Here is a 56,029-nt window from a genome sequence, read left to right as displayed (position 1 = left end):
AGGCTTTCGATCTGAACGACCGCGTGCTCGACGCTGATGCGGTGGGCGCGGTGCGCAGCCTGGAGCGTCTGCGCGAAGAAGGATTCGCGCCGCTGGAAGTGCTCAGCGCGCTGCTGTGGATGCTGCGCCAGCTGATCAAGGCGTCGCTGGTCTATTCGCGCACCCGCGACGCCTCTTCCGCCTGCGACGCGGCCGGCATCCGCCGCTTTCAGCAGGCTCGCTATATCAAGGCCTTGCCGCGCATCCGGCCGGGCGAGGCGATGGGCTGGCTGCGCCAGGCGGCGCGCATCGACCGCATGGTCAAGACCGGCCAGGAGTCTGCGGCCTGGGAAGAATTGCTAACATTGTCGCTCGCCGCCAGTGGCGCGGCCCAGCGCAAGATCCGATGAGCCCCGCACCGTCCGCCAAGTCACCCAAAGCCAAGACCGACAGTATCGCCGCCTACATGCGCGAACGCGGCGAGAAGGCGCGCGCCGCTGCGCGCGCCATCGCGCGGGCCGACACCGGCATCAAGAATGCGTGCCTGTTCTCGCTGGCGCAGATCCTGCGTGACGAGGCGGCGGCGATCCAGGCGGCCAATGCCGCGGATCTGCGCGATGGGCGCGGCGCCAAGCTCGACGAGGCGATGCTCGATCGTCTGGAGCTCAATCCTGCGCGCATCGCCGCGATGGCCGACGGCGTGCAGCAGATCGCCAGTCTGCCCGACCCGGTCGGCGAGCTGCACGAACTCAAGCTGCGTCCGTCCGGTATCCAGGTCGGCCGCATGCGCGTGCCGCTGGGCGTGGTTGGCATCATCTACGAATCCAGGCCCAACGTGACCGCGGACGCTGCGGCCCTGTGCCTGAAGTCGGGCAACGCGGCGATCCTGCGCGGCGGCTCCGAGGCGCTGCGCTCGAATCTGGCGATCGCGCGCTGCATCGAACGCGCGCTGACCGACGCCGGCCTGCCGCGCGAGACCGTGCAGGTGCTCGACATCACCGATCGCCGCACGGTCACCGAGATGGTCGCGATGCCCGAGTACGTCGATGTGGTCATTCCGCGCGGCGGCAAGGGCCTGGTCGCGGCGGTTGCGGAGGCGGCCAAGGTGCCGGTGATCAAGCACCTCGACGGCATCTGCCACGTGTACATCGATGGCGCGGCGGATCCCGAGAAGGCGATTGCCATCGCGGTCAACGCCAAGACGCAGCGCTACGGCACCTGTAACACGATGGAGACGCTGCTGGTTGACAAGGCGATTGCAGAACGCGTGTTGCCGGAACTGGGCCGGATCTACCTGGAGGCCGGCGTCGAGCTGCGCGGCTGCCCGGCGACCTGCAAGCTGATCGGCGAAGCCCGGCCGGCGACGGAGGAAGACTGGCGCACCGAGTATCTCGCGCCGATCCTGTCGATCCGCATCGTCGATGGCCTGGAAGCCGCGATCGAACACATCGAGACCTACGGCTCGCATCACACCGACGCGATCGTGTCCGAGAACTACAGCCGCATCCGCCGTTTCGTCCGCGAAGTCGATTCCAGCTCGGTGATGGTCAATGCCTCGACGCGCTTCGCCGACGGCTACGAGTACGGTCTGGGGGCGGAGATCGGCATCAGCACCGACAAGTTCCACGCCCGCGGTCCGGTCGGCCTCGAGGGCCTGACCACGCTCAAGTGGGTCGTGCTTGGCGACGGTTCGGTGCGGTGACGCGAACGTGAGGCGTCAGGCGTGAGGCGTGAGGCGCGGGAAGCATACTGCTTGATCGCAGCGTGGCCTGACATCTCGCCGCACACGTCACACGCATGAAGGCGATCGGCATCTTCGGCGGTGCGTTTGCGCCCTTCCACAACGGCCATCTGCGTCTGGCGATCGAGGCACGCGAGCGTCTGGGCTTGCAGCAGGTACGCCTGATTCCCACTGCGCACCCGCCGCACCGGCCCGACTCGAAGGTCCCGCCGCAGCGGCGGCTGGAGTGGGTGCGCCTGGCGGTGCGCCGCGAGCGCGGGCTGGTAGCCGACGACCGCGAGATCCTGCGTGATGGACCTTCGTTCACAGTGGACACGCTGACCGATCTGCGGGAGGCGTTTCCGCGCGCCTCGCTGGTGCTGCTGATGGGTGCGGATGCGTTCCAGCATCTGCACACCTGGCATCGCTGGCCGGAACTGCTCGCACTGGCGCATCTGGCGGTCGTGTCGCGCCCCGGCTCCTTGCTCGATCCGTCGGTGGAAACGCGCGAGATGCTGGCGCCGCGCCGCGCCTACGACGCCACCGAGTTGCGCGCCGCGCCCGCCGGCCGCTGGTTCCAGTTCGAACTGCCGATGCTGGACATCTCCTCGACGCGGATCCGCCGCCTGCTGCGTCAGGGCCATTCGGTGCGCGGGCTGGTCCCCGATGCCATACTCAATGCCATGACGGCCGCGGATCGCGCGGCCCTGATCCAGGACGACGATGCGACCACACACTAAGCACCCGAAGCTGTCCAGGCTCGCCAAGATCGCGGTCGATGCCCTCGAAGACCTCAAGGGGCAGGACATCCGGGTGCTCGATGTCCAGAAGCTGACCACGGTCACCGACACGATGATCATCTGCACGGGCACGTCGAACCGCCACGTCAAGTCGCTGGCACAGAACGTCTGGCAGGAAGCCAAGCAGGCCGGTTACGCGCCGATGGGTATCGAGGGCGAGGAGGCCGGCGAGTGGGTGCTGGTCGATCTGGGCGGGGTCGTCGTGCACGTGATGCAGGCGCAGGCGCGCGCGCACTATCAGCTGGAAAAGCTGTGGACGGTGGACGAGGCGCTGCCGGTCGTCGAGTCCAAGCCGCGCAAGACGGCGGCAAAGAAGGCCGCCAAGAAGGCCGACAAGAAGGCGGCCCAGAAGACGGCCAAGCCTGCCGGCAAGAAGTCCGCGGCGAAGAAATCTGCCGTCGCCAAGGCGCCGCGCAAGACGGCCGCCCGATCCAGGACCCAAGCCAAGCGCTGATCCGGCGCTGCGTCCGTGCGCATCCACCTGATCGCGGTCGGGACGCGCATGCCCGGATGGGTGGAGACGGCTTACGCGGACTATGCCGCGCGCCTGCCGCACGAATGCCGTCTGGAGCTGATCGAGATCGCGCCGGCGCAGCGCGGCAAGAACGGCGACATCGCCCGCGCCAGGCAGCAGGAAGGCGCGAAGATACTCAAGGCGATTCCGCGTGACAGCCTGATCGTCGCGCTCGACGAGCATGGACGTCAGCTGAGCAGCGTGGACTGGTCCGGCGAACTCAAGGCGTGGATGCAGTCCGGGCGCGACACCTGTCTGCTGGTCGGCGGACCGGACGGCCATGCACCCGAGGTGCTGTCACGCGCGCACCAGAAGTGGAGCCTGTCGCGCCTGACGCTGCCGCACGCGCTGGTGCGCGTGCTCGTCGCCGAACAGCTGTTCCGTGCGTGGAGCCTGCTGGCGAATCACCCCTACCACCGCGCCTGAGGTCCGGCGCCTCAGGCCAGCTCGCCGCGCAACTCACGCACGCGCTGTTCCAGCGCCGCGGCGCTCGCCTGTGCCGCCGGCACCGGTGCGCCGGCGACCATCTCGATCTTCGACCAGAAACGCCGCGGCAGGCGCGCGCGCTTGAGCGCATTGTCGCGGCGCGAGAAGAAACTGCCCCAGAGCCCGCGCAGCGCCATCGGCACGACCGGCACCGGCGTGGCCCGGAGGATGCGCTCGATGCCGGGGCGGAAGGTCTTGATCTCGCCGTCGGGCGTGAGCGCGCCTTCGGGGAAGATGCCGACCACGTCGCCGTTCTTCAGCGCCGCCTCGACCTCGGCAAAGGCCTTTTCCATGAGTGCCGGGTCTTCCTTGCTGCCGGCGATCGGAATCGCCCGCGCGGTGCGGAAAATGAATTTCAGCAGCGGGATGCGGAAGATCTTGTAGTACATGACGAAACGCACCGGGCGGCGGATGTTGCCGCCGAGGATCAGCGCATCGACGAAGCTGACGTGGTTGCACACGATCACCGCCGGGCCTTCGTCGGGGATGTGTTCGAGGCCGGTCTTCCTGATGCGGTAGAGCGTGTTGATCAGCATCCACACCAGGAAGCGCATCAGGAACTCGGGCACCAGCGAGTAGATGAACACCGCGACGGCGGCGTTCATCAGCGCGACGGTGAGCAGCAACTGCGGGATGCTCAGGCCGGCATTGAGAAAGACCACCGCGACAATCGCGGCGACGACCATGAACAGGGCGTTGAGGATGTTGTTGCCGGCGATGATGCGCGAGCGGTGGCTGGGCTCAGAGCGCGTCTGGATCAGCGCGTACAGCGGCACGATGTAGAAGCCGCCGAAGATGCCGGTCAGCAGCAGATCCCACAGCACGCGGTGATTGTTGGCGATCTCCAGGAACGCGCTGGCCGAGAGTCCAGCGGTGACGGCGGCATCCGGCTGCGCGAGGTACAGGTCGATGCCGAACAGCGTCAGGCCGATCGAGCCCAGCGGCACCAGGCCGATCTCGACCTTGTGCCCGGACAGGCGCTCGCACAACAGCGAGCCGATGCCGATGCCCAGCGAGAACACCGTCAACAGCAGCGTGACGACACTTTCGTCACCGCCGAGGATCGTCTTGGTGTAGTTCGGCAGCTGCGACAGGAACACCGCGCCGTAGAACCAGAACCAGGAGATACCGAGTACCGACAGCAGCACCGTGCGGTTGGTCTGCATGAAGCGGAAGTTGCGCCAGGTCTCGGTCAGCGGGTTCCAGTTGATCCGCAGGTCCGGCGCTGTCGCCGCCGCAGGCGGAATGCCGCGAGACGCCAGGTAGCCGAGGATCGCGACGACGACGACGGCCGCCGACACCCACTGCGCGCCGCCGTGCTGCGCGATCAGCCAGCCGCCGAACATCGTGCCGAGCAGGATTGCCAGGAACGTGGCCGCTTCGACCAGCGCGTTGCCGCCGACCAGTTCCTCCTCGCGCAGATGCTGCGGCAGGATCGAGTATTTCACCGGGCCGAACAGCGCCGACTGCGTGCCCATCAGGAACAGCACAGCGAGCAAAAAAGCCACGCTCTCCGTCATCAGGCCGACCGTTGCCAGGCCCATGATCACGATTTCGAGGAGTTTGATGACGCGGATCAGCGCGGCCTTCTCGTACTTCTCGGCGATCTGCCCGGCCGTCGCCGAGAACAGGAAGAACGGCAGGATGAACAGCCCGCCGGCGAGATTGACGTAGAAATTCACGTCGTCCGGCGACAACCCGGCGATACCGAAGGTGACCAGGATGACCAGCGCGTTCTTGAAGACGTTGTCATTGAGCGCGCCCAGCGTCTGCGTGACGAAGAACGGTCCGAAACGCCGCGCGCGCAGCAGGCCGAACTGGCCGTGGCCCCCATCGTTCACGCGCGCGCTCCCCGAACCATCCCCAAGACGAAGTTGAAGCATAGCGAGTTCGCGCTCTGCTAGGCTGAAACGATGGGCCGAGTCGTCCAACCATGAAACCACCGGTGCGCTGGCTGCTGGACGAACTGCCGCGCCTCATCGAGGCCGGCGTGCTCGATGCCGCCGCCGCCGGGCGCCTGCGCCAGCATTACGCAGCTGCCGCGTCCGCGCGCGGTGTCTGGGCGCGCGTGCTGTTTCCGCTGCTCGGCATCGTGCTGATCGGGCTCGGCCTGATCCTGCTGATCGCGCACAACTGGGATCATTGGTCGAAGGCGGTGCGCCTGACGGTCGCATTCGTTCCGCTGCTGCTCGGACAGTTGGCCTGCGGCTGGACCTTGCTCAGGGCGGCGGACTCGCGCGCCTGGCGCGAGTCCAGTGCGGCCTTCACCGCGCTGGCGTTTGCCGCGGCGCTGGCGCTGGTCGGACAGATCTATCATTTTCCCGGTGACCTCGATCGTTTCCTGTTGACCTGCGCGCTCGTCGGTGTGCCGCTGGTCTATCTGCTCGACGCGAGCCTGCTGGCCGTGCTGTGCGCAGCCGGCTTCGCCGGCTGGGCGGCAGCCGTCCCGGACCGCGAGGAATCGGTCTGGTCGGTCGTCGTACTGTTCGCCCTGCTGGTGCCGCACGTCCTGCGCCTCCAGCGCGCGCCTGTCGACACCCTGCGCCTGAACCTGCTGCTCGCCGGGCTGGCACCGGCGTTCTTCGCCGCCAGCCTCGTCAGCCTGCCGGGTCTGCCGCGCCTGGGTCTGTGGTGGCTCGCGCAGTTCGGTGCCGTGCTGGTGATGTTCGAGTCGGCGCGCGGTCCTGCGGCAGTCTCGCAGCTGTGGCAACGGCCGCTGGCACTGTACGGCGGCGCGGCGACCACGCTGGCCGCGTTGATCGGCAGCTTTCCCGATGTCTGGCGCGGGGGGTCGTGGCTGCGCTGGTCGGCGCAGCTACCCGGTACCTGGCTGTTCCTGCTCGCGGGACTGGGGCTGCTGGTCGTGTTGGCCTGGCGCGCGTGGCTGCGCGGTGACCGTGCGTCCGCACTGCAGGTGTTTCCGGCCGTGCTGATGGCGGTCCTGGCGGGTGTGGACAGCCGTGCGCTGGCGGCGCTGCCCGCCCTGCTGCTGAGTGCCTATGTGCTGGTGCAGGGTCTGCTGCTGATCCGCGACGGCCTGACCCGGCAGGATTCGGCGCGCAGCACGCGGGGCCTCGGTCTGATCGCGCTGCTGGTGGTGATGCGCTTCGTCGATGCCGAGTGGTCGTTCACCGCGCGCGGCATCGCATTCCTGCTCGCTGGTGCCGCGTTCATGGCCGCGCATGTCTGGCTGCGCCGCCGGGTGCGCGCATGAAAACCCGCACTCTCGTACTCGGCCTGGTGCTGGTCAGTGTGGCGCAGTGGGCGGTCCCGGCCTTCCTGATCCACCGCGGCCAGACGACGCTGCGCGAGGGCGCGCAATACCGCTTCCGCACCGCGCCGGTCGATCCGGCGGATCCGTTCCGCGGCCGCTACGTCAGGCTCGACTTCGAGGCCGCGCGCATCGTGGCGCAGGGCGCGGCCTCCGCATTCGAACCCGGTCAGCGCGTCTATGCGTCGCTCGGTCGTGATGCGCAGGGCGACGCGGTCATCGCCGGAATCAGCGCCACGCCGCCGAGCTCGGGCGATTATCTGCAGGCCGAGGTGCAGTGGAACAACCGGGACGAACTGCGCCTGCGGTTGCCGTTCGACCGCTACTACCTCGACGAGCGGCTCGCTCCGGAGGCGGAGCGCCGCTACTGGGCAAGCCGGCCGCGGCGCGGCGCGGAGGAGGAGGATGCTCGCCGTCCGGCCTACGTCACAGTGCGCGTGCGCAAGGGCTATGCCGTGCTGGAAGAGCTGTACCTCGATGGGCAGCCGGTCCATGAACGCCTGGGCCGGTTCCGCTAGCCCGAGGCTCGTTCGGCGATCCACGCATCGACGTGTCGTTCGAGCAGGTCGAGCGGAATCGCGCCGCTGCCGAGCACGGTGTCGTGGAACTCGCGCACGTCGAACTTCTCGCCCAGCGCCTGTTCCGCGCGCGTGCGCAGCTCGCGGATCTTCAGCTGCCCGATCTTGTAGGCCAGCGCCTGGCCGGGCCAGGCGATGTAACGGTCGATCTCGTTGACGATGTCGAGTTCGGACTTGGCGGCGTTGGCCTTGAAGTAGTCGATGGCCTGCTGGCGTGTCCAGCGCTTGTGGTGCATGCCGGTGTCGACGACCAGGCGCACCGCGCGCCACATCTCGTAGGTCAGCGCGCCGAACTTCGCATACGGATCGCGGTACAGGCCCAGCTCCGTGCCCAGCGATTCGGCGTACAGGCCCCAGCCCTCGACGAAGGCGGTGAAGCCGGGGCCGTTCCTGCGGAACTCGGGCAGCTCGCCCAGTTCCTGCGCGCGCGCGATCTGCAGGTGATGGCCCGGCACCGACTCGTGCAGGGTCAGTGCCTCCATCTCATACCTGGGCCGCGTCTCCGGCTTGTACAGGTTCACGTAGTACCAGCCGGCGCGCGAGCCGTCGGCGGCACCGGGCAGGTAGTAGGCGGTGGTCGTGTCCGGCGCGATGTTGTCCGGGATCGGGCGCACGCCGTAGGGCAGGCGCGGCAGGGTCTTGAACAGGCGCGCCAGTTCCGGATCGACGCGCTTGGCCAGCGCCTGGTAGGCGAGCAGCAGCTCGTCGCCGTTGCGGTAATAGAACTGCGGATCGCTGCGCAGATGCGCGATGAACGCGCTCTGGTCGCCATCGAAGCCGACGTCGTGCTTGATCTGTTCCATCTCGCCACGGATGCGGCGCACCTCGGCGAGGCCGATCTCGTGGATGCGGTCGGGTGACAGCTCGGTGGTCGTGTGGTGGCGCGCCAGCCATGCGTACAGCCGTTCGCCGTCCGGCTGTGCCCAGACGCCCGCATCCTTGCGGCAGGCCGGCAGGTAGTCCTCGACGAAGAAGCGCCGGAAGCGGCGATACGCCGGGACGACGCCCTCGGCGATCAGTTGCCGTGCGCGCTCGGCATAGGCAGCGCGCCGGTCGGCGGGAATCCCCGCATCGAACGACAGGAAGGGTTTGTAGAACGGGCTTCGGCGCGGGTCATCGACGATCTGCTGGTCCAGCTGCGCCGGCACGCGCTCCATGACGACGCGCGCGTGCACGCGCTTCTCGCGGATGCCGGTGCGCATCAGGGCCTCGGTCTGCGCGATCAGCACCGGCAGCGCCTGCAGGCGCGAAAGCCAGTTCTCGTAGGCCCGGGTCGAGTCGAAGCGCAGGACTTCGAGAATCTCGTCCTGCGTCTGGATGCCGCCGCGCTGGTTCAGCGGCAGCAGGAACGGGCGGAACGCGTGTGCCTCGACGGCTTCGCGCGTCTGGCGCTCGAACAGGTCGTAGTTGAGCTGCTCGGCTGGCGGCAGCGCCTCGCGGTCGATCAGCGCGAGCCGGTCGAGCGCCGCACGATCGGCGGCATGGCGCCGTTCGATCGCGGCGGCTGACCAGTCGGTCCAGCGATCGTCGTAGCGCGCATCGCCGAGATAGGTCGCGGTCTCCGGGCTGTCGCGCAGCGTGCGCTGCCACTCGGCGTCGAACAGCGCGTGCAGGTCGGCGACCGCATCGGCCTGCGCCGCGAAAGGCAGCAGACCGGCGAACGAGACCGCAAGGGCACAGAAGGTGTTACGCATCGGGGTCTCCCTGGCTCAACTGCAGCGCGCGTTCGTACAGTTCCTTCTTGCGCAGCCCGGTGATCTCGGCGGCGATGCGCGCCGCGGCGGACACGGGCAATTCCCGCAGCAGCAGCCGCAGCAGTTGCACGGTGTCGAGGCCGGCGGCCGGCTCCTCGACCGCTGCGCCGGCGATCAGCAGCACGAACTCGCCGCGCTCGCGGTTGGCGTCCTCACGCAGCCAGCCCGGCAGATCGCAGGCGGGCAGGACGACGCTCTGCTCGTGCAGCTTGGTCAGCTCGCGGGCGAGGCAGACCTCGCGCGGGCCGAGCAGGTCGGCGAGATCCTGCGCGGTGTCGGCGATGCGGTGGCTGGACTCGTAGAGGATCAGCGTGCGGGTTTCGTGCGCGAGCGCCCGCAGGCGGCTGCGCCGCGCTGCGGACTTCGCCGGCAGGAAGCCTTCGAACACGAAGCGGTCACTGGGCAGGCCCGAGATCGACAGCGCAGCGATCGCGGCGCAGGGACCGGGCACCGCCACCACCGGCAGGCCCGCCGCACGCGCCGCGCGCACCAGCACGAAGCCGGGATCGGAGACCAGCGGCGTGCCCGCGTCCGACACCAGCGCCAGCGCGGCGCCGTCCTGCAGTTCCCGGACCAGCCGTTCGCACACGGCGGATTCGTTGTGTTCGTGCAGGGCGACCAGCGGCCTGCGGATGCCGAAGTGCGCGAGCAGCGCGCCGCTGGTGCGCGTGTCCTCCGCGCAGATGCGATCGACGCCGGCGAGTACCGCCTGCGCGCGCGGCGACAGGTCGCCGAGGTTGCCGATCGGGGTGGCGACGACATACAGCGTGTGCGGTTCGAGCCGCGCGGATTCGGCAGTCACGGCCGCGCCGGTGTCGGAGGTCTGCGTGTCATACTGCATTATCCTTCCATTGACCCTGCGGCCCAAGACTTGCCGATATCGCGCATGCCCAAGTTCCTCGGTTTTCTGATCGCGGCGACCCTGGCCAGCTGCGCGTCGCGCGCGCCGGTGGCGCCGCCGGCACGAACGGTGCAGTCCCAGTCCGAGACGCACGTCGCCGTGCAGGGGCACCCGGAGCCGATGCCGGCGTATGTCGAGCAATGGCTCAACCAGCCGACACCGGGAACCGGCATCGCACTGCTGCTGCCCTTGAGCGGACCGTTCGCGGCGACCGCGGAAGCGGTCCGCGACGGCTTTCTCGCGCGCCATTTCGCGGCCGGCGGGCAGGGATCCGTGCGGGTGTACGACGTCGGCGACGGCCCGGAGCGGCTCGCCGCAGCGTACCGGCTTGCGCTCGACGAGGGCGCCGGCTTCATCGTCGGCCCGCTGACCAAGGAGGGTGTCGCGCAACTCGCGGCGATGCAGCCGCCGGTCCCGGTGCTTGGCCTGAACTACCTCGATGCGGGGACGCCGTCGCCGTCCGGTTTCTATCAGTTCGGACTGGCGCCCGAAGACGAGGCGCGCGCGGCCGCCGACGACGCCGTGGCGCGATCGCTGCGTCGTGCGGTCGCACTGGTGCCGGAGGGTGACTGGGGGGCGCGTGTGCTCGCCGCGTTCGAGGATCGTCTCAATCAGGCCGGCGGGCGCGTGGTTGCCGCCGGCCGTTACCGTCAGGGTGTCAGCGACCAGAAGGACATCATCTCTCAGCTGATGGGCGTGGCGGCCAGTGAGGAACGACATCGCGCCCTCAACGCCGCGCTCGGGGTCAAGACCGAGTTCGACGCGCGGCGCCGCGCCGACATCGATCTGGTCTTCCTTGCCGCACGCGCGAGCGACGCGCGCGTGTTGTTGCCGCAGTTCCGTTTCTACCGCGCCAGCGGTTTGCCGCTGTACGCGACCTCGCTGATCTACGACGGGCGGGCCGACGCGGACCTCTCCGGGCTGCGCTTCTGCGACATGCCGTTCATGCTCGATGCCGAGGGCGACTGGAGCCGCGAGCGCGCGGAAGCGGCCGGCCTGGCGTCGGCCGCGGCCTATCCACGCCTGTACGCGCTGGGCCGCGATGCCTACCAAATCGCCCGCGCGCTGCAGCGTGGCGAGCTGCGTGTCGGCGACGGCTATCGCGGTGCCAGCGGGCAGATGGAATGGGCCGGCAGCAGTGCGCTGGTGCGTCGTCTGGATTGCGTGGACCTGCGCGCCGATGGTGTGGTGGCGGCGAGCCGGCCCTGAGGCGTCGGCGCGCGGCGCGCACGCCGAGGATGCGGCGCTGCGCCTGCTCGCCGGCGCGGGCTTGCAGTTGGTCGCGCGCAACTTCCGCTGCCGCGGCGGCGAGCTGGACCTGGTGATGCTCGATGGCCGGACCCTGGTGGTGGTCGAGGTGCGGGCGCGCGGCAGCGCGGGTTTCGCCAGCGCGGCGGAGTCGGTGGATGCCCGCAAGCAGGCGCGCATCGTGCGGGCGACGCAGCTGTTCGTCGCGGCGCAGCCGGAGCACGCGCAGCGTGCGATCCGCTTCGACGTCGTCGCCTTCGACGGCGCCGGCCATCCAGACTGGATCCGTGCCGCGTTCGATGCCGGTTGACCCGCATTGGCGGCCGGACACGCCCGGTTCACAATGAACCGTCTTCCGTATCCGGTTTCCCGCCCCTCTCAATGAAACTCGAATCCCGCCTGCGTTCGCATTTCGAAGCCAGCATCGCCGCGAAACAGGCGACGCTGGCCCAGGCGCTGCCGGCGCTGGTCCGTGCCGCCGCGCTGCTCGCCGAGCGCCTGCGCGCCGGTGGCAAGGTGCTGGCCTGCGGCAACGGCGGCTCGGCCGGCGACGCGCAGCATTTCGCCGCGGAGCTCACCGGGCGTTTCGAGCGCGAGCGGCCGGGACTGCCCGGCATCGCGCTGACCGTCGATTCCTCTGCGCTCACCGCGATCGCCAACGACTACAGCTTCGAGCGCGTGTTCTCCAAGCAGGTCGAGGCGCTCGGCCGCACCGGCGACGTGCTGCTGGCGATCTCGACCTCGGGCAACTCGCCGAACGTGGTCAGGGCGATCGAGGCCGCGCACGCGCAGCAGATGCACGTGATCGCGCTGACCGGTCGCGACGGCGGGCGCATGGCGGCGCTGCTGCGTGAGTCCGACATCGAGCTGCGCGCGGCCTCGTCGGTGACGGCGCGCGTGCAGGAGGTGCACATCCTGTTCCTGCACTGCCTGTGCGACGCCATCGACGAGCAGCTGTTCCCGAAGTGATGAGCACCCCGCAGATCCAGTCCGCACCGCCGCTGCCGGAAGCTGCGCTGCGCCGGCTGCGCGCGGCGTTTCCGCCGGAGCGCCTCTACACCGATCCGGCCGACTGCCTGGCCTACGGCTATGACAACTCCAAGCGCATGGCGATGCCGCAGGCCGTCGTGCTCGCGGACTCGCACGACGAGGTCGCGGCGCTGGTGACCCTGTGCAACGAGCTGGGGCTGCCGCTGGTCGCGCGCGGGCGCGGCACCAACACCACCGGCGCGACGGTGCCGATCCACGGCGGCGTCGTGCTGTCGCTGGAGCGCATGAACCGCATCCTGCGCGTCTCGCCGGGAGATCGGCTGCTCGAATGCGAGGCCGGCGTGCTCAACGGTGACGTGCAGGCCGAGGCCGGCAAGCACGGCCTGTTCTGGGCGCCGGACCCGACCAGCCTCGCGTACTCGACAGTCGGCGGCAATCTGGGCTGCTGCGCCGGCGGACCGCGCGCGGTCAAGTACGGCACCGCGCGCGACAACGTGCTGGGCCTGCGCGCCGTGACCGGCGCCGGCACGACGATCAGGACCGGCTGCACGACGACCAAGGGTGTCGTCGGCTATGACCTGACACGCCTGCTGGTCGGCAGCGAGGGCACGCTGGCGGTGATCACCGAGGCGACGCTCAAGCTGCTGCCCCGGCCGCAGTGCGTGAAGACCGTGCGCGCCTGCTATGCCGACGTGAAGAGCGCGGCCGAGGCGGTCGCGCGCGTGATGGGCCAGCCGGAAACGCCCAGCGCACTCGAATTCATGGACGGCGACGCCGTGCAGCTGGCCGAGGCCTACCAGCCCACCGGCATCCCCGCCGGCACCGGCGCGTTGCTGCTGATGGAGGTCGATGGCAGCACCGACGCCATCGACGCGGCGCTGCGCGCGGTGTCGGCGGCGGCCGCGGGACCGGGGCTGATCGAACTGCGCACGGCCGCGACGACTGCCGAGACCGAGGCCCTGTGGGCATGCCGCAAGGCGTTGTCGCCGTCGCTGCGCAAGATCGCACCCAAGAAGGTCAACGAGGATGTCTGCGTGCCGGTGACGCGCATCCCGGAACTGGTCGCCGGGCTCGCCGAACTGTCGCGCCGGCATGGCATCCGCATCGTCAACTTCGGCCATGCCGGCAACGGCAACATGCACACCAACCTGCTCGCCGATCCCGAGGATCCGGCGCAGATGCAGGCGGTGCACGCCTGCCTGGGCGAGGTGTTCCGTCTGGTCCTGGATCTCGAAGGCACGCTGTCCGGCGAGCATGGCGTCGGCATCGAGAAGCGCGACTACGTCGGCTGGGAGATCGCCGCCGACACGCTGGGCGTGATGCGTGCGCTCAAGCGCACGCTCGATCCCAACGGCATCCTCAACCCGGGCAAGGCGCTGCCGGGGATCTGAAAGTGCATAGACAGCGACTATTGCCGGGATAGCCATTCCTGTCTTTTGCTTGCAGGAAAACCGGCGTACTCTGCGGCTGCGGTGCAAACCAGAGGAGATCCACATGGCTACGCTCAAGGGCAGCAAGACCGAAGCGAACCTCAAGGCGGCGTTTGCGGGTGAGTCCCAGGCCAACCGCCGCTACCTGTACTTCGCACAGAAGGCGGACGTCGAGGGCTACAACGACGTCGCTGCGGTGTTCCGCTCGACGGCGGAGGGCGAGACCGGCCACGCGCACGGTCACCTCGAATATCTCGAAACCTGCGGCGACCCGGCGACCGGCTTGCCGTTCGGCGAGACCAAGGCGAACCTGAAAACCGCGATTGCCGGCGAAACGCACGAGTACACCGACATGTACCCGGGCATGGCCAAGACCGCGCGCGACGAGGGCTTCGACGAGGTCGCCGACTGGTTCGAGACCCTGGCCAAGGCCGAACGCTCGCACGCCAACCGTTTCAGCAAGGCGCTGCAGGATATCGGCTGAGTCCGGCCGGACACCGGCAACGGCGTCCAGCATCGACATGGCAGAAGCTCCATCCAATCAGCCTCGGGCTGAGGGCGGTCTGCAGGCGCCGACGCGCCACGCGATCGCGTGGCGCGACCCGGCGTTCTGGGACCGCGACGCCCTCGATGCCGAACTGCACCGTGTGTACGACATCTGCCACGGCTGCCGGCGCTGCGTCAGCCTGTGCCATGCCTTCCCGACGCTGTTCGACCTGGTCGATGCGTCGCCGACGATGGAAGTCGATGGCGTCGCCAAGTCTGATTACGGCAAGGTCGTCGAGCAGTGCTACCTGTGCGACCTGTGCTACCAGACCAAGTGTCCCTACGTGCCGCCGCACGAGTGGGCGATCGATTTTCCGCATTTGATGCTGCGCGCCAAGGCGCAGGCATTCCGGCGTGGCGAGGTGCCCGCGCAGCACGAGCGCCTGACCAACACGACGGGCATCGGCCGCCTGGCGTCGATTCCGGTGGTCGCCGAAACGGTCAACGCGATCAACCGCAGCCCGACGATGCGCAAGGTGGTGCGCGCGGTGATGGGCGTGCATCCCGATGCGCGGCTGCCGGAGTACCACCATCCGACCGCGCGCGCGCGTCTCAAGAAGGCCGCGGCGGCGCATGCGCCGCAGCCCGCGGCGGTGCAGGCCGCGGGGCCGACACGCGGTCGCGTCGCCGTCTTCGTCACCTGCTACGGCAACTACAACATGCCGCAGGCGGTCGAGGATCTGGTCGCGGTGTTGCGCCACAACGGTATCGAAACCAGGTTGATCGAGCGGGAGCAGTGCTGCGGCATGCCCAAGCTGGAGCTGGGCGATCTCGACAGCATCGAGCGCTACAAGAAGGCGAACCTGCCGCTGCTGGCGCAGGCGGTGCGCGACGGTTGGGACATCACCGCGCCGATCCCGTCCTGCGTGCTGATGTTCCGCCAGGAGATTCCGCTGCTGTTCCCCGAGGACGGTGACGTGCAGGCGCTGCGCGGCGCGATCTTCGACCCGTTTGAATACCTGATGCACCGGCACAGGGCCGGCCTGCTGAACACTGCGTTCACGCAGCCGCTCGGCAAGGTCGCCTACCACGCGCCCTGCCACCAGCGCGTGCAGAACATCGGCCCGAAGACGCGCGAACTGCTGGCGCTGATCCCGGGCACGACGCTGGAGGCTGTCGAACGCTGTTCCGGGCACGACGGTACCTACGGCGTGCGCGAGGCCACCTACGAACGCTCGATGAAGATCGCACGGCCCGTGGTGTCGAAATTCAAGCAGGCCGAGCCGGACCATGTCAGCAGCGACTGCCCGATGGCCGGTGAGCACCTGGCGCACGGCATGGATCCGGGCCGGCATTCCGTGCACCCGATTTCGCTGCTGCGGCGTGCCTACGGGATCTAGACGCTTCCGTCATGCGACCACTGGTACCCGACGACCTGCTGTCTCTGGAAGCCTACGCGCGGTCGCGCGCCGAGTTCAGGCAGCGCGCGATCGCGCACAAGCGCAACCGCACCGTGCATGTCGGCCCGCATCTGACTCTGCTGTTCGAGGACCGTCTGACCGTGCAGTACCAGGTGCAGGAGATGCTGCGCATCGAGCGTATCTTCGAGCCGCAGGGGATCGCCGAGGAACTGGCGGCCTACAATCCATTGATCCCGGACGGCCACAACTGGAAGGCGACGCTGCTGATCGAATTTCCCGACGAGGCCGAGCGGCGGCGGCGCCTGATCGAGTGGCGTGGCATCGAGCATCACTTCCGTCTGCTGGTGGATGCCCTGCCGCCGGTCACGGCCATCGCCGACGAAGACCTCGAGCGCAGCAACGAGGCCAAGACCGCGGCGGTGCACTTCCTGCGCTTCGAACTGGATGCGCCGATGCGCGCTGCGCTGCGTGCCGGCGCGCCGGTGGCATTCTCCGTCGAACACGCGGACTGTCGTGAGCGCGTGCTGTTGACGCCCGAGCAGCGCACGGCGCTGCTCGCCGATCTGGCGGACTGAAGGCCGTCAACTCCGCAGCACGCCGACTTCGAGTTCGGCGAACCAGTTGATGAAGCGCTGCACGTCGGCGCCGCGGTAGATCGCGCCGTGCTGCGGGCACATCAGCTCAATCTTCAGCTTGGAAACGCGCTCGCACCAGTCGAGCTTGGCCTTGTCCGAGCCCATCCAGCGGCGATGAAAGCCTTCCGCGTGGCGAATGTGGCGGTCGAAATCCTCGACGTACAAGCCGGCTTCGTCGGGCGGCAGCAGTGCCGCCCCGATATCGCCGGAGAACAGCAATTCGGCCTTCGGATCGTAGAGATGGAAGTTGCCGGAGGAGTGCAGGTAGTGCGCCGGAATCGCCTCGAGCGTCAGCCGGCCATGGATGATGTCGAGGCCGTCGTCCGGTATCGATACGAAGGTTTCAGGCCCGCCGCCGAAGTGCGGGATGAAGCTGGACCACAGCCAGCTGCAATAGCACTTCAGCGCCGGGTTGAACTCCAGCCACAGGCTCAGCGACGAGATGATGTCCGGGTCCTGGTGTGACGCGAAGATGGCGTCGATGTTCGCCGGATCGTATTCGGCGCTGAGCGCCGAGAACACCGCGGGGAAGATCTCCATGCCGCCCGGGTCGCAGAGCAGGCCGCGACCATCGCTGATCACCAGGTACTCGTTGGTGTCGATCACGTAGCCCGGCTTGTCCGGGTCACGCGCGATGGCGAGCCAGCGATGGCCACCGTCGTCGAAGATGATCTGGGCGCGTTTCATCGGTGTTCGTCTCCGGTCGCCTTGTGCAGTGCCGTCAGCGCAGTCTCGATCTCGTCGATCGTCCGGCTGAACTCGGCCGACACCTGTCCCAGCTCGGCCGCGAAGCGCCCGCCGTAGGCGGCCTCGATGTGCGCCGATCGCGCCAGCACCGTGCCGAGCTGCATCAGCGGCAGGATCTCGTCCGTCAGCAGGCGTCGCACGCTGGCCTGCGTCTGCCTCAACGTGAGGATGCGCTGGTGCACGGCCACACGTTGCCGGGTGCGCACCTCGTCGAGCTTTTCCTGGACGGCGGGCGGGACGACGGTGATGCGTTCGGAGATCGCGAGATAGCGGGCTTCCTTGACCAGAGCGGTGACCGTGGCCACCGAGCTGGCGGTGAGTCCGCGCAGTCCGTTCATCTGCTGCGACAGTTCGCCGGCAAAGCGGCGCAGTTCGTCGGACAGCACGCCGAAGCCGCGTGCGGCATCGCCCGCGCGCCGCGCCAGCATGATGGCGTTGAGCGCCATCACGCTGATGCGGAATGCCGGTCGCACGACACTCTTGATCTGTTCGTTGATGCGAACGATACGATGCAGTTCCTGCGAGCTGGACGTCATCGCGAGGCCGGCGGTCGGACGGGGCTCCATTCTCGGTCCGGTCATCGCCGCAAGGACGGTGTCACGAGCTGAATGGAGGCGGGAGGCGGTCTGAGCGGTCGCTACTTGACGACCCGCAGGGTCGGCCGGCCCGGCCTGGTGGGCTTGGGCGGTTCGGGTGGCGGCGGCTTGTCGGCTGCGGCTGACGCGGACTCGGCTGCCTCGACTTCGCCGAACATCACCCCTTCGCCGTTCTCGCGAGCGAAGATCGCCAGCACCGCGCCCGGTGGAAACTGGACATCGAAAGGGCGGCCGCCGAACCGCGCCGAGAACCAGATCGGATCACAGTGCAGGTCGAGGTTCTGTACCGCCACCGGGCTGATGTTGAGCGTGATGCGTCCGTCCTTGACGTACTCGCGTGGCACGGAGACGCCCGGATGATCGGCGGCGACCAGGACATGCGGCGTGTAGCCGTTGTCGCAGCACCAGTCGAAGATGGCGCGGATCAGGTACGGACGGCGGGATTTCGGCATGGTGGCGATGGATCTCGATGAGGTCCCGGCGGGTCCGCGCGCGCAGCCGCGGATCAGCGGAGGCTCGATTGTACGCTCGGGCGGGCGAGCACCCGCTGCGCGTAGCGCAGCAGCGCGGGATCCTCCGGCGGCTTGAGCTGCAGCGCCGGCAGCGCCGACAGCAGCGCGGCCCATGCGCAGTCGGCGAGGCTGAAATCGGTCAGCCCGAGGCACCAGCCGCGCTGCGGGAAGAAGCGCCCGCTGGCGGCGAGGTTCTCACCCAGTTGCTTGCGCGCGGCCTTGACGTCCGGGGACTTGGGTGCAGCCAGGATCGACTGCGCCAGCGGCAGCAGCTCGCGTTCCAGTCGGGCCAGCATCATTCGGATCAGCGCGCGCGTGGCCGGGTCGGGCGGGAGCAGGCGCGGGTGCGGGTAGCGCTCGTCAAGGTACTCGACGATGATGCCGGCCGGGTACATCACGGCATCGCGGTCGGCCAGCGTCGGCAAGCTCAGCGAAGGATTGAGCACGATCAGGTCGGGATGCGGCCGACCGCCCGGGCGGACCCATTCGATGCGCGCGTGGTCGATGTCCTTCTCAGCGAGCACGATGCGTGCCCAGCGGCCGCTGAGGTCGTCCGGCGCGCAGTACAGCGTCAGCCCGGCGCGCGCGCCCGGGCGGCTGTCCATCACGTACTTGCTCTTCGCCGGGATCGCCATCGTGCGCGCCTCAAAAACAAACGGCGCCGTTCATCGCCGGAGGTCTCGGCATGAACGGCGCCGTGCGCATCGCCATCGCCGGCTAGTGGACGTCTTTCCAGTACTCGCGCTTGAGCATGTAGGCGAGCACCGTGAACAGCACCAGGAACAGCATGACCTTGATGCCGGTCGAGACCCGGTCCGCACGTCCGGGTTCGGCCGCATACACCATGAAGTTCACCGTGTCGGCGACGAACTTCTGGTACTCCTTCGCGTCGAGCTTGCCGGGAACGGCGATCTTGAAGCTGGGGGCGGCGTGTGCGCCGCCGTGGCCGCCTTCACCCGCCGGGGCTTCCTCGTGCCTGACCTGCCAGCCCTGCAGTTCGCCGAGCACGTGCGGCATCGACGCCCCCGGCAGCACCAGGTTGTTGGTGCCCAGCGGACGGCCCGCATCGAGGTAGAAGGTCATCAGGTAGTTGTAAACCCAGTCGGCACCGCGCATGCGCGTTTCGAGCGTGAGATCCGGTGGACGCGCGCCGAACCAGCCGGCCGATTCGGCCGGCATCGACGAAACGATGTGATCACCCGGCTTCTCGGTCGTGAACATCAGATTCTTCTTGAGCAGCTCCTCGGGGATGTCCAGGTCCGCGGCCATGCGACCGTAGCGGAGGTGGGCCATCGAGTGGCAGCCCGAGCAGTAGTTCATGAAGTTGCGTGCGCCACGCTGCGCAGAGGCCAGGTTGCCCGTGTCCGGCTTGAAGCTGTAGGGCAGCACGGCACCACCCGCGGCCTGTGCCGCGGACGCACACAGGGCCGCGCCGGCCAGCAGCAGCGAACGCGCGGCCGTCATGAGGTTGGCGTTAATGCGCTTCATAAGTCACGCGCTCCGGTTCCTGCTTGGTCTTGTCGAGCTTGGAGTAGAACGGCATCAGGATGAAGAAGCCGAAGTAGATCGCAGTGCCGATGCGCGAGATCAGCGTGCCGATTTCGGTCGGCGGCTGCATGCCGAAGTAGCACAGTGCGACGAACGCGATCGTGAACAGCGCCACCGCGGCCTTGAAGATCGGGCCCTTGTAGCGGATCGACTTGACCGGGGACCGGTCGAGCCAGGGCAGCGCGAACAGGATCAGCACCGCGCCGAACATGCCGACGACGCCGAGCAGCTTGTTGGGGATCGCGCGCAGAATTGCGTAGAACGCACCGAAATACCACGCCGGCGTGATGTGATCCGGTGTGACCAGCGGGTTGGCTTCCTGGAAGTTGGGCTTTTCGAGGAAGTAGCCGCCGCCGTCCGGCGCGAAGAACACGATGCCGAGGAAGACGATCAGGAACACGCCGACACCGACCAGATCCTTGACGGTGTAATACGGGTGGAACGGGATGCCGTCGAGCGGGATGCCGGTCGTCGGATCCTTCTTCTTCTTGATCTCGACGCCGTCGGGGTTGTTCGAGCCCACTTCGTGCAGTGCGATCAGGTGCGCGACGACCAGGCCGACGAGCACCAGCGGAATCGCGATGACGTGCAGCGAGAACAGGCGGTTGAGCGTCGCGTCCGACGGGATGTAGTCGCCCTGGATCCAGATCACCAGATCGGGGCCGACCACCGGAATCGCGCCGAACAGCGAGATGATCACCTGCGCGCCCCAGTAGGACATCTGTCCCCACGGCAGCACGTAGCCGCAGAAGGCTTCCGCCATCAGGCACAGGAAGATCAGGCAGCCGAAGATCCAGATCAGCTCACGCGGCTTGCGGTGCGAGCCATACAGCAGGCCGCGGTACATGTGCAGATAGACGACGACGAAGAATGCCGATGCGCCGGTCGAATGCAGGTAGCGGATGACGTTGCCCCAGGGCACGTCGCGCATGATGTACTCGACGCTGTGCCAGGCCTGCGCGGCATCCGTCTTGTAGTGCATCGTCAGGAAGATGCCGGTCAGCAGCTGGTTGACCAGCACGAGCAGGGCCAGCGAACCGAAGTAGTACCAGAAGTTGAAGTTCTTCGGTGCGTAGTATTCGGCGAGGTGGTCCTTCCACAGCTTGGTCAGCGGGAAGCGGTCGTCGATCCAGCCGAGGAAGCCGGTGGTCTTGTAGGGATTGGGAACGATGGCCATCACGCAGCTCCCACGGTGTCTTCACCGACCACGATCGTGTGGTCGCCCGCGTAGCGATGCGGCGGCACGACCAGGTTCAGCGGCGCCGGCACGCCCTTGTACACGCGGCCGGACAGGTCGAACTTCGAGCCGTGGCAGGGGCAGTAGAAGCCGCCCTGCCAGTTCGGGTCGATTTCTGGCGCCGGGTGATCCGGGCGGAAGGTCGGCGAGCAGCCCAGGTGCGTGCACGAGCCGACCATCACCAGCACCTCGGGCTTGATCGCACGCGCCTCGTTCTGCGCATAGGCCGGCTGCTGCGGCTCCTTCGACGCGGGGTCGCGCAGATCGGCGCTGACCTTGGGCAGGGACTGCAGCATGTCCGGGGTGCGCCGCACGATCCACACCGGCTTGCCGCGCCAGGCGACGATGATGCGCTGGCCGGGCTCGACCTTGGAGATGTCCACGGTCACCGGCGCGCCCAGCGCCTTGGCGCGTTCGCTCGGCTTGAGTGACGCCAGAAATGGCCAGACCGCTGCGACCGTTCCAGCACCGCCGACGACCGCGGTCGTCAGCGTGAGGAACCGGCGGCGGCCAGGATCCACGCCTTGATTGCTCATTGAACCATGCCCCTGCAGGAGTGATAGCGAAATCCTTGACAAGGCACGAACGCGACACCACCCGCGACCCGGACGACGGGCCGTGACTCCCAGGACGATGCGCTCGGCCTAACCTGCGAAGTATAGCGGCTGGCTGGGATGCGGCGTAAGTCGGCGTTCAGGACAACAAGCCGCGCAGCGCGGCGAAACGCACGACTTCGGCGGTGTTGCGCAGCCCCAGTTTCTCCATCATGCGCGCACGGTGGTTCTCGGCGGTCTTGACGCCGATGTCGAGGATCTGCGCGATCTCCTTGGTGGTCTTGCCCTGGATCACCAGGTGGAAGGTCTCGCGTTCGCGCGCCGTGAGGCTCTCGTAGGGATCGGCGCTGATGCTGCGGCCGCGGCCCTGCCGCTCCGCCAGCGCCTTGGCGGCCCGCGGACCGAAGTACGACTGGCCGCCGTGGATCGCCTTGATCGCGGTCATCAACTCGGCGACCGAGGTGTCCTTGTTGAGGAAACCGTTGGCGCCGGCGCGCAGGATCGGCAGGATGTACTCGTCCTCCTCGTGGACCGTCAGCACCAGCGTGCGCGTGCCCGGCAGCTCGGCGCGCACGCGCTTGACGACTTCCAGGCCCGACATGCGCGGCATCGAGATGTCGGTGACGACGACGTCGGGCTGGGTCTTGAGCGCGAGATCCATCGCCTGATGGCCGTCGGCGGCCTGGGCGACCACTTGGCATTCGCCGGTTTCCTCGAGCATGGAAACCAGCCCCTCGCGGACGATGGTGTGGTCGTCGGCGACCAGAAGGCGGATCGGGTTCATGGGTTCGTCGGATGTCCAGAATCGGAGGCGTCGAGCGCGAGCGTCATTTGTACGATCGTGCCGCCGCCGGTGGCTGCCCTGAGTTCGACGCGGCCGCCGAACAGCTCGGCGCGGTCGCGCATGCCGCGCAGGCCGCCGCTCGCTCCTGAGCGTTCGGCATCGGCGAGCGCCTGGAGATCGACGCCGCGACCGTCGTCCTCGATGCGCAGCATCAGCAGGTCGCCGCGTCTCTGCAGCACGATCTGCGCCGAGCGCGCCTGCGCGTGGCGGATCACGTTGGTCAGCGCTTCCTGCGTGACGCGGAACACCAGCGTCTCGATGTCCGGGTGCAGGCGCTGCTCGTCGAGGCCTGAGCGCAGTTCGATCGCCAGCCCAGTGCGCTCGCTGAGCGTGCGCGCCAGCCAGTTCAGCGCGGCGTCGAGGCCCAGATCGTCGAGCAGCGTCGGCCGCAGCAGGCGTGACAGCTCACGGGTGTCGTGCAGCGAGGTGCGGGTCAGTTCCAGCGCGTCGCCGAGCCGGTGTTCGAGTCCCAGATTGCCGGCGCCGCGCGCGTCGTCGAGGATGCGCTGCAGCTGGTTGGCGAGCGCGGTGAGCGTCTGGCCGATGCCGTCATGCAGTTCGCGTGCGAGGCGCCGGCGCTCTTCCTCCTGGACGTGCCAGACCGACTTGGCCAGCGTCCTGAATCGACGCTCGCTGCGTACCACCGATTGCAGCAGGCGCTGGTTGTCGGCGGTCAGTGCCTCGACCTGACGCAGCACCGCCTGGCGAAAGTCCTCGGTTTCGGCCTCGCTCGCCGGCCTCACCGTATCGGCGGGCCGTTCGCTGCGCGCGGACTCCCGCTGTGGCTCCATGCCCGTGGCGTGCTCAGGCCGGCTGCGGCGAGAGCGCGTGCAGGCTGGCGGCGAGGCGACTCAGCGCGGACTGCTGGTTGGCCGCACGCAACGCCAGGGCCGCCTGTTCGGCGAGCGCTTCGAGGATCTCGATGTCCAGTTCCCCCAGCACGCGCGGCGGATCCGCCCGCAGCAGGCACATCACGCCGCGCTGCGGGCAGCCGAGCTCCAGCGGCACTGCAACCACGGCCGGCGCGTTTTCCTCGAAACTGCCGTCGAGCTGCGGCAGGATCAGGCCGAGGCGGTCCGCCAGTCCCAGGCCGCCATGGACCAGCGACTGGTGCAGCGCGCGCGCAGCGCAACCGAGAACGATGTCGAGCAGGTCGCGCGGGCTGACGTGATGTGCGCACACCACTTCCAGAGCGGGCTCGTCGCGGGTCTGCAGGATGAAGCCGCGCTGGGCGCCGATCACTTCGCAGGCCGAGCGCAGCGTGTTGCGCAGCACCTGCTGGGCGGGTTCGCTGGCGTGATCGCCCCGCCAGGTCAGGGCCTCGTGCGGGCTGCGCCGCGCTGCCCGTCGGCGTGATCCGGCCGGGATCGACGCGGCTTCACGCGGTGTCGCCGGTGAACGATTCAGGAACAATGCTCAGTCCTCCAGATCAAGGCACTGCCTCTCGCAAGCTTCGTGCCACTGGTGGCGCCGCTACGTCGGCAACGCCGAATCGGGCGAGTCTAGCAGAAGCCGCGCGGCGCGCTGCGGGTAAAGTTTGCTCACGGCGCGCGTCGAAGCGGGCCGCACGGGTCGTGCATCGACTGCAGTGGCGTGTGGGTGCATTCACTCGCGGTCGAGGCCCAGCTTCTTGATGCGGTAGCGCAGCGAACGGAACGACATGCCGAGCAATTCGGCGGCGCGCGTCTTGTTGTAACGCGTCTTTTCCAGGGCCTCGCGAATCGCCTTGCGCTCCATGTCCTCCATCTGCCGCTCGAGATCGGTGGTCGCGCGCGGCGCGGGCGAGGCGACCGGTCCATGCAGCTGCAGATCCGTGGCCCGGATGCGCGTGCCGTCGCATAGCGTCATGGCCCGTTCCAGCGCATTTTCCAGCTCGCGGACGTTGCCGGGGAACGGATACTCCATCAGCAGGTGCAGGGCGGTGGCGTCCAGTGCCGGCGCGGCGGGCAGTCCGGCCTGCGCGGCGAGGCGCTGCAGGATGTGCTCGGCCAGCAGCGGGATGTCGGCGCGCCGCTCGCGCAGCGCCGGTGTGTGCACGGTGATCACGTCGAGACGGTAGAGGAGGTCCTGCCGGAACTGGCCGCTGCCTGCCAGCTCGCGCAGATTGCGGTGTGTGGCCGAGATGATGCGGACATTGACCGGCACCTCCGCTTCCGCGCCCACGGGCCGCACCCGCCGCTCCTGCAGGGCGCGCAGCAGCTTGACCTGCATGTGCAGTGGCAGGTCCGCGACCTCGTCGAGGAACAGGGTTCCGCCTTCGGCGGCCTGGAACAGGCCGGCCTTGTCCCGATGTGCCCCGGTGAAGCTGCCCTTCAGGTGGCCGAAGAACTCGCTCTCCATCAGCTCGGCCGGGATCGCGCCGCAATTGACGGCGACGAAGGGGCCCGCCGCACGCGGGCCGCTGCTGTGGATCAGACGTGCGACCAGTTCCTTGCCCGTGCCGGATTCGCCGGTGATGTGGACCGGTGCCTGACTGCGGGCGAGCCGTTCGATGAGTTCCCGCAGCTGGCGGATGCTTTCGTGCTCGCCGAGCAGGCCATCACCGGCGTCGGCGTGCGGTTCCGGACCACGCAGGCGCAGGGCAGTATCGACCAGCTTGCGCAGCACGGCGACGTCCACCGGCTTGGACACGAAGTCGAACGCACCGGCCTTGAGACTTTCGACCGCCGCCTCGGCGTTGCCGTAGGCAGTGATCACCGCGACCGGCGTCTGCGGCGTAAGCTGCTGGATCTCGCTGACCAGGCCGATGCCGCTGCCGTCGGGCAGGCGCATGTCGGTGATGCACACGTCGTATCGGTCACGGGCCAGACGCGCCCGTGCTTCGGCCAGCGTCGCCGCGGCGTCCGTGCGCAGCCCCATGCGCGACAGGGTGATCTCGACCAGTTCGCGGATGTCGGGCTCGTCGTCGACGATCAAAACCCTGGCGGTACTCGTGTTCATGTCGCTGCGCCCGAGGAAGCTGCCGGCGGCACGGCACAGCGGATGCGAAACATCGCGCCGCGGGCCGTGGGTACGTGGCTCAGCCGGGCCTGATTGTATTCGCACAGCTCGCGGCACAGGAAAAGCCCCAGGCCGGTGCCGTTGGCGTTGGTGGTGAAGAAGGGTTCGAAGATGCGTTCCTGCAGCTCGCCGGGAATCCCGGGACCATCGTCGGCGACATCGATCTGCACCGCGTCGCCTTCGCGGGTCGGTGCCGCGCGCAGGCTGACGCGCACCGCCCGGTCGCTGCGTGCCCCGCTCTCGAAGCTGTTGTCCCACAGGTTGAACAGGACCTGCCGCAGATGTTCCGGGTCGAAGCGGATGCGCAGGCCGGCGGGCACGTCCGTCAGCTCGATCGGGCGTGATTCGCGCGGGTGGCTTTCGTGGTAGAACGCGACCGCCTGGGCCAGCCACTGTCGCAGCGACAGGGTCTGCTGCCGCGAGGGATCGCGCCGCGACAGGTCGAGCACGTCGCTGACGATGCGTTCGATGCGTCCGGCATGGCGCTGGATCATCGCCAGCAGGCGGCCGTTCTCGCCCTGCATCTGCGTGGATTCGGCGAGCAGCTGCCCGGCCTGCGTGATCGCCGAGAGCGGATTGCGGATTTCGTGGGCGATGCCGGCGGACAGCCGGCCGAGCGCGGCGAGCTTGATCCGCTGCGCCTGTTCGCGCAGCTGCGCGGTGTCCTCGAGCATCACCAGCACCGGCGCGCGCTCGCCCCAGCCCAGCCGCGTCAGCCTGACGCTGACTTCCCGGCCGCTGCCCGTGATCTGCAGCGAGGTCGCGGGATCGTGGTTTGCGGCGTGCCAGGCCCGCACCAGGCCATGCAGTTCCGGCGCAACTTTCGTCGTTGGCGTTCCGGGCGCCAGCTCGCTGCCGAGCAGCCGGCGCGCCGCAGTATTGGCGGTGCGGATGCGTCCGTCCGCATCGACGACGAGCACGCCGGTGTGCATCGCCTCGATGACGTTCTCGGAGAGCCGCGACAGGCTCATGAACTCGCTGCCGACGCGCGCCGCGACCGCTTCGCTGCGCCGGGCGCGCTGGGCCGCCGCGTTGGCGACCAGGCTCGACACGAAGAACATGAGGCCGAGCAGGCCGGCCTGGGTGTATTCGCCGGTGTCGGGTGCGCGTGCCGCCAGCTGGTTCGCGGCTTCGGCGCCGAGCATCGCCAGCGTTGCCACGGCGGCATGCACCGCGGCCAGACGCGGGCGCAGCACGAGACTGCTGCCGACCACCGGTGGAATCAGCAGGATGCCCAGGCCGCTGCTGACGCCGCCGGTGCCCAGGACCAGCGCGCCGATCATCAGTACGTCCGCACCGAGGTGCAGGTGGGCCTGGATGCGCAGGCTGGGGGTGCGATAGACGCCCAGCAGCAGCAGGACCAGCGCGATCAGTGCGTAAGCCAGGCAGCCGTAGTAGAACATCGGCTGCCGCAGCTGCTCGAAGATGGCCGGTGCCAGCCCGGCGCGGTACAGCGTCAGCAGTGTCGTAACCAGCAGCAGGCGATACGGGCCCAGGACTGCGAGGATGCGCCAGTCCTCGGTCCGCGCCGCAGGCGCCTCGCCGGGTCGCGCGGCGTGCAGGTTCATCGCCGCGGCGATGCGTGGCGCCGGTTGTTGTTCATTCGCTGCAGCGGCCGCACAAGCCCGCCGAGTTCAGCGATTTCGCCGGCAGGTGGGTGCCACACTTGGCGCAACGGGCCATCGGCTCGTAGAGATCGGCTGGAGGGCTTTGTCGCGGCAGCTGCTGACGCACCTGCCTGACGATGCGCCAGACCAGCCAGACTGCCGCCACGAGGATCAACAGGCGTAATAGGTTCATCGGGCGATTGTACGTCCGCTTGGCTTGAGGCTCATCGGTAAGCGAGAATGCCGGCCGCACATCGGATCCCACGCGCCAGAGGACAGCGGCATGAATCTGCACGAGTATCAGGCTAAAGAGATTTTCGCGCGCTACGGCATCGCCGTCCCGCTGGGACAGCTGGCCGCGAGCCCGGAGGCCGCGCGGGCGGCCGCGAAGCAGCTCGGCGGCGAGAAGTTCGTCGTCAAGGCGCAGGTGCATGCCGGCGGTCGCGGCAAGGCCGGCGGCGTCAAGCTGGTCGAGGGCTACGACGCGGTCGAGGAAGCGGCCAAGAAGATGCTGGGCCAGAAGCTGGTGACCAAGCAGACCGGCGCCGAAGGGCTGCCGATCAACAGCGTCTGGGTCGAGAAGCCGTCGGCAATCGCGCGCGAGTTGTACGTGTCGGCGCTGGTCGATCGCTCCAAGGAGCGCATCGTGTTCATGGCGTCCGCCGCCGGCGGCATGGACATCGAGGAGGTCGCCGCGCACACGCCGGAGAAGATCCAGCACGTCTACGTGCACCCGGCCGCCGGCCTGCAGCCCTACCAGGCGCGTCAGCTCGGCTTCTTCATGGATCTGAACAAGACCCAGGTCGATCAGTTCACCAAGATCCTGATGGGTTTGTACCGCATCTTCACCGAGCTCGATGCGGCGCTGGTCGAGATCAATCCGCTGATCGTCACCGCCGACGGCGACGTCATGGCGCTCGACGCCAAGCTCAACTTCGACAGCAACGCGCTGTACCGGCAGAAAGCGATCGCCGAGATGCGCGATCCGTCGCAGGAGGACGAGCGCGAGCGCGAGGCATCGAAGTACGACCTCAATTACGTGACCCTCGATGGCAACATCGGCTGCATGGTCAACGGCGCCGGCCTGGCGATGGCGACGATGGACATCGTCAAGCTGCACGGTGGGCGCCCCGCGAACTTCCTCGACGTCGGCGGCGGCACCACGGCGGAGAAGGTGACCGAGGCCTTCAAGCTGATCACCAAGTCGCCGGAGGTCAAGGCGATCTTCATCAACATTTTCGGCGGCATCGTGCGCTGCGACCTGATCGCCGAGGGCATCATCCAGGCCTGCAAGCAGACCGGCCTGAAGATTCCGGTGGTCGCACGCCTGCAGGGCACCAACATGGAGAAGGGCCGCGACATGCTCAACGCCAGCGGGCTGAAGATCACGCCGGTGAGCGATCTGACCGAAGCCGCCAAGACCGTCGTTTCCCTGGCCAGCGCCTGAGGCCTTCGCGCCTTCGGCCTCACGTCTCACGAGAGTCCCATGAGCATCCTCATCAACAAAGACACCAAGGTCATCTGCCAGGGCTTCACCGGCAAGCAGGGCACCTTCCACTCCGAACAGGGCATCGCCTACGGCACCAAGCTGGTCGGCGGCGTCACGCCGGGCCGCGGCGGCAGCGAGCACCTGAACCTGCCCGTGTTCGACACCTGCCACGACGCGGTCGAGGCCACGGGTGCCGACGCGACGATGATCTACGTGCCGGCGCCGTTCGCCGCCGATGCGATCCTCGAAGCGGCCGACGCCGGCATCCGCGTGATCGTCTGCATCACCGAGGGCATCCCGGTCAACGACATGATCAAGGTCAAGACCACGCTGCGCCACCAGTATCCGGGCAGCGTGCTGATCGGCCCGAACTGTCCGGGCGTGATCACGCCGGGCGAATGCAAGATCGGCATCATGCCGGGCCACATCCACAAGCCGGGCCGCATCGGCATCGTTTCGCGCTCCGGCACCCTGACCTACGAAACCGTGCACCAGACCACGCAGAATGGTCTGGGCCAGTCCACCTGTGTCGGCATCGGCGGCGATCCGGTGCGCGGCCTGGGCTTCATCGAGGTGATCGAGCTGTTCGAGAAGGATCCGAAGACCGACGGCATCATCATGGTCGGCGAGATCGGCGGCGCCAGCGAGGAAGAGGCGGCCGCGTACATCAAGAAGAACGTGAAGAAGCCGGTCGTCGCCTACATCGCTGGCGTCACCGCGCCGCCGGGCAAGCGCATGGGCCACGCCGGCGCGATCATCTCCGGCGGCAAGGGAACGGCCGACGAGAAGTTCGCCGCGCTGGAAGCGGCCGGGGTGAAGACGGTGCGTTCGCCGGCCGACCTGGGCGCCGCGATGAAGTCCCTGCTCTGAGGTTCGGCGCAGACTCACGTCCCAGGACTGGCGCATGCCGGGACCGCTGCGACTCGCGTTGGCCCAGATCAATCTCTGGGTTGGCGACGTCGAAGGCAACGTGCAGAAGATCGTCGATGCGGCGATCCATGCACGCGACACGCTCGGGGCCAGCCTGCTGGCCTGCCCCGAGTTGTCACTGATCGGGTATCCCCCCGACGACCTGCTGCTGCGTTCGGCGATGCCGCGCGTGATCGAGGACGGCGTGCGCCGCCTGCTCGCCGAGGTGCGCGGCATCACCGTCGTGTTCGGCCTGCCCGAATACGCGACGGCCGGATCCGACGGCCAGCCGCTGATCTACAACGCAGCCTATGTGATCCGTGATGGGCAGATCGTCGCGCGCACGCGCAAGCAGTTGTTGCCCAATTACGGCGTGTTCGACGAGCGTCGCCATTTCCGTCCCGGCACCGGCACGCTGGTGTTCGCGCACGAGGGCGTGCGCATCGGGCTGTGCATCTGCGAGGACATCTGGGGCCCGAATCCGGCGGCCGCAGCGCGCGCCGCCGGCGCCGAGCTGCTGCTCAACATCAATGCCTCGCCCTTCGACCTGACCAAGACGCAGGCGCGGCGCCGCGTGTTCGATACGCGCGTTGCCGAGACCGGCCTGCCGATCGTCTACGTGAACTGTGTCGGCGGCCAGGACGACGTGATCTTCGACGGCGACTCCTGCGCGATCGACGGCGACGGCCGCGTCTCCTTCGCCGCGCCGTTGTTCGAGGAAGGCGTCTATCCGGTCGAATACGCGAACGGTCGTTTCAGCGGCGCGTTGCGCGCGGAGGCGAGCTGCGAAGCCGTCGTCTATCGCGGCCTGGTGCAGGCGGTGCGCGACTACGTCGATCGCAACGGGTTCCCCGGTGCGCTGATCGGCATGTCCGGAGGCATCGATTCGGCGGTCGTCGCGGCCATTGCCGCCGACGCACTGGGGTCCGAGCGCGTCTGGGGGGTGTCGCTGCCGTCGCGCTACACGGCGGGCATGTCGAACGACGATGCGCGTGCCGAGGCCGAGGCGCTCGGCATCCGCTACTCGCTGCTGCCGATCGAACCGGCGTTCCAGGCCTTCACCGGCACGCTCGCGCAGACCTTTGCCGGGCGCGCGGTGGATCTCACCGAGGAGAACATCCAGTCGCGCTGTCGCGGCGTGCTGCTGATGGCCCTGTCCAACAAGTTCGGTCACGTCGTGCTGACGACCGGCAACAAGAGCGAGATGGCGGTGGGTTACGCCACCCTCTACGGCGACATGTGCGGCGGCTTCGCGCCGCTCAAGGACGTCTACAAGACCCTGGTGTACCGGCTGGCACGCTATCGAAACACGCTGGCGCCGGCGCATGCTCCGGTGATCCCCGAGCGCGTGATCGAGCGTCCGCCCAGCGCCGAGCTGCGCCCGGACCAGAAGGATTCCGACTCGCTGCCGCCGTACGACATCCTCGATCCGGTGCTCGAAGCCTACGTCGAGGATCAGTTGTCGATCCCCGAGATCGTCGCGCGCGGCTTCGACGAGGCGGTGGTCAAGCGCGTCGCCGCACTGGTGCGGCGCTCCGAATACAAGCGCCGCCAGGCGCCGCCGGGGCCGAAGATCACGCGCTGCGCGTTTGGACGCGAGCGGAGGTATCCGCTGACCGCTGTGTATGGAGATATCTGAGTCGCCGTCCTTGGCGCGACCTCGTTTCTCATCATGAGCACCGGCCCGGCCATCCTTGGCCGGGCGTTCGGCGGGACGAATGTCCGCTGGACATTCCTCTTGTCCGCCCCACCCGCTGGCCGCCGTTTACGACATATCTGAAGCCGGACTCTCGCTACGGTGCCGGCGCGGCGTCCTGTTTGGCCGGCTTGGCCTTGGCGTCTTCGAGCGTCGCCATCGCTTCCTTGGGTGCCGCCATCACGTAGGCCGCCCTCAGCTTGCGTGCGTCCTTGGCCTGGGCATCGAGACCCAGCGCGTCGTAGCTCTGCTCCAGCAGCACCAGCGCGTTGAGCGTCGCCGGCGCGCCCGGATACTGGGTGACGATCTGCTCGGCGCGCTTGGCGGCCGCGACGTAGGCCCCCCGGCGCATGTAGTACTCGACGACGGTCAGTTCGTGGGTGGCCAGCCGGTTGCGCAGCCAGATCATGCGCGCGCGCGCATCGGCCACGTAAGGGCTCTGCGGGTAGCGCTGGATCAGCAGGCTGAAGTCGTCGAAGGCGCGGCGCAGGTTGCTGGTGTCGCGGCGCGTCGTGTCGAAGCCGAGTGAATCGGCCAGCCCGCGGTCGCGGTCGAAATTGATCAGACCCTTGAGATACTGCACGTAGGCCGCGTGTTCGTGGCGCGGATAGTCGCGCAGGAAACGCTCGGCGTCGGCCATCGCCTCGTCGGGCTGGTAGTTGCGGTACATCGCGTAGATGCGTTCGACCTGTCCCTGCACCGCGTAGTCGGTGAACGGGTAGCGCAGCGACAGCTGTCCGTAGCGCTGGATCGCCGTGGTGAAATCGCTCGATTCGAGGGCCTGGCGGGCGAGCCGGTACAATTCCGCGGCCTGCAGGCGCTGTTCGCGCGCCGTGGTCTGCTCGGACTTGAACGGATTCTGCGGCGGCGGGCGGTCCGGATCGGAGCTGCACGCGGAAACGACGACGGCCAGCGTCGCCACGGCGACCATGCGGAATTTCATCGAGAAGAATGTAGTGGACAGGCAACGAGCCAGCGTGAGCGAGTATAGCCGATGAGCGCGAACGCTCCCGACGAAGACACAGAGCTGCTGGAGACGGCGGAAGTTCCTCCGGATCTCGACGGCACGCGCCTCGACGCGGCCTGTGCCCGGCTGTTCGGCGATTACTCGCGTTCACGCCTGCAGTCATGGATCGAGGCGGGCCGGGTGCGGGTCGATGGCGAAGTCGTGGCGCGGACGCGCCAGCCGGTCCACGCCGGCGCGGTGCTCACGCTCGATGCCGAGGCGGCGGAGACGTTCACGGTCGAGCCCCAGGATCTGCCGCTGACCGTGCTGCACGCCGACGCGGACCTGGCGATCATCGACAAGCCGCCGGGCCTGACCGTGCACCCCGGTGCCGGTCAGCGCGACGGCACGCTGCAGAACGCGCTGCTGTTCCATTTTCCGCAGACGGCGGCTGTGCCGCGCGCCGGCATCGTCCATCGACTCGACAAGGACACCTCCGGCCTGCTGGTCGTCGCCCTCAACCTGAAGGCGCACGCCAAGCTCGTCGCCGAGCTGCAGGCGCGCGAGATCCGCCGCGAATACGAGGCGCTGGTGCAGGGCGAGCTGATCGCCGGTGGCACGATCGACGCACCGATCGGCCGGCATCCGCGCGACCGCCTGCGCATGGCGGTGCTCGACCACGGCGGCCGCGAGGCGGTGACGCACTATCGCATCGAAGAGCGCTTCAGCCAGTTCACGCGGCTGCGGGTACGCCTCGAGACCGGCCGCACGCACCAGATCCGCGTGCACCTGGCCCACATCCGCCACCCGATCGTCGGTGACGCGCTCTATGGCGGCCCGCTGCGCGGCAGTGGTCTCGACACGGCGCTGCGCGAGGCGCTGCGCGGCTTTCCGCGCCAGGCGCTGCATGCACGCGAGCTGGAGCTGACGCATCCGCGCAGCGGCCGGCGCATCGGCTGGAGCGCCGAGGCGCCGGACGACATGCAGCAGCTGTATGCGCTGCTGCGCCGGCACGCGCCGCGCGTGGGGTGACGATGGCCGATGTCGTCTGGGCAGACTGGCCGGCGCCTCCGCGCGTGCGCGCCGGCCAGACCCTGCGCACCGGCGGCTGCAGCGGCGCGCCTTACGACGGTCTCAATCTCGCGGCGCACGTCGGCGACGATCCGGACGCGGTCGTGCGCAATCGCCAGATCCTGCGCAGCACGCTGCAGTTGCCGGCCGAGCCGGAGTGGCTGTGCCAGGTCCATGGAACCGGGGTCGCCGAGTTGCCGGGCGGTCGACCTGCGCCGCAGGCCGATGCCGCCTGGACCTCGCGGCCCGGCGTGGTCTGTGCCGTGCTGACTGCGGACTGTCTGCCGGTGTTGTTCGCCGCCGCTGACGGCAGCGTGGTCGCGGCTGCACATGCGGGTTGGCGCGGACTCGCCGCCGGCGTGCTCGAAACGACGCTCGCGGCGCTGCCGCTGCCGGCACGTCGGGTGCATGCCTGGCTCGGTGCGGCGATCAGTCAGGCGCACTTCGAGGTCGGGCCCGAAGTGCGGCGCGCGTTCGTCGAGGACGATGCCATCGCCGCCGACTGCTTCGTGCGCGGGCGTGGCGACCGCTGGTTCGCCGACTTGTACGGACTCGCGTGCCTGCGCCTGCGCCGCATGGGCGTGCAGTCGATCAGTGGCGGGGGTGCCTGCACCTACCGCGACGCGCAGCGCTACTATTCACACCGCCGCGACGGGCGCTGCGGCCGCATGGCCAGTCTGATCTGGATCGCCGGCGACTGAAGTCGCGCGCGTGCGGAAATCGCCCGGAGGCTCTACACTCCGACCAGCGCGGATGTGTGGAACTCGCGCGGTACCTACGAAGAAGCCATGCACGGGTTGACGGTGCGTGCGGAGGAAGAATCGCGGACCTGCGGCGGGGCGGGTGCGTGCTCCCATGCGCGGTGACCGTGCACTCGAATTGCGGAGCCTGGGGATCACGGATCATGTTCAGACACCGAACTTTCGTCAGCAGCATCAACCTTCGCCGTCTCGCGCTGCCGGCCGCAGCCGCGGCGCTGGCCTTCAGCGATTCCGGCCTCGCGCTGAACTTCGAACTCGGAGGCACCGAGGTCAAGCTCGAAAACCTGGTGTCGATCGGTGCGTCGATGCGGATGCAGAAACGTGACGACCACCTGGTCGGCAAGTCGAGCCTGCATCCGGGCCTGTGCGTCGCCCGCGTCGGTGACGACGGCTCCTCGGGCCCCGATCCTTCCGGCAACAACACCTTTTCCGGCGATACCTGCAGCGCCACGCGTCCTTCGCAGGACGGCAACGGCACCGCCAACGACTACTACGTGCGCCAGACCGGCAGCTACCAGCCCAACGGCGACAACGGCAATCTCAACTTCGACCGCTACGACATCGTCCACGCGACCGCCAAGCTGACCAGTGATCTCACGGTGGATCTGTTCGGCTTCAACATCTTCGCGCGCGGCCTCTACTTCTTCGATGCGAATTACGACGATTTCCGCGAACTGCACCCGGACACGACGCTGCAGCCGCGGCGCACGGACTACCCGGATTCGGCGCGCAAGGTCAATGCCAACGACTTCCAGATGCTGGACTACTTCGTCAGCCGCGCCTTCGAGGTCGGCGGCCGTCCGGTCAGCGCGAAGCTCGGCAACCAGGTGATCAACTGGGGCGAGAGTGGTTTCCTGGCACTCAACAGCCTCAACACCCTCAATCCGTTGAACCAGGCGCTGCTGCGCATTCCGGGCTTCGACATCAAGGAGCTGTTCCTGCCGGTCGGCATGTTCAGCGTGAATGCCGACGTCATGGACGGGCTCAACGTCGAAGCCTTCTATCAGTACGAGTGGAAGCCGTTCGTACTCGATCCCGCCGGCAGCTTCTTCTCGTCGGCCGACATCCTCGGCGCCGGTGCGACCTACGCGATGCTGTCCTTCGGCAAGGCGCCGGAAGATCCCCTGGAGCTGTACCGGCCCTACCGCAATCCGAACGATCCGGCGGCGGTGCTCGGCTCGCAGTCGGATCGGACGATGGCGCGCAACTTCGACGAGGAGAAGGCGCGCAGGCCCAAGGACGGCGGCCAGTACGGCGTCGCGCTCAAGACCTATCTGGAAGGTCTGAACAACGGCACCGAGTTCGGTTTCTACTTCGCCAACTACCATTCGCGCGTGCCCACCATCGGCCTGATTGCCGCCGACGCGACCTGCATTCCCGACTCGCCGCTGCCGCCGCAACTGCAGAATCCGGCGACCAATTTGGCGGCGCTGCTCAACCCTTCGGGCTGCGGCGTGCCGCTGGCCAACTTCCAGGCGCTGGCGCTGCAGCAGGCCGGGCAGAGCGTCACCTATCAGCCGTCCACCGGCGCCAACGACCCGCTGCCGGTGGGCTCAGTCAGCTATTTCGCCGAGTACCCGGAAGACATCCATGTCTTCGGCGTGTCGTTCAACACGACGCTGGGCGACTGGGCCTGGTCGGGCGAGTACGCCTTCCGTCCGAACCTGCCGGTTCAGGTCCACATCACCGACCTGGTGTTCGCCGGCCTGCAGCCGGCCTTCCCGGCACAGGACTTCTCGCTGGGCGTCGCGACGCTGCCCGGCCGGCGCACCGCGGTGCCGGATTTCGTGTCTGGCTATCGCGGCGTGCAGTATGGTCCCGGGGACTACATCCGCGGCTACGAGCGCATGAAGGTCGGCCAGCTGGGCACGACCTTCCTCAAGACCTTCGGTGGCGACAACCTGCTCAATGCCAGCCAGATCGTGTTCCTGCTGGAGCTCGGCCTGACGCACGTGCTCGATTTCCCCGACATCTCGGAGCTGCAGTTCCAGGGCGCCGGTGTCAACACGCACATTTCCAACGGCGCCGACGGCAGCGTCGGCATCAATCCGCGCGACGTGCGCACCGATCCGAACGATCCGACCACCAACCGCGGCACCGCGACCCTGCGGCAGAACCCCACGGCGCATCCCGACCAGGCGGGTTTCGGCACGGCGCTGTCCTACGGCTACCGCCTGGTGACGCTGACCAAGTACGAGAACCTGTTCTGGGGCATCAACTTCGAGTTCCTCAATGCCCTGTTCCACGACGTCGAGGGCGTGGCGCCGGGGCTGGGCCAGAACTTCGTCGAGGACCGCATGCAGATCCTCTCCGGTATCCGCTGGGACTACCTGTCCACGTACACGGGTGAGATCCGCTACACCTGGTTCACCGGCACGCACACCCGCGACGCCACGCACGACCGCGACAACCTGCTGGTCTTTTTCGGCTATCAGTTCTGATGCGGGCGTCGCGCTGGCTGGTCCTGCCGCTGCTGGCCTGCGTGGGTGCCGCCGCGGCGCGCGTGACCGATGACCAGGCGGCGCGGCTGGGCGGCGAGCTGACACCGCTGGGCGCAGAACGCGCCGGCAACGACGAAGGCAGCATTCCGGCGTGGAGCGGTGGCCTGACGGTGCCACCGCCCTGCTTCGGCGGTGCCGGTGCGCGCTACTGCGAACCCTATCCGGACGACCGGCCGCTGTTCGTCATCACCGCGGCGAACCTGACGCAGCACGAGCACCGGCTCAGCCCGGGTCAGATCGCCCTGCTGCGCCAGTTCCCGGACAGCTACCGCATGCCCGTCTATGCGACGCGCCGCTCGTTCGCCAATCCCGATTTCGTCTATGCGGCGACCCTGCAGAATGCCACGAGGGCCGAACTCAAGGAGGAGGGGCTGGCCCTGCTCGGCGCGGCGACGGGGGTCCCGTTCCCGATTCCGGAAACCGGCGCCGAGGTGATCTGGAATCACCGTACCCGCTACCGCGACCAGGGCGTGCGGCGCTGGAACAACCAGTTTGCCGTCAACGCCTCGGGCGACTACGGCCAGATCAAGCTGCGCGAGGACGTGCTGTATCGCTACAGCCAGCCGGGTGCGACCCCGGCGTCGCTGGACAACGTGCTCTATTACTTCCTGCAGGTCACGCTGCAGCCGCAACGTCTGGCGGGCTCCGTGCTGTTGATTCACGAGACGCTGGACGGCGTGCGCGAGGCACGCCGCGTCTGGCAGTTCAATCCCGGCCAGCGCCGCCTGCGGCGCGCGCCCAATGTCGGCTATGACAATCCGGGCATCGGCGCCGACGCGCTGCGCACCGACGACCAGAGCGACGGCTTCAATGGACCCCTGGACCGCTACCGCTGGAAGCTGCTCGGCAAGCGCGAACTGATCGTGCCCGCCAACAGCTATCGCCTGCACAGCGATACGCTGCGTTACGTGGACATCCTGCGCAAGAACCACATCGACCAGGATCTGACCCGCTACGAGCTGCGACGGGTCTGGGTCGTGGAGGCGCAGCTGCGTCCAGCCACGCCGCATGTCTATCGACGGCGCGTGTTCTACGTGGACGAGGATGGCTGGCAGATCCGCGTGGTCGATCTCTACGACGCGCGCGAGAAGCTCTGGCGTGTGCAGGAGCTGCATTCCGTCATCGCCTACGACAAGCCTTACGAGCTACCGGTGTGCGAAACGGTGTACGATTTGCAGCACAAGCGGTACTTGGCGCAGGCACTGAACAACGAAGATCCGGAAACGGTGACGCTCGTCCGCGACGTCGAACGCTTCGAGCCGGGGGCGGTGTCCAAGTTCGTCAGGGAGTGAACGCGCGGTTGAGGAGTCTTCCGTGGACGGCCGAGGTGCCGGACGGGGACGGGAAGTGAGCACACCCGCGATGGGGCGTGCGGACAGAATAGAGGGGAACAGATGAACATGCGCAAGAACCGCTGGTTCGGCAGCCTCGCGGCCGGCCTGCTGCTGGGCTCCATGGCGGTGTGGGCCCAGGACGGTGCGGATGGCGCCGATGGCGGCGCGCCGTCGGTGAAGTCCCTGCCGTCGGAGATACTGCCGAGAACGCCCAAGAGCCTGCTGCTCGACATCGTCAATACCGGCGCGCGCCTGATTGCGGTCGGCGATCGCGGCGCCGTGATCGTCTCCAACGACGGCCAGGACTGGGTGCAGGTGCAGACCCCGACGCGTTCGGCGCTGACCGCGGTGGATTTTCCCGATCCCGACCACGGCTGGGCGGTGGGTCACGATGCAGTGATCCTGCATACCGCCGACGGTGGCCGCACGTGGGCGCTGCAGCACTTCGCGCCGGAACTGGAGAAGCCGCTGCTCGACGTGCTGTTCCTCGATGCCAGCCGCGGCTTCGCCGTTGGCGCCTACGGCCTGATGTATCAGACCGACGATGGCGGGCAGACCTGGAACGAGGTGGATTCGCCGATTCGCGCAGGTGAGCTGCACTTCAATGCCATCACGCGCCTCAATGACGGCACGCTGTTCATCGCCGGCGAGCAGGGCACCCTGGCGATGTCGGCCGATGAGGGGCGGACCTGGACCATGGTGAAGTCGCCCTATGAAAGCTCGCTGTTCGGGGCTGCACCGCGGGGCGAAAAAGGCGTGGTGATCTTCGGTTTGCGCGGCAATGTGTTCGTCGCCGACGATGCGCGCAATCCCGTCTGGCGCGAGGTCAACACCGGCTCGGTCGCGTCAATGTTCGGCGCCACGCAGACCGACGACGGGCGTCTGGTGATGGTCGGCCTCAACGGCAACATCATGGTTTCGGCGAACGGCATGGATCATGTCGAGCTGCTCAAGTCGAAAGCCGGTACGCCGCTGTCCGCGGCGATCGGCTTCGGCGGCGGGATTCTCGCGGTCGGCGAATCCGGCGTGCAGCCGATCGCACTGCGCTGACGGGCCGGCAAGAACACCAAAGGGGACAAACCATGGCTGGCAAAGTAGCGTTCAACCAGGAAGCCATACTCGCCGTCGTCGAGCCGATCATTTACGGCAAGCGCGTGCTGATGCTCGTGCTGCTCGGCGTGCTGACGGCGCTGTTTGCCTGGTTCGCGGCGGGCACGCACGTCGATGCCGGATTCGACAAGTCGATTCCGCTCGAGCACCCGTACATGAAGGTGCTCAAGCAGTACGAAGATGATTTCGGCGGTGCCAACACCGTGCTCGTCGCGCTGATCCAGAAGGACAAGAGCCACGACATCTACAACGAGCACTTCCTGACCAAGCTCAAGCAGGTCACGGACGAGATCTTCTTCCTGCCCGGCATCGACCGCTCGCGCGTGTCCTCGCTGTTCACGCCGGACGTGCGCTTCGTCGAGGTCGTCGAGGGTGGATTCGCCGGCGGCAACGTGATCCCGGCCGAGTATCAACCCAACGAGTACTACTTCAATCTGGTGCGCGGCAACGTCGGCAAGGGCGGCCACGTCGGCCGTTACGTGTCCAAGGACCAGCGCGGCGCGATGGTGTTCTCGGAGCTGCTGGAAGTCGATCCGGTCACCGGCAAGAAGCTCGACTACCGCGAAGTCGCCCGCCAGCTCGAACAGAAGATCCGCGGCCAGTACCAGGACGACCAGATCGACATCCATATCGTCGGCTTCGCCAAGGTCATCGGCGATGTCACCGATGCCGCGAACGAAGTGGTCATGTACTTCTTCGTCGCCCTGGGCATGACCTTCATTCTGCTGATCCTCTACCTCGGCAGCTTCAAGCTCTCGATCCTGCCGCTGGTGTGCTCGTTCATCGCGGTGATCTGGGAGTTCGGACTGCTCACCGCGTCCGGCTTCGGTCTCGATCCGTTTGCCATCCTGGTGCCGTTCCTGATCCTGGCGGTATCGGTGTCACACGGCGTGCAATACACCAGTTCCTGGGTGTCGGAGCTGGCGACCGGCAAGAACGGCTATGACGCCTCGCTGGAGACGTTCCGCCGCCTGGCGATTCCGGGCACGACGGCACTGATCACCGACCTCGCCGGCTTCCTGACGATCCTGCTGATCCCGATCGACATCATCCGTGAAATGGCGATCAATGCCTCCTTCGGCATGGCCGCGATCATCGTGACGAACAAGATCCTGATGCCGATCTGGCTGACGTATATGAACGTCAAGGACGTGGAGACCTTCGTCCAGAAGCAGGAAGCCCGCGAGTCGGTCCTGCTGCCGCTGTTCCGCGCGATGACCGTGGTCACGCGGCCGGTGCCGGCGGCGATCGTGATCATCGTCAGCGCCGTCGCGTTCGGCTTCTCGCTGTGGATGTCGAAGGGCATGCTCTACGGCGACTCGCAGGCCGGTGTGCCGGAACTGCGTCCGGACTCCCGCTACAACAACGATTCGAACGCGATCACCGCCAACTTCACGATCGGCACCGACATCATCAAGGTCATCGCCGAGACCGATCCCGAGGCCTGTATCAAGTTCGACGTGATGGAGCAGATCGACCGCTTCGGCTGGCACATGGAGAACGACGAGGGCGTGGCCTCGATCCTGTCCCTGCCGTGGGCCGCGCGCACCGTCAACTCCGCGTTCTCGGAGGCCGCTCCGAAGTTCAAGGTGCTGCCGCGCAACCAGTACGTCATGGTGCAGGCGATCACGCCGATCCCGACTTCGTCGGGCCTGCTCAATCCCAACTGCGCGGCCATGGCGGTGTTCCTGTTCACCAAGGACCACAAGGCCGAGACGCTGGCACGCCTGACCGACGAGGTGAAGGCGTTCAACGCGGCCAATGCCAAGCAGTGGTTCGAGCTCAATCCCGGCGTCGATGCCGCTTACTGCGATCGCAAGAACGCCGCGCGCAGCACCTGGCTCGACGCCAAGGTCGCGCTGAAGAAGCAGATCACCCAGCTCAAGGCGCGGAACTTCAGCGACGCCGACGTGGACGCGCATGCGCGGGTGATCGAACTGCGCAAGCGCGTCGACGAGAGCAAGCTCGCCCTCGACGGTTACGACAAGGCCTGCCCGGTCAACTTCGCGCTGGCCAGCGCCCAGGGCGGCGTGATGGCGGCGTCCAACGAAGTCGTCAAGGCCAAGGACAAGCCGATCCTGTACTACGTCTATGCGGTGATCATCGTCTTCCTGTGGCTGTCGTTCCGCAACGTCGCCGGCGTGTTCTCGATCCTCGCGCCGCTGTACCTGGTGTCGGAGATGATCGTTGCGCTGATGGCCATGACCGGCATCGGCATGAAGGTCGCCACGCTGCCGGTGGCGGCGCTGGCGGTGGGTATCGGCGTCGACTACGGCATCTACATCTATTCGACGATCGAGGAGTTCGTGAAGAAGGGCAAGAGCCTGGCCGATGCCTACTACGAAACCTTGCGCATGACCGGCAAGCCGGTGATGTTCACCGGACTGGTGCTGTCGGGCTCGGTGGCGACCTGGCTGATGTCCGGCCTGCAGTTCCAGGCCGACATGGGCCTGCTGCTGACCTTCGCGTTCTTCGCCAACATGATCGGCGCGATCGTCGGTTGTCCGGCGATCTGCCGTTACCTGATGAAGTTGCCGAACGGTTGACCCGGCGGCGGCTTGCCGGGTCTGTACGGGCCCCGTCCGTCGGGACGGGGCCCATGCACTTCAGATTCGCGCGGGTCGGACCGTCGGTCCCGGTACCTGGAACAGCTCCCGGTCGTCGAGTCGCAGCGCCGTCAGCGGTCCGCCCCAGACGGCGCCCGTGTCCAGACCCCAGACACCCCACTGCGGCCATTCGATGCGGCCGAGTGTGGACCAGTGGCCGAAGACCAGGGTCGTATCGCGGCTGGCGCGTGCGGGCACCGCGAACCACGGCAGCAGTCCGGCGGGTTGCGTTCCGGGCGCGCCCTTGTGGTGGAAGTCCATGCTGCCGTCCGCACGGCAATAGCGCAGGCGCGTCAGCGCGTTGATCACCACGCGCCAGCGGTCCGCGCCGGTCAGCGTCTCGTCCCAGTGCGCCGGATGGTTGCCGTACATCCGGGGCAGGAAACGGCGGCGTGCGTCGGCGTCGCGCAGGACGGCTTGCGCCTCGGCGGCCAGCGCCAGCGTCTGGTCCGCGGACCATCGCGGCAGCACACCGGCGTGCACCACCAGGGTCGCCGTGTCGGGGTCACGCCAGGCCAGTGGCTGTTCCGCAAGCCAGGCGAGCAACTCGCCGGCGTCGGCGGCATCCAGCACGTCGGCCAGGCCATCCCCCGGCTTGCCGATGCCCTGTGCGAGGCCGAGCAGGTGCAGATCGTGATTGCCCAGCACGCTCGACGCGCTCGCGCCCAGACTGCGCACGAGGCGCAGGACACCGGCCGAGTCCGGCCCGCGCGCCACCAGATCGCCGGTGCAGACCAGGCGGTCGCGGCCGGGATCGAAGCGGCACAGATCGAGCAGGCGTTCGAGGGATGCGCGACAACCCTGGATGTCGCCGACAATGTAAGTGGCCATCGCAATCGAGTGATGAGCGGATCGCAGCCGATGAACGGTATCAAACCGCCTGCCCGTCAGCTTTGACGCTGTACCGCCGCAACACCATAGTACTCACACGTACGGCGGAGTGCCGGCCTGGTCCATAGGAGCGGTCCATGTTGATTGAGTTTATCGAGCAGTTGCGCGCCTTCATCAAGGACGAGCGCGGCGCCAGCGCGGTGGAGTACGGCCTGATCGTCGGCCTGATCGCCGTGGCGCTGATCGCGGTCCTGCTGTTGGTCGCCGGCGATCAGAGTTCCGGTCTGTACGGCCTGTTCCAGGCCGTTGCCGATCAGGTCACCGGCGCCGGCACACCCTCGACGCCGTAAGATCTAACATCCATACCTCCGCTCGAAGGCGGAGGGATGTGGTGGGCGCCCCCGGCAAGCGAAGGCGCGATAACTATGACGGCTCCGGACCTCGAGTCTGCCTGAGCCGGTGGGGCGTGCGCCGCAGTGCGGACGGCACGGGTGCCGATACGCGGGGGCGGACGGGCAGGGGTGCAGCGATGGGCATGAACGCAACGAGTCCAGCGGGGTCGAGGGGGCGGCGCGAGACCGGCGCGGCGCTGGTCGAGTTCGCCTTCGTCTTTCCGATCCTGTTCCTGCTGGTCTATGGCGTGATCGTCTACGCCTACGTTTACGTGATCCAGCAATCGATCACTTACGCCGCCCAGGAGGCTGCCGAGGCGGCGGTCGCGGTGTCGCCCGCGGTGGACGACTATTTCACGCAGCAGCAGACGGTGGTGCGCGCGACGGCGGTGTCGGCACTGTCCTGGTTGCCGCCGAAGCAGCGCGAGCGCGTGCTGGGCGCTGCCGGCGAGAAGGTGGACGTGCAGCCCTGCCTCAAGGGCGCGTCCGGATGTCCCGTCGATACCGATGCCCTGCGCGTGACGCTGCGTTTCACCGTGCGCCCGGACAGCTCCAACTGTTCTAAGGACGCACTTTTCCCTATGCTTAACCTGTATTTCGTGGGCTGTGTGCCGCCGCTGCCAGAAACCTTGACTGCGACCGCAGTCGTCCGGATCTGAACGCGGCCTGTCGGGGAACAGGAGAGTTCGCATGAGCAGCACGACGCTGAAGATCGTCGCTGTGGTCGCGGTACTGCTGGCGGTCGTGCTCGCCATCATCGGTTTTCAGATGAGCCGCAACTACGCCGAGCAGGCGCAGAAGGCGCAGCAGCGCGTGCAGCAGCAGGAAGTGCAGCAGACGCTGGCCGTGGTCGCGCTCAAGCCACTGGCGGCGTACAAGCCGATCGCGCGCGACGCGGTCGCGCTCGTGCCGGTGTCGGTCGTGCCGGCCAATCCCTACGAAAGCATCGACGATGTGGTCGGCAAGGTGCCGCTGGTCGATGTCGATGCCGGTGCGCCGGTCACGCGGCGCTACTTCAAGGAAGGCAACGTGCTGGCGCGCATCATCCCGCCCGGCCATCAGGCGGTTTCCGTGGAGGTCAACGACGTCATCGCCGTGGGCGGTTTCGTGCGCCCGGGGGATATCGTCGATCTGCTGCTGTACCTGCGCGGCGGCGCCGGGGTCGATGAACCGCAGTCGCGCGTGCTGCTCAAGGACGTGCGTGTGCTCGCCTACGAGGAACGCATCATCGACCGCCCGGAGGGCATCAAGGAGGACGAGAAACAGCGTTCGCGCGTGCGCACGGCGGTGCTCGCGGTGCCGGACAAGGACACCACGCGCGTCATGCTGGGCGCGAGCCTCGGCGAGCTGCGCCTGGCCTTGCACAGTCCCGGCGAACCGGTGGCAGCGGAGACGGCGGCCGCGGCACCGGACAAGGCGATCGGGGTGAGCGAGCTGACGCGCATCCGGCCGCCGCCTTCGGTGCAGCCGACTCCGCCCCCGCCGAGTGTCGAAATCCTGCGCGGCAGCGCGCGCGAAGTCGTGACCACCCGCTAAAGGCAACGTCATGAAACAAGCATTGATCCGCATCTGCTTGGCCTGTCTCGTGGCGCTGACCGCCGGCCCCGCCGCGGCGGTGGACCCCGGCAAGGTCCTGATCGTCGAAAAGGGCACCCACAAGCTGCACCGCGAATCCACCGAGGTGACGCGCGTCGCCGTCGGCAATCCCGAGATCGCGGACGTCAACGTCATCAATCGCCGGGAGGTGCTGGTCACCGGCAAGGCGCTGGGCGTGACCAGCCTGCTGGTGTGGACCAAGTCCGCGCCGGCGCCCAGGGAGTACCGCATCCGCGTCGGCACGGTGCGCGATCCGCTGCGTCCGCCGCAGGCGGATCCGGAGCTGGCGCGGGCCGCGATCGACGAGGGACGCGCACTGTCCGGTCAGCTGCCCAATCTGATCGCCCATCGCCGTGCGGCGCAGGCGGCGCAGGCGCCGCGCGAAAACGCGATCAGCGACAGCAGCACGGTGGCGCTCGACACCCAGGTGCTGACCAAGATCAAGGTCGCCGAAGTCAGCCGTTCGACCGCGCAGCAATATGGGCTTGGACTGGGTTACACGCGTACCGGCAGCAACAGCACGGTGACGCTGGCGGCGCCGACGCGCTCGGCGACGCTGCTCGACAACGCGTTCAGCCTCGTCTTCGGGCGGGATCTGGGCGACAACGGCCGCATCGATGCGGTCCTGGATCTGCTCGAGAGCCGCGGTCTGGCGCGGGTGCTGGCCGAGCCGAGTCTGGTGGCGATGAGCGGACAGACCGCGACCTTCCTGGCCGGCGGCGAGTTTCCCGTGCCGGTCAGCCAGAGCGGCACCAACAGCGGCGGCATCTCGGTGCAGTACAAGGAATTCGGCGTGCGCCTGTCGCTGTCGCCGACGGTGCTCGCGCGCGACCGCATCGCACTCAAGCTGGCGCCGGAAGTCAGCGATCTCGACTTCTCCGCCGGCATCCAGGTCGGGGGCGTCGCGGTCCCGGCGCTCAAGGTCCGGCGCACCGATACGACCATCGAACTCGGCGACGGCGAGACCTTCCTGATTTCCGGTCTGGTGCGCAGCGACCTGATCAACAGCGTGGACAAGTTCCCGGGGCTCGGCGACATTCCGATCCTCGGGGCGCTGTTCAAGTCGAGTCAGCTCGACCGCGAGGACCGCGAGCTGGTCATGGTCGTGACCCCGCATCTGGTGCGGCCGATCGCGCGCGGCGCGCGGCAGCCCAAGCTGCCGGGTGCCGAGTACGACCGCTACGACCCTGGCTGGGCGCGCACCATCTTCCTGGAGAACGGTGACTTCGCTGCGGGATTCAGCCGCTAGAATCCCGGTTTCGAGACCCCGGATGCCCACATCATGAAGACCCAGGCTGTCGTCGTCGCCGACGATCCCGTGTACCTGAGCTGGCTGGAAAACGCCGCGGGGCAGGGGGCCGAGTTTTCGCTGGTGCGGCCGCTCGACGCGGAGGATCTGATCGAACGCGTGCAGTTGATGGGGCGCGTCGATGTCGTGTTCTTCCAGTTCGAATCGGCGAATCTCGATGCGCGCATCAGCATGATGGAACGCCTGGCGGAGCGCATGCCGGACCTGCCGATGGCCGGTCTGGGCCCCGACAGCAATCCCGACATCGTGCTCGCGGCGATGCGCGCCGGGGCACGCGATTTTCTCGTGCTGCGCCGTGACGAGAGCGACGTCGCCGCGCTGCTCGGCAAGCTGCTGCGGCGCACCGCGCCGGCGACGCGGTCGGCGCAGAAGCAGGGCAAGATGATCGCGGTGTTCGCCGCACATCCGAGCGCGACGATCGCCTTCGTCGCCGAGCACCTGGCGCTGTCGATGGTCGAATCCCTGCCGCGCAGCGAACCGGTGCTGCTGGTCGATATGGCGACGCCGGCGGGGGCCGGGGCGATCTTTCTCAACGTCAATCAGTCCTACAGCGTGCTGGATGCGATCAACGACGTGTATCGCTGCGACCAGACGCTGGTCGATACCGCGTTCGCCAAGCACGCCAGCGGCCTGTACCTGCTCAGCCTGCCGGAGGATCTGGTCGGCCGTCCGCAGGCGAACTTCGAGGAGTTCATCAAGCTGCTGCAGGTGCTGCGCGGGCTGTTCGCCTGCGTCGTCGTCTCCTTCGACGGCCATCTGCCGCTGGAGACCATCGCCGGGCTGGTGACGCAGGCCGACCGCTCCCTGCTGCTGACCGACCAGTCGATCATCAAGTCGCGGCACAGCAAGTACCTGCTGCGCGCGCTGCGCCTGGAGGATTGCCCGCTCGATCGCACCGCACTGGTCGTGGACAACTACCGCCGCCGGATCGGCCTGGAGCCGGAGAATCTCGCCGAGATTCTCGATCTGCCGGTGCTGGGAACGCTGTCGGCCGGCAATGGCCACGCGCGCGTGCAGGCGATGAACGCCGGCGAGCCGCTGTTCACGGTGGCGCCCAAGGATCCGTTCTGCACGGACGTGCGTGCGCTGGCGGCGGCGGTCCTCAGCGGTCAGGCCCGCGCGCAGAGCGCCACGGGCGGCCTGCTCAGCCGACTGTTCGGTTAGGGATGCGCTGGGGCGGGAGCACCACGTGAGCACGGTCCACACCGATCCGCAGATCACGCGCTTCCGGCTGTCGGACCAGTACCAGCAGCTCAAGAACAGCTTCCACCGCCATCTGATCCAGCAGATCGAGGAACGCAATCTCGACATCGACCGCTGGGACGAAGTCAAGATCGAACGCTTCGTCACCGAGCAGATGCGGCGTTATGTCGTCGAGCAGCGCCTGCCGGTCAACCAGCGCGAATCCGAAGCGCTGGCCCGCGATGCCCGCGATGAACTCATGGGTTTCGGCCCGATCCAGACGCTGGTCGATGACGACAGCGTCAACGACATCGTCGTCAACGGCCCGAACAGCGTGTTCATCGAGCGCGACGGCAGGCTCTACACCGCGCCGGTGCGATTCTTCAATGACGCCCACGTCGTGCGCGTGATCCAGCGCATCCTCGCGCCGATCGGCCGCCGCGTCGATGAATCCACGCCGATGGTCGATGCGCGACTGCCCGATGGCTCGCGCGTCAACGCCATCATTCCGCCGATCGCCCTCGACGGTCCGTGCATTTCGATCCGCAAGTTTCGCAAGCAGCCGCTGCTGGCCGACGACCTGCTGCGTTACGGCACGCTGAGCCAGACCGAGCTGGAATACCTGCGCGAACGCGTGGAGAAGCGTACGAACCTGCTGGTCGTCGGCGGTACCGGCTCGGGCAAGACCACCTTCCTGAACCTGCTGTCGCAGTGGATTCCGGCCGACGAGCGCATCATCACGGTCGAGGACGCGGCCGAACTGCGCCTGCACCACAGTCACGTCGTGCGCCTGGAGACGCGCCCGCCCAATCTGGAGGGCGAGCGTGCGGTCACCGCGCGTGATCTGGTGCGCAACGCGCTGCGCATGCGTCCGGACCGCATCATCGTCGGCGAGGTGCGCGGCAACGAAGTGCTCGACATGCTGCAGGCGATGAACACCGGCCACGATGGTTCGATGACGACGCTGCACGCCAACAGCTGCCGCGACGCGATCCATCGCCTCGAACTGCTCGCCGGCTTCGCCGGTTACACCGGCAGCGAGATCACCTTCCGCGGCCAGGTCGCTTCCGCGATCCAGCTGATGGTGCACGTCAGCCGTCTCAAGGGCGGCGAGCGTCGCGTCATGTCGATCACCGAGATCCTCGGCACGCGCGGCCACGAGATGCTGATGCGCGACCTGTTCCGATATGACCTCGAACGCGGCGAGCACATCGATTGCCGGGAGGCGGTTTGATGGCCATGTACGTGTTCTTCCTGTTCGCGCTCGCGCTGGCCGGCCTGGCGATCTGGTTCTTCGCCAGCGCCGGCCAGCGCGAGCGCGAGGAAGAAGTCCTGCTGCGGCTGCGCGCGATGGGGGGCGACGAGGCGGCCTACGTGATCCGGCACGGCGACGGCCAGATCCGCAATCCGGTGCTGCGCTGGGCCTGTCATCTGATCTGGCGCACCGGCTCGGACATGAATGCCGACACGGTGGCCCGCATCCTGCTGGTGCTGGGCCTGCTGGCGGTCATCGCCGTCGCCGTGCTGGGCCTGTTCGGTGGGCTGTGGGCCACCGGCGTGGTCATCGCCTTCGGCTGGGCGTGGCTGAGCCGGCGCGCGGCGCAGCGGCGCGCGAAGATCACCGAGCAGCTGCCGGCGTTTCTCGAAGCCGTGATCCGCGTGCTCGCCGCCGGCAACACGCTCGACGAGGCGATCTCGGCGTCGGCACGCGAAAGCCCGGAGCCGATCCGTCCGCTGTTCCTGAGTGTCGGCCGGCAGGTGCGCCTGGGTGCGCCGATCGAGGCCGTGCTGATGGAGACCGCGGAGATCCACCGTCTGCGCGATCTCAAGGTCATGGCGCTGGCGGCGGCGATCAATCGCAAGTACGGCGGCAGCCTGCGCAACGTGCTGCGCAGCCTGATCCAGGCGGTGCGTGCACGCGACACCGCGGCCCGCGAACTGCGCGCGCTGACCGCCGAGACACGCTTTTCCGCACTGGTGCTGTCGATCATCCCGGTCGGACTGATGCTCTACATCTTTGCGCAGAACCCGGATTACTACCGCAACATGTGGGCGGACGGGGTCGGCCGCGTCTTGCTGGTGCTGTCGGTCAGCCTGCAGCTGGCCGGCATCTTCGTCATCTACCGCATGATGCGTTCGACCGAGGAGCCATCGTGACCCCGGTGCTGTTCGCCAGTCTGGTGGCCGGCGCGATCCTGATCGCGCTGTTCGGTGTCGGGGTTGTCGCCATTCTGCTGCTGCGTGCGCGCGCCGAGTCCCACATCCGCCAGCGCCTGGCACCCGAGGCGGGCGGGCTGGAGGCCTTCGAGGATACGCCGAGCACGCCGTTGCTGGCCTCGATGGCGCGCGGCGGGCGCGTGATGGAGGGCATCGTCGATACCGAGGGCGAGAGCGGCCGCCTGCTGTTGCAGGCCGGCTGGCGGCGCGCCGACCAGCGCGTGCTCTGGTACGCCTTCCAGGCGGCATTGCCGGTATTGCTCGCGGCGCTGGTGCTGGTGTTCTGGGCCTTCGCGCAGGTGCCCAACAAGGGCATCATGCTGCTGCTGTTCAGCTTTGCCGCGATCGTGCTGGCCTTCCTGCTGCCGCGCTGGATCCTGCGCGGCGTCGCGGCGTCCCGGCAGCGGCGGATCAAGAGCGAAGTGCCGCTGTTCCTGCATCTGCTCGTGCTGCTCTTCGAGGCCGGGCTGTCGTCGCGGCAGGCGCTCGCGAGCCTCGTGCGCGAGGGGCGCGGCGTACTGCCCGAACTCGGCCTCGAACTGGAGCTGCTGATCCGGCAGCTCGATGCCGGCGCCGACATCGCCGAAGCCTTGAAGAACCTGTCCGAGTCCGTGGCCGTCGAGGACCTGAGCACCGTGCTCGCGGTGCTGCGCCAGGTGGACCGCTACGGCGGCGAGGTGCGCGAGCCGCTGCTGGAGGCGTTGGGCGTCATCGAGGAGCGGCGCAGCCTGGATTTGCGCGAGCGGGTCAACCTGCTGTCCGGGCGCATGACCGTGGTCATGGTCATGTTCTTCTTCCCGGCGCTGCTGGTGTTCGTCGCCGGGCCGGCATTCCTCGCCCTGATCCGGGCGCTCGGAGAGGTCAATGTGCGCTGAGCGCGGCCTCTGTGCACTCGTCGCGGCGCTGCTGCTCGGCTTGGGCGGCTGCGCGCTGCCGCAGCGCGTCGATGCGCCGCAGGCCACGGCGGCCGGCGCGGCCGAGTCGCGGCGTGTCTATACCGACTTGATCCGGTCGATGCTCGAACAGCGCCAGTACTACGCGGCGCTGGCCCATGTGCAGGAACGGCAGCGCGAGGGCGGTGACCGCGACGAGCTGCGTTACCTGGAAGCGGAGGCGCGCCGGGGTCTGGGCCAGTTCGAGGCGGCCGACGCACTCTACAAGGGTCTGCTGCGTTCGCCGCAGGCCGCGCGCGCCTATCACGGGCTCGGCCTGCTGCACGCGGGGCGCGATCTGAATGCGGCCGCGTTCTATCTGCGCGAAGCGGCGCAGCGCGCGCCCACCGACGCCGACGTGCGCAACGATCTGGGCTATGCCCTGCTGCGCGCCGGGCGTCATGCGGAAGCCATGACCGAGCTGGCCACGGCCGTGGAGCTTGCGCCGGACTCGGAAAAGGCGCGCAACAACCTCATCCTGCTGTTGCTGGTCCGCGGTGACGAGGCGGCGGTCGGCCGTGTCGTCCGCGACGCCGCAGTGGCGCCGGAGACGGTGTCGCGTCTGCGTCAGCAGGCGCGCATGCTCAGTGCGCCCAGAACCGTTCAAGGAGGCTCGCCATGAACCATCGTAGAGGCATGTTGACCGCGCTGATGATGCTGGGACTGCCGCTGGCCGCGCTCGCGGCCGAGCCGCGCGAACCGGCGGTGGGCGACGACACCCGCACCTGGCTCGAATACCAGGAGAGCGGCCGCGCCGCGCCGCCCGACGTGCGGCCAATGCCGGGCGAGGTCGCCGACAAGGTCTATCAGCGCTACCTGCAGAGCTTCGAGCACAAGATCCCGGAGCGTTACGAGCGTGAGCGCTTCGTGTCGTCGGGGTCCGGTGGTTCGTGACCATGGACGGGCGTCCGCGTCGGTCGGCAGGGGCGGGTCAGCAGGGCCACGCCGGGCCGCGCCGCCAGCGCGGTGCGGTCGCCGTGCTCGCGGCGCTCGCGGTCGCGGCCGGTCTGGTGGCGCTCGCCCTGGCGATCGATGTCGGCCGTCTGTACAGCGCGCAGCGCGATCTGCAGCGCGTCGCCAATCTCGCCGCGCTCGATGCCGCGCGGGTGTCGGGCGGCTGCCTGGGTGAGCCGGACGACCCCGGGCTCGCCGCGTACAACGAGACGCTCGGCAGCATCGAGCGCAATGACGGGCATCGTCACTCGATCGCGCCCGTCGCCGTCGAACTCGGGCGCGAGGTGCGCGCCGGCGGCAAGCGCGTGTTCGAGGCGGTGCCGGGCCGAAGCCGCCAGGCGGTGCGCGTGGTGCTGCGCCGGCCCGCGCCGACCCGCCTGCTGCCGCTGGCACCGGCCGCACCTCAGCTGGTCGCCAGCGCCGCGGCGCAGTCGCGGCCCTATGCCAGCGTGCACGTCGGCAGCCGCCTGATCGACCTCCATCCGGACCTAAACGGGATACTGCCAGCGGCGTTCGGCGGTGCCAGCCCCGGCCTGAGCGGACCCAGCTACCGCAGCCTGTTCGAGGCCAGCGTGCCGGTGGACACGATCATCGACGGCATCGGCGACGAGACTCCGGATTCGGTCGATCGCCGGCCGCTCTCCGTCGCCGAACTGCTGCATCGACTGGCGGATGCGCTCGCGGCCGCAGGCAATGACGCCGCCGCCGCGGCCGCGCAGGCCATCGCCGATGCCTCCGACAGCAGTGCCCAGCTGATGCCCGAGCAGATCGTCGCCGTCGAACGCGACGCTGCCGCCGCGCTCGGCCGCGCGCCGGTCGGCGCCGGCGATCTGACACTGCTGGCGGCGCAGACGGCGGCCGAGCAGCAGGGCGCGCTGATCGACCTGATCGTCACCCTGCCGCCGCCGTTGGGGGACAGCAGCGTCGTGCTGCGCATCCTCGATCCCGGGCAGATCGCGCCGCTGACGCCGGGATCCGGCGGTGAGGGCGAGCCGGAGTTCGCATCGAACACGCAGGCCCTCGTGCAGGCCAACCTGGTGGCGCCGTCGACCGCACTGGGTAGGCCGCTGCAGCTGCCGGTCTGGGTGGAGGTCGCCCAGGCCACGGCGCGCGTCACCGACATCGAGTGCGCGCGTCACGGCCAGCCGCAGGACATCGTCCGCGTCGATGCGCGCTCCAGCATCAGCCGGGTCGGCGTGGGGCGGTTCAACAACCTCGGTGCACCCGCGCCGGTGCCGCAGCCGGCGACCCTGGTGGACGTGAACCTGCCCGCCGGGCTGCTCGGCATACCGGTTCCGGTCCGCGTCCGGGTCACCGGGTCGGCGTTCGTCGATCTGCCGGGTGACGAGCGCTCGCTGGACTTCGCCGGCCCGTACCCGCAGTCGCAGGCGATCGGCCGGACCAACGTCCTGGCGCTCTACGATGCCGTGGCACAGTTGCCGATGAACCTGGCTCTGGACGTGGACATCGCCCCGCTGGGCGGGCTCGGCGCCGTCAGCGGCGCCCTTCTGGCCAGTGCGCGCCAGACCCTGCAGCAGGCGTTGCGCGCCGAGGTGGCCGATGCCTTGGCACTCGCCTCCGATCCTCTTGCGGACGCGCTGGCGCGCGCCGGTCTGACCGTCGGTGGAGCCGACATCACCGTTTATGGCGTGGTCGCCAAGGAGCCGTATCTTTTCACGCGCTAGCCGATCGACGGAGCCCAGCGCGCGCAGGAGCGCATGAACAAGAACGCCTGGCTGACTGCGTTTGCTGGCTTGTGTCTGGCCCTGCTCACGGCGCTGGTCGGCTGGTGCCTGTGGCAGGCGCGTGGATTGCAGCTGCGCCTCGACCATGCCTACGTCGCTGCGGAGGCGGCCCGCGTGCTCGCGCCGTTGCTCGGCCAGACCAGCGGCGACCGGCGCCTGCGCCCTGCAGTGGACGGCCTGATACAGCGCCGGGATCTCGCGCTGCGGTACCTGGCGGTGCGCGACGCCGATGGCGTGCTGCTGACGCGCGCCGGCGTGATCGAGTCGCTGCACCTGCCCTGGGTCCCCGAGGAGGTCCAGCAGCGGCTGCGGCTGCGTGCGTACGCGCTGCTCGGCAGCTCGGGGAGCGAACGCTTGTTCGACGCCGAGCGTCGTCTCGTCGGCAGTTTCGACTACAGCCTCGATCCCGGCGATGTCGATGGCGTGCAGGTGGAGGCGGTGAATGCGCTGCGGCTCGCCGGCTGGCTGGCACTCGCCCTGGCGATTCCGGTCGGCGGCATGTTCGTCGTCGGGCTGCGCCGGCATCTGCGCCAGCCGCCGGCCTGGTCCTGGCGCGCGGACCCGCAGGCGCGGCTTCCGGGCGGCGACGGTGGCGTGGTCGCGCAGGACGATTTCCGCGAGCGTGCCGGCGCACTGCTCGATGCGCTGGACTACGGCATGATCGTCACCGACCGCGAGGCACGCATCCTGTATCTGAACAGCGGTGCCGAACGCCTGACCGGCTGGAGTGCCGGCGACGCGCGCGGCCGCCTGCTGTATTCGGTGTTCCATGCCGTCGATGCGGCCGGCGAGCCGCAGCACAATCCGGCGGAGCGCGTGCTGGAGACCGGACGTGCGCAGGCGCCCGAGATCGGCCAGTTGCGGCAGCGCCAGGGTGCGCTCGTGCCGGTGGAGATGAGCGCCCACCCGGTCCGTGCGCGGCCGGCCGTGCTCGACGGGGCGATGCTGCTGTTCCGCGACACGACGCCGCATCAGCGCGAACTCGATGTGCTGCGCCGCGAGGCGCGCCTGTCACAGGCGGTCGTCGATCACCTCGACGAGGGCCTGCTGACCACCGACATGGCCGGCGTCGTGCGCTCCGCCAATGCGCGCGCCGAGCGCATGTTCGGCTACGCGCGCGACGAACTGGTCGGCTTCACGATCACCAAGCTGATGCCGGTGCCGTTCCTCAACGCGCCCAACGTGCGCATCACCGATTACATCAGCGGACGCGCCGGCGGCGGTCTGCCCAAGGTGGTCGGCTGGCGCAAGGATGCGACGACGTTCCCGGTCGAGCTGTGGGTGCAGACGATGCGCGCCGAAGGTGCCGATGGCCTGGTCGTGATCGTCCGCGACATCAGCGAACGCCTGCGCGGCGAGAATCTGGCCTCGCGCCTGGGCCGCCTGCTCGACAATGCCACCGAGGAGGTCTACATCTTCGACGCGCAGTCGCTGCTGTTCCTCGAAGTCAACCGCGGCGGGCGGCGCAATCTCGGCTACCGCCCGGAACAGCTGACGCGGATGACGCCGCTCGACATGAGCGAGGAACTCGATGCCGACTCGTTCCGAAACTATCTGACCAGCCTGCGCGGCGGCGACACCGACCACGTCGTGTACCGCTGCCGGCACCGGCGCGCCGACGGCAGCAGCTATCCGGTCGAGGTGCGCCTGAATTTCTCGCGCGACGAGGAGCCGCCGGTGTTCATGGCGATCGCCACGAATATCACCGAACGCATCGCCTACGAGGAGAAACTCAATCAGCTCGCGCACTTCGACTCGCTGACCGGACTGCCGAACCGCATCATGCTGTTCGATCGCCTGCAACAGGCGGTGCTGGCGGCGCAGCGCAGTTCGCGCCTGCTCGGCGTGTTCTTCCTCGACCTCGACCGCTTCAAGCAGATCAACGACAGCTACGGGCACGAAACCGGCGACCAGGTGCTGGTCGCCGTGGCCGACCGTCTGCGTTCCACCGTGCGTCCCAGCGATACGGTCGCGCGGCTGGCTGGCGACGAATTCGTGATCATCGCGCCGGGCCTGCGCTCCGACCAGGACGCGGAATTCCTTGCGCAGAAGCTGGTCGAGCGCTTCGAGCAGCCGCTGGACCTGCCGGGGCGCTCGATCACCTCGCGGCTGAGTGTCGGCATCACCCTCTATCCACTCGACGACAGCGATGTCGAAGGCCTGCTGCGGCACGCCGACAGCGCGATGTACCAGGCCAAGCAGAGCGGGCGCGGCTGCTACCGGCTGTTCACCACGCAGATCGATCCGGACCGCCGCCGCCAGCACGAGCTGGAGCGCGACATCCATGCTGCGGTCGCCCTCAACCAGTTCGAGCTGTCGATGGCGCCGGCCTGCGATGCCAACGGCCGCGTCCACGTCCTGCTGAGCCGGCTGCGCTGGCAGCACAGCCGCCACGGCTGGATCGAGCAGGACGAGATCTGGCAGGCGGCGGGTCGCGCCGGCCTGATCGCCGACGTCGAGCTCTGGCAGATCGGTGCGGCCTGCGAGCAGCTGCAGACCGCGGGCGGCTGGAACCTGCCGCGGCTTCCCCACGTCCTGCGGCTTTCGGGCTGGCAGCTGCGCGACCGTGATTTCATCTCGCACGTCCTCGAACTGATCGATCGCTACCACGTGCCGCCGTCCTGTCTGGTGTTCGCCCTGACGCCGGACGGACTGATCGAGGCGGGCAGCCGGCACGCCGACTGCGCGGAGTTGATCCGCCGCGGCGTGCGCTTTGCGCTGCGCCATTTCAACGTGATGCCGGCGAGCAGCGCGTTGCCGCTCTCCTACGTGCTCGCCGCGGGGCCGGTCATCGGCAGTGCCAGCGCGATCCGTGCCTTGCTCGGCGCGATACCGGCCGATACCGGTGTGATCGCGACCCGTGTCGGCAGCGCCGAGGAGCTGGCGCGGGTGCGTTCGGCCGGCATCGACTGCGTTTCCGGGCATGCGATCGCCGCCGACGTCAGCGGGCCGCGCCTGATCGAATGGCTGAAGACCGCGCGTCCGGCGCGGATCAGCCCGTAGAGAGGCAGACGGCCAGCACGTCGCAGCGCGCGCGCTGCACGACGTCTTCCTCGGTGTGGCTGAACAGCGCCGACAGGCCGTGGCGGGGATGATGGCCGACGACGATCAGGTCGGCGCCGAGTTCGCGCGCCGCGCGATGGATCTCGGCAGCGACGCCGCCGCTGGCGACGCGCAGCTGCGCGTCGCCCAGGCCGTGGCGCTCGCACAGGTCCTTGAGCCGCAGTTCGGCCTGGCGCTGCAGCTGGCTGGCCAGGTCCGGCGGTGCCGCCATCAGGGCTTCGCCGGTTTCGAGCGGGATGTACTCGACGACGTGCACGATCGACAGGCGCGCGGCGAACGCGGCAGCCAGGGCCTTGGCGCGCAGGGCGACGCCTTCGCCGTGCTCGTCCAGCGCGATCGCGGCGAGCAGGTGCTGGTAGGTCGGCATGATGGTCTCCTTTCGCGGCCCTGGCCGCGAGTGTCCCGCGTTCGTATTGCAGTTTCCAGTCCAAGCCTCTTCCAATGACACATGAGCCTGAAGGGGGTGCGTGATTCCAACGTGAAGTGAGCCTGAAAGGCCGGCGGGGCGGCGGGATCATCGGAGGATG

The 56,029-nt window shown here is 68.2% G+C and carries 54 protein-coding genes (1 of these 54 cut by a window edge); 35 read left to right on the top strand and 19 right to left on the bottom strand.

Annotation, left to right across the window (positions count from 1 at the left end):
• From holA to rlmH, 5 genes are all read left to right on the top strand, one after another.
• Positions 1-389, top strand: the 3' end of a protein-coding gene (holA, locus tag AAG565_RS09865) for a DNA polymerase III subunit delta (protein ID WP_348819420.1). The gene continues 631 nt to the left of window position 1, outside the view; only the last 389 of its 1,020 coding nucleotides appear in the window; its start codon lies off the left edge, out of view; its stop codon occupies positions 387-389.
• On the top strand, positions 386-1,681 hold the full coding sequence (locus tag AAG565_RS09860; protein WP_348819419.1) for a glutamate-5-semialdehyde dehydrogenase: 1,296 nt from the start codon (positions 386-388) through the stop codon (positions 1,679-1,681). Before holA ends, AAG565_RS09860 begins: the two co-directional genes overlap by 4 nt.
• Positions 1,682-1,776: 95 nt before the next feature.
• A complete protein-coding gene (nadD, locus tag AAG565_RS09855; protein ID WP_348819418.1) occupies positions 1,777-2,439 on the top strand; it encodes a nicotinate-nucleotide adenylyltransferase in 663 nt (220 codons plus the stop codon).
• Positions 2,423-2,953, top strand: coding sequence for a ribosome silencing factor (gene rsfS / locus AAG565_RS09850; RefSeq protein WP_348819417.1), 531 nt, complete (start codon positions 2,423-2,425; stop codon positions 2,951-2,953). Before nadD ends, rsfS begins: the two co-directional genes overlap by 17 nt.
• A gap of 15 nt (positions 2,954-2,968) precedes the next feature.
• Positions 2,969-3,439, top strand: coding sequence for a 23S rRNA (pseudouridine(1915)-N(3))-methyltransferase RlmH (rlmH, locus tag AAG565_RS09845; protein WP_348819416.1), 471 nt, complete (start codon positions 2,969-2,971; stop codon positions 3,437-3,439).
• Positions 3,440-3,450: 11 nt separating this feature from the next.
• Here the strand turns inward: rlmH and AAG565_RS09840 are convergent, their stop codons facing one another.
• Positions 3,451-5,340, bottom strand: coding sequence for an MFS transporter (locus AAG565_RS09840; RefSeq protein ID WP_348819415.1), 1,890 nt, complete (start codon positions 5,338-5,340; stop codon positions 3,451-3,453).
• A 92-nt stretch (positions 5,341-5,432) separates the two neighbouring features.
• Between AAG565_RS09840 and AAG565_RS09835 the strand changes: the two genes are divergently transcribed.
• A complete protein-coding gene (locus AAG565_RS09835; protein ID WP_348819414.1) occupies positions 5,433-6,713 on the top strand; it encodes a DUF2157 domain-containing protein in 1,281 nt (426 codons plus the stop codon).
• Positions 6,710-7,288, top strand: a complete 579-nt coding sequence (locus AAG565_RS09830) for a GDYXXLXY domain-containing protein (protein WP_348819413.1) — start codon at positions 6,710-6,712, stop codon at positions 7,286-7,288. Before AAG565_RS09835 ends, AAG565_RS09830 begins: the two co-directional genes overlap by 4 nt.
• Here the strand turns inward: AAG565_RS09830 and AAG565_RS09825 are convergent.
• Both AAG565_RS09825 and rsmI read right to left on the bottom strand, forming a co-directional pair.
• Positions 7,285-9,042 (bottom strand): DUF885 domain-containing protein, encoded by a 1,758-nt coding sequence (locus AAG565_RS09825; protein ID WP_348819412.1) that lies wholly within the window; start codon positions 9,040-9,042, stop codon positions 7,285-7,287. The two genes, AAG565_RS09830 and AAG565_RS09825, sit on opposite strands and share 4 nt — an antisense overlap.
• Positions 9,035-9,943, bottom strand: a complete 909-nt coding sequence (gene rsmI, locus AAG565_RS09820; protein WP_348819411.1) for a 16S rRNA (cytidine(1402)-2'-O)-methyltransferase — start codon at positions 9,941-9,943, stop codon at positions 9,035-9,037. The genes AAG565_RS09825 and rsmI overlap by 8 nt, the downstream gene beginning before the upstream one ends.
• A gap of 45 nt (positions 9,944-9,988) precedes the next feature.
• Between rsmI and AAG565_RS09815 the strand changes: the two genes are divergently transcribed.
• The 7 genes from AAG565_RS09815 to AAG565_RS09785 all read left to right on the top strand — a co-directional run bounded on the left by AAG565_RS09815 (position 9,989) and on the right by AAG565_RS09785 (position 16,153).
• Entirely contained in the window at positions 9,989-11,212 is a 1,224-nt protein-coding gene (locus AAG565_RS09815; RefSeq protein WP_348819410.1) for a penicillin-binding protein activator, read from the top strand.
• On the top strand, positions 11,187-11,561 hold the full coding sequence (locus tag AAG565_RS09810; RefSeq protein ID WP_348819409.1) for a YraN family protein: 375 nt from the start codon (positions 11,187-11,189) through the stop codon (positions 11,559-11,561). The genes AAG565_RS09815 and AAG565_RS09810 overlap by 26 nt, the downstream gene beginning before the upstream one ends.
• A 71-nt stretch (positions 11,562-11,632) precedes the next feature.
• Positions 11,633-12,220, top strand: coding sequence for a phosphoheptose isomerase (locus AAG565_RS09805; RefSeq protein ID WP_348819408.1), 588 nt, complete (start codon positions 11,633-11,635; stop codon positions 12,218-12,220).
• On the top strand, positions 12,220-13,632 hold the full coding sequence (locus AAG565_RS09800) for an FAD-linked oxidase C-terminal domain-containing protein (RefSeq protein ID WP_348819407.1): 1,413 nt from the start codon (positions 12,220-12,222) through the stop codon (positions 13,630-13,632). The genes AAG565_RS09805 and AAG565_RS09800 overlap by 1 nt, the downstream gene beginning before the upstream one ends.
• A 103-nt stretch (positions 13,633-13,735) precedes the next feature.
• Positions 13,736-14,155 (top strand): rubrerythrin family protein, encoded by a 420-nt coding sequence (locus AAG565_RS09795; RefSeq protein WP_348819406.1) that lies wholly within the window; start codon positions 13,736-13,738, stop codon positions 14,153-14,155.
• A 37-nt stretch (positions 14,156-14,192) separates the two neighbouring features.
• Complete coding sequence (locus AAG565_RS09790) at positions 14,193-15,557, top strand: heterodisulfide reductase-related iron-sulfur binding cluster (protein ID WP_348819405.1); 1,365 nt, start codon at positions 14,193-14,195, stop codon at positions 15,555-15,557.
• Positions 15,558-15,568: 11 nt separating this feature from the next.
• Positions 15,569-16,153: a DUF3501 family protein gene (locus AAG565_RS09785; RefSeq protein ID WP_348819404.1), complete on the top strand. Its 585-nt coding sequence runs from the start codon at positions 15,569-15,571 to the stop codon at positions 16,151-16,153.
• Positions 16,154-16,159: 6 nt separating this feature from the next.
• Here the strand turns inward: AAG565_RS09785 and AAG565_RS09780 are convergent, their stop codons facing one another.
• The 13 genes from AAG565_RS09780 to AAG565_RS09720 all read right to left on the bottom strand — a co-directional run bounded on the left by AAG565_RS09780 (position 16,160) and on the right by AAG565_RS09720 (position 27,051).
• Positions 16,160-16,900 carry an MBL fold metallo-hydrolase gene (locus AAG565_RS09780; protein WP_348819403.1) on the bottom strand — a complete coding sequence of 247 codons (741 nt, stop codon included), beginning with the start codon at positions 16,898-16,900 and terminating at the stop codon, positions 16,160-16,162.
• Complete coding sequence (locus AAG565_RS09775) at positions 16,897-17,496, bottom strand: chemotaxis protein (protein ID WP_348819402.1); 600 nt, start codon at positions 17,494-17,496, stop codon at positions 16,897-16,899. The genes AAG565_RS09780 and AAG565_RS09775 overlap by 4 nt, the downstream gene beginning before the upstream one ends.
• Positions 17,497-17,597: 101 nt before the next feature.
• Entirely contained in the window at positions 17,598-18,008 is a 411-nt protein-coding gene (locus tag AAG565_RS09770) for a ClpXP protease specificity-enhancing factor (protein WP_348819401.1), read from the bottom strand.
• 53 nt (positions 18,009-18,061) lie between these two features.
• Positions 18,062-18,703 (bottom strand): glutathione S-transferase N-terminal domain-containing protein, encoded by a 642-nt coding sequence (locus AAG565_RS09765; protein WP_348819400.1) that lies wholly within the window; start codon positions 18,701-18,703, stop codon positions 18,062-18,064.
• An 82-nt stretch (positions 18,704-18,785) separates the two neighbouring features.
• A complete protein-coding gene (locus AAG565_RS09760) occupies positions 18,786-19,532 on the bottom strand; it encodes a cytochrome c1 (RefSeq protein WP_348819399.1) in 747 nt (248 codons plus the stop codon).
• A 10-nt stretch (positions 19,533-19,542) separates the two neighbouring features.
• Complete coding sequence (locus AAG565_RS09755) at positions 19,543-20,793, bottom strand: cytochrome b N-terminal domain-containing protein (protein ID WP_348819398.1); 1,251 nt, start codon at positions 20,791-20,793, stop codon at positions 19,543-19,545.
• The gene (petA, locus tag AAG565_RS09750) at positions 20,793-21,389 is read right to left on the bottom strand and encodes a ubiquinol-cytochrome c reductase iron-sulfur subunit (protein WP_348819397.1); all 597 of its coding nucleotides are present in this window, start codon (positions 21,387-21,389) and stop codon (positions 20,793-20,795) included. Before petA ends, AAG565_RS09755 begins: the two co-directional genes overlap by 1 nt.
• Positions 21,390-21,546: 157 nt before the next feature.
• Complete coding sequence (locus AAG565_RS09745; RefSeq protein ID WP_348819396.1) at positions 21,547-22,191, bottom strand: response regulator transcription factor; 645 nt, start codon at positions 22,189-22,191, stop codon at positions 21,547-21,549.
• Complete coding sequence (locus AAG565_RS09740; protein WP_348819395.1) at positions 22,188-23,042, bottom strand: sensor histidine kinase; 855 nt, start codon at positions 23,040-23,042, stop codon at positions 22,188-22,190. The genes AAG565_RS09745 and AAG565_RS09740 overlap by 4 nt, the downstream gene beginning before the upstream one ends.
• A 13-nt stretch (positions 23,043-23,055) precedes the next feature.
• Positions 23,056-23,664, bottom strand: a complete 609-nt coding sequence (locus tag AAG565_RS09735) for a GAF domain-containing protein (RefSeq protein ID WP_348819394.1) — start codon at positions 23,662-23,664, stop codon at positions 23,056-23,058.
• A 192-nt stretch (positions 23,665-23,856) separates the two neighbouring features.
• The gene (locus AAG565_RS09730; protein WP_348819393.1) at positions 23,857-25,191 is read right to left on the bottom strand and encodes a sigma-54 dependent transcriptional regulator; all 1,335 of its coding nucleotides are present in this window, start codon (positions 25,189-25,191) and stop codon (positions 23,857-23,859) included.
• The gene (locus AAG565_RS09725) at positions 25,188-26,819 is read right to left on the bottom strand and encodes an ATP-binding protein (RefSeq protein WP_348819392.1); all 1,632 of its coding nucleotides are present in this window, start codon (positions 26,817-26,819) and stop codon (positions 25,188-25,190) included. The genes AAG565_RS09730 and AAG565_RS09725 overlap by 4 nt, the downstream gene beginning before the upstream one ends.
• Positions 26,820-26,850: 31 nt before the next feature.
• A complete protein-coding gene (locus tag AAG565_RS09720; protein ID WP_348819391.1) occupies positions 26,851-27,051 on the bottom strand; it encodes a PP0621 family protein in 201 nt (66 codons plus the stop codon).
• A 90-nt stretch (positions 27,052-27,141) separates the two neighbouring features.
• Here AAG565_RS09720 and sucC point away from each other — a divergent pair, with 90 nt between their 5' ends.
• From sucC to AAG565_RS09705, 3 genes are read left to right on the top strand one after another with little or no spacing between them, the layout of a single operon-like run.
• On the top strand, positions 27,142-28,305 hold the full coding sequence (gene sucC / locus AAG565_RS09715) for an ADP-forming succinate--CoA ligase subunit beta (protein ID WP_348819390.1): 1,164 nt from the start codon (positions 27,142-27,144) through the stop codon (positions 28,303-28,305).
• A gap of 39 nt (positions 28,306-28,344) precedes the next feature.
• On the top strand, positions 28,345-29,217 hold the full coding sequence (gene sucD / locus AAG565_RS09710; RefSeq protein WP_348819389.1) for a succinate--CoA ligase subunit alpha: 873 nt from the start codon (positions 28,345-28,347) through the stop codon (positions 29,215-29,217).
• Between the two features lie 34 nt (positions 29,218-29,251).
• Positions 29,252-30,895, top strand: coding sequence for an NAD+ synthase (locus AAG565_RS09705; RefSeq protein ID WP_348819388.1), 1,644 nt, complete (start codon positions 29,252-29,254; stop codon positions 30,893-30,895).
• Between the two features lie 154 nt (positions 30,896-31,049).
• Here AAG565_RS09705 and AAG565_RS09700 read toward each other — a convergent pair whose 3' ends face one another.
• Positions 31,050-31,895 (bottom strand): outer membrane protein assembly factor BamD, encoded by an 846-nt coding sequence (locus AAG565_RS09700; RefSeq protein WP_348819387.1) that lies wholly within the window; start codon positions 31,893-31,895, stop codon positions 31,050-31,052.
• Positions 31,896-31,946: 51 nt separating this feature from the next.
• Between AAG565_RS09700 and rluD the strand changes: the two genes are divergently transcribed.
• The 6 genes from rluD to AAG565_RS09670 all read left to right on the top strand — a co-directional run bounded on the left by rluD (position 31,947) and on the right by AAG565_RS09670 (position 41,221).
• Positions 31,947-32,930 carry a 23S rRNA pseudouridine(1911/1915/1917) synthase RluD gene (rluD, locus tag AAG565_RS09695; RefSeq protein ID WP_348819386.1) on the top strand — a complete coding sequence of 328 codons (984 nt, stop codon included), beginning with the start codon at positions 31,947-31,949 and terminating at the stop codon, positions 32,928-32,930.
• A 2-nt stretch (positions 32,931-32,932) separates the two neighbouring features.
• Entirely contained in the window at positions 32,933-33,670 is a 738-nt protein-coding gene (gene pgeF, locus AAG565_RS09690; RefSeq protein WP_348819385.1) for a peptidoglycan editing factor PgeF, read from the top strand.
• Between the two features lie 203 nt (positions 33,671-33,873).
• On the top strand, positions 33,874-36,171 hold the full coding sequence (locus AAG565_RS09685; protein ID WP_348819384.1) for a DUF1302 domain-containing protein: 2,298 nt from the start codon (positions 33,874-33,876) through the stop codon (positions 36,169-36,171).
• On the top strand, positions 36,171-37,523 hold the full coding sequence (locus AAG565_RS09680; protein WP_348819383.1) for a DUF1329 domain-containing protein: 1,353 nt from the start codon (positions 36,171-36,173) through the stop codon (positions 37,521-37,523). The genes AAG565_RS09685 and AAG565_RS09680 overlap by 1 nt, the downstream gene beginning before the upstream one ends.
• Before the next feature lie 102 nt (positions 37,524-37,625).
• Positions 37,626-38,615 (top strand): YCF48-related protein, encoded by a 990-nt coding sequence (locus AAG565_RS09675; protein WP_348819382.1) that lies wholly within the window; start codon positions 37,626-37,628, stop codon positions 38,613-38,615.
• 32 nt (positions 38,616-38,647) lie between these two features.
• Entirely contained in the window at positions 38,648-41,221 is a 2,574-nt protein-coding gene (locus AAG565_RS09670) for an MMPL family transporter (protein WP_348819381.1), read from the top strand.
• A 60-nt stretch (positions 41,222-41,281) separates the two neighbouring features.
• Here the strand turns inward: AAG565_RS09670 and AAG565_RS09665 are convergent, their stop codons facing one another.
• A complete protein-coding gene (locus AAG565_RS09665; RefSeq protein WP_348819380.1) occupies positions 41,282-42,112 on the bottom strand; it encodes a symmetrical bis(5'-nucleosyl)-tetraphosphatase in 831 nt (276 codons plus the stop codon).
• Positions 42,113-42,249: 137 nt separating this feature from the next.
• Here AAG565_RS09665 and AAG565_RS09660 point away from each other — a divergent pair, with 137 nt between their 5' ends.
• The 12 genes from AAG565_RS09660 (at position 42,250) to AAG565_RS09605 (ending at position 55,442) form a co-directional block, all read left to right on the top strand.
• Positions 42,250-42,462 carry a Flp family type IVb pilin gene (locus AAG565_RS09660; protein ID WP_348819379.1) on the top strand — a complete coding sequence of 71 codons (213 nt, stop codon included), beginning with the start codon at positions 42,250-42,252 and terminating at the stop codon, positions 42,460-42,462.
• A 179-nt stretch (positions 42,463-42,641) separates the two neighbouring features.
• Positions 42,642-43,163, top strand: a complete 522-nt coding sequence (locus tag AAG565_RS09655) for a TadE/TadG family type IV pilus assembly protein (RefSeq protein ID WP_348819378.1) — start codon at positions 42,642-42,644, stop codon at positions 43,161-43,163.
• Positions 43,164-43,194: 31 nt separating this feature from the next.
• Positions 43,195-44,040 (top strand): Flp pilus assembly protein CpaB, encoded by an 846-nt coding sequence (gene cpaB, locus AAG565_RS09650; RefSeq protein WP_348819377.1) that lies wholly within the window; start codon positions 43,195-43,197, stop codon positions 44,038-44,040.
• Positions 44,041-44,050: 10 nt separating this feature from the next.
• Positions 44,051-45,349 carry a type II and III secretion system protein family protein gene (locus AAG565_RS09645; RefSeq protein ID WP_348819376.1) on the top strand — a complete coding sequence of 433 codons (1,299 nt, stop codon included), beginning with the start codon at positions 44,051-44,053 and terminating at the stop codon, positions 45,347-45,349.
• Between the two features lie 33 nt (positions 45,350-45,382).
• Positions 45,383-46,573 (top strand): hypothetical protein, encoded by a 1,191-nt coding sequence (locus AAG565_RS09640; RefSeq protein ID WP_348819375.1) that lies wholly within the window; start codon positions 45,383-45,385, stop codon positions 46,571-46,573.
• 25 nt (positions 46,574-46,598) lie between these two features.
• Entirely contained in the window at positions 46,599-47,825 is a 1,227-nt protein-coding gene (locus tag AAG565_RS09635; RefSeq protein WP_348819374.1) for a CpaF family protein, read from the top strand.
• Positions 47,825-48,748 carry a type II secretion system F family protein gene (locus AAG565_RS09630; RefSeq protein WP_348819373.1) on the top strand — a complete coding sequence of 308 codons (924 nt, stop codon included), beginning with the start codon at positions 47,825-47,827 and terminating at the stop codon, positions 48,746-48,748. Before AAG565_RS09635 ends, AAG565_RS09630 begins: the two co-directional genes overlap by 1 nt.
• A complete protein-coding gene (locus AAG565_RS09625; RefSeq protein WP_348819372.1) occupies positions 48,745-49,683 on the top strand; it encodes a type II secretion system F family protein in 939 nt (312 codons plus the stop codon). Before AAG565_RS09630 ends, AAG565_RS09625 begins: the two co-directional genes overlap by 4 nt.
• Entirely contained in the window at positions 49,673-50,362 is a 690-nt protein-coding gene (locus AAG565_RS09620; RefSeq protein WP_348819371.1) for a tetratricopeptide repeat protein, read from the top strand. Before AAG565_RS09625 ends, AAG565_RS09620 begins: the two co-directional genes overlap by 11 nt.
• Entirely contained in the window at positions 50,359-50,634 is a 276-nt protein-coding gene (locus tag AAG565_RS09615) for a DUF3613 domain-containing protein (RefSeq protein ID WP_348819370.1), read from the top strand. The genes AAG565_RS09620 and AAG565_RS09615 overlap by 4 nt, the downstream gene beginning before the upstream one ends.
• A gap of 2 nt (positions 50,635-50,636) precedes the next feature.
• The gene (locus tag AAG565_RS09610; protein WP_348819369.1) at positions 50,637-52,379 is read left to right on the top strand and encodes a pilus assembly protein TadG-related protein; all 1,743 of its coding nucleotides are present in this window, start codon (positions 50,637-50,639) and stop codon (positions 52,377-52,379) included.
• Between the two features lie 33 nt (positions 52,380-52,412).
• Complete coding sequence (locus AAG565_RS09605; protein ID WP_348819368.1) at positions 52,413-55,442, top strand: diguanylate cyclase; 3,030 nt, start codon at positions 52,413-52,415, stop codon at positions 55,440-55,442.
• Here AAG565_RS09605 and AAG565_RS09600 read toward each other — a convergent pair.
• Complete coding sequence (locus AAG565_RS09600; RefSeq protein ID WP_348819367.1) at positions 55,432-55,869, bottom strand: universal stress protein; 438 nt, start codon at positions 55,867-55,869, stop codon at positions 55,432-55,434. The two genes, AAG565_RS09605 and AAG565_RS09600, sit on opposite strands and share 11 nt — an antisense overlap.
• Positions 55,870-56,029: the final 160 nt, after the last annotated feature.

Origin of the sequence: Fontimonas sp. SYSU GA230001 (assembly GCF_040066175.1) — a bacterium.
Lineage (GTDB): Bacteria > Pseudomonadota > Gammaproteobacteria > Nevskiales > Nevskiaceae > Solimonas.
The sequence above is the reverse complement of the archived record's forward strand: the minus strand, read 5'-3'. Positions and strand labels throughout refer to the sequence as shown.

Bases quoted from the DNA above. Each gene is read 5' to 3' on its own strand.
- AAG565_RS09860 (WP_348819419.1), top strand. From the start codon at position 386: ATGAGCCCCGCACCGTCCGCCAAGTCACCCAAAGCCAAGACCGACAGT.
- nadD (WP_348819418.1), top strand. From the start codon at position 1,777: ATGAAGGCGATCGGCATCTTCGGCGGTGCGTTTGCGCCCTTCCACAAC.
- rsfS (WP_348819417.1), top strand. From the start codon at position 2,423: ATGCGACCACACACTAAGCACCCGAAGCTGTCCAGGCTCGCCAAGATC.
- AAG565_RS09835 (WP_348819414.1), top strand. From the start codon at position 5,433: ATGAAACCACCGGTGCGCTGGCTGCTGGACGAACTGCCGCGCCTCATC.
- AAG565_RS09830 (WP_348819413.1), top strand. From the start codon at position 6,710: ATGAAAACCCGCACTCTCGTACTCGGCCTGGTGCTGGTCAGTGTGGCG.
- AAG565_RS09825 (WP_348819412.1), bottom strand. From the start codon at position 9,042: ATGCGTAACACCTTCTGTGCCCTTGCGGTCTCGTTCGCCGGTCTGCTG.
- rsmI (WP_348819411.1), bottom strand. From the start codon at position 9,943: ATGCAGTATGACACGCAGACCTCCGACACCGGCGCGGCCGTGACTGCC.
- AAG565_RS09815 (WP_348819410.1), top strand. From the start codon at position 9,989: ATGCCCAAGTTCCTCGGTTTTCTGATCGCGGCGACCCTGGCCAGCTGC.
- AAG565_RS09805 (WP_348819408.1), top strand. From the start codon at position 11,633: ATGAAACTCGAATCCCGCCTGCGTTCGCATTTCGAAGCCAGCATCGCC.
- AAG565_RS09800 (WP_348819407.1), top strand. From the start codon at position 12,220: ATGAGCACCCCGCAGATCCAGTCCGCACCGCCGCTGCCGGAAGCTGCG.
- AAG565_RS09795 (WP_348819406.1), top strand. From the start codon at position 13,736: ATGGCTACGCTCAAGGGCAGCAAGACCGAAGCGAACCTCAAGGCGGCG.
- AAG565_RS09790 (WP_348819405.1), top strand. From the start codon at position 14,193: ATGGCAGAAGCTCCATCCAATCAGCCTCGGGCTGAGGGCGGTCTGCAG.
- AAG565_RS09785 (WP_348819404.1), top strand. From the start codon at position 15,569: ATGCGACCACTGGTACCCGACGACCTGCTGTCTCTGGAAGCCTACGCG.
- AAG565_RS09780 (WP_348819403.1), bottom strand. From the start codon at position 16,900: ATGAAACGCGCCCAGATCATCTTCGACGACGGTGGCCATCGCTGGCTC.
- AAG565_RS09775 (WP_348819402.1), bottom strand. From the start codon at position 17,496: ATGACGTCCAGCTCGCAGGAACTGCATCGTATCGTTCGCATCAACGAA.
- AAG565_RS09770 (WP_348819401.1), bottom strand. From the start codon at position 18,008: ATGCCGAAATCCCGCCGTCCGTACCTGATCCGCGCCATCTTCGACTGG.
- AAG565_RS09765 (WP_348819400.1), bottom strand. From the start codon at position 18,703: ATGGCGATCCCGGCGAAGAGCAAGTACGTGATGGACAGCCGCCCGGGC.
- AAG565_RS09760 (WP_348819399.1), bottom strand. From the start codon at position 19,532: ATGACGGCCGCGCGTTCGCTGCTGCTGGCCGGCGCGGCCCTGTGTGCG.
- AAG565_RS09755 (WP_348819398.1), bottom strand. From the start codon at position 20,793: ATGGCCATCGTTCCCAATCCCTACAAGACCACCGGCTTCCTCGGCTGG.
- petA (WP_348819397.1), bottom strand. From the start codon at position 21,389: ATGAGCAATCAAGGCGTGGATCCTGGCCGCCGCCGGTTCCTCACGCTG.
- AAG565_RS09745 (WP_348819396.1), bottom strand. From the start codon at position 22,191: ATGAACCCGATCCGCCTTCTGGTCGCCGACGACCACACCATCGTCCGC.
- AAG565_RS09740 (WP_348819395.1), bottom strand. From the start codon at position 23,042: ATGGAGCCACAGCGGGAGTCCGCGCGCAGCGAACGGCCCGCCGATACG.
- AAG565_RS09730 (WP_348819393.1), bottom strand. From the start codon at position 25,191: ATGAACACGAGTACCGCCAGGGTTTTGATCGTCGACGACGAGCCCGAC.
- AAG565_RS09725 (WP_348819392.1), bottom strand. From the start codon at position 26,819: ATGAACCTGCACGCCGCGCGACCCGGCGAGGCGCCTGCGGCGCGGACC.
- AAG565_RS09720 (WP_348819391.1), bottom strand. From the start codon at position 27,051: ATGAACCTATTACGCCTGTTGATCCTCGTGGCGGCAGTCTGGCTGGTC.
- sucC (WP_348819390.1), top strand. From the start codon at position 27,142: ATGAATCTGCACGAGTATCAGGCTAAAGAGATTTTCGCGCGCTACGGC.
- sucD (WP_348819389.1), top strand. From the start codon at position 28,345: ATGAGCATCCTCATCAACAAAGACACCAAGGTCATCTGCCAGGGCTTC.
- AAG565_RS09705 (WP_348819388.1), top strand. From the start codon at position 29,252: ATGCCGGGACCGCTGCGACTCGCGTTGGCCCAGATCAATCTCTGGGTT.
- AAG565_RS09700 (WP_348819387.1), bottom strand. From the start codon at position 31,895: ATGAAATTCCGCATGGTCGCCGTGGCGACGCTGGCCGTCGTCGTTTCC.
- rluD (WP_348819386.1), top strand. From the start codon at position 31,947: ATGAGCGCGAACGCTCCCGACGAAGACACAGAGCTGCTGGAGACGGCG.
- pgeF (WP_348819385.1), top strand. From the start codon at position 32,933: ATGGCCGATGTCGTCTGGGCAGACTGGCCGGCGCCTCCGCGCGTGCGC.
- AAG565_RS09685 (WP_348819384.1), top strand. From the start codon at position 33,874: ATGTTCAGACACCGAACTTTCGTCAGCAGCATCAACCTTCGCCGTCTC.
- AAG565_RS09680 (WP_348819383.1), top strand. From the start codon at position 36,171: ATGCGGGCGTCGCGCTGGCTGGTCCTGCCGCTGCTGGCCTGCGTGGGT.
- AAG565_RS09675 (WP_348819382.1), top strand. From the start codon at position 37,626: ATGAACATGCGCAAGAACCGCTGGTTCGGCAGCCTCGCGGCCGGCCTG.
- AAG565_RS09670 (WP_348819381.1), top strand. From the start codon at position 38,648: ATGGCTGGCAAAGTAGCGTTCAACCAGGAAGCCATACTCGCCGTCGTC.
- AAG565_RS09665 (WP_348819380.1), bottom strand. From the start codon at position 42,112: ATGGCCACTTACATTGTCGGCGACATCCAGGGTTGTCGCGCATCCCTC.
- AAG565_RS09660 (WP_348819379.1), top strand. From the start codon at position 42,250: ATGTTGATTGAGTTTATCGAGCAGTTGCGCGCCTTCATCAAGGACGAG.
- AAG565_RS09655 (WP_348819378.1), top strand. From the start codon at position 42,642: ATGGGCATGAACGCAACGAGTCCAGCGGGGTCGAGGGGGCGGCGCGAG.
- cpaB (WP_348819377.1), top strand. From the start codon at position 43,195: ATGAGCAGCACGACGCTGAAGATCGTCGCTGTGGTCGCGGTACTGCTG.
- AAG565_RS09645 (WP_348819376.1), top strand. From the start codon at position 44,051: ATGAAACAAGCATTGATCCGCATCTGCTTGGCCTGTCTCGTGGCGCTG.
- AAG565_RS09640 (WP_348819375.1), top strand. From the start codon at position 45,383: ATGAAGACCCAGGCTGTCGTCGTCGCCGACGATCCCGTGTACCTGAGC.
- AAG565_RS09630 (WP_348819373.1), top strand. From the start codon at position 47,825: ATGGCCATGTACGTGTTCTTCCTGTTCGCGCTCGCGCTGGCCGGCCTG.
- AAG565_RS09620 (WP_348819371.1), top strand. From the start codon at position 49,673: ATGTGCGCTGAGCGCGGCCTCTGTGCACTCGTCGCGGCGCTGCTGCTC.
- AAG565_RS09615 (WP_348819370.1), top strand. From the start codon at position 50,359: ATGAACCATCGTAGAGGCATGTTGACCGCGCTGATGATGCTGGGACTG.
- AAG565_RS09610 (WP_348819369.1), top strand. From the start codon at position 50,637: ATGGACGGGCGTCCGCGTCGGTCGGCAGGGGCGGGTCAGCAGGGCCAC.
- AAG565_RS09605 (WP_348819368.1), top strand. From the start codon at position 52,413: ATGAACAAGAACGCCTGGCTGACTGCGTTTGCTGGCTTGTGTCTGGCC.
- AAG565_RS09600 (WP_348819367.1), bottom strand. From the start codon at position 55,869: ATGCCGACCTACCAGCACCTGCTCGCCGCGATCGCGCTGGACGAGCAC.